This is a genomic window from Brevundimonas sp. FV1ps31S (genome assembly GCF_058681265.1).
The window spans coordinates 619573-676583 of record NZ_CM178735.1; the positions used below are offsets into that span (position 1 = coordinate 619573).

The following is a 57011-nucleotide window of genomic DNA, read 5'->3' on the forward strand; positions in this document are numbered from 1 at the left end:
GCCTGCTGGGCCGGGGGGAAGTCAACGACATGGGTGCGCAGGGTCATGGGTCTGGAGTGGGCGGCGCCGGCTTTGGTTTCAAGGGAGCAGGCGTTGGTCGATTCGCCAAACGCTGAAATCGCTCCTAAACTGGGCGATATGAAAAGGCTTACTCCCTTCGGCATCCTCCTGATCTTCGGGCTGATCGGCCTGTTGACCAAAAATTTCGGCCTGTGGTTCGCCTTCGGGATTGTCGCCTTCATCGTCGTGGGCGTCATGCAGAACCGTCGCCCTGGGCCAACGGGGGCCGTTAAGACGGACGAGCACACAGGCGATTAGGCGCCGGTCCAAGCCCGTTGCTTCGTCGGAGGCGGGCTCATTTGGCCAGTATGCAATGACTGCTGCGACCTGTGCGCCGGCCAGGAAGTTGGCGGCCAGCTTATCGTATAGTTCCGAGCGCCGGATATGACCGGAAGTTAAGTTGCGCACGCCGTCGCGGGAAGGGATGCTCTCGAAAAGGAAGGGACCATTCAATGCCGATCCTAGAGCTTGCCCCGACCTTGTCCCTGATCTTGTCTCTGGTCTCGGCGCCTGTGACCGAAGGCGGTGCGACGTCCAAGCTGCGGTGCGAAGCCCTGGGGAGGGCTGTCGTCTGTCGTGATACACCCAACGGAATCGTGGTCGGGCCCACTGAAGAGGCGGTGACCAAGGCCGCCGAAGAAGCGGCCTTGGCCGAGACGACGTGGTCCGGCGTGTTTGACGCCGAGCCGCCAGCCTATGCCGTGGTGCTGGACGGCGCCCATTCCGTGACGGACATGCGCGCCGTCGGCGCCTTGCGGGTCCTGCCGTGGATGAGCGCGTCGGGGCGTCGCCAGATGATGGAGCAGGCGGTGCGGGACGCTGTGGCGCAGCAGGCCCCTGCCGGTCAGGCCGAAGCCCTAAGCGCCGTCGCCGTGCAGCGTGCGTCACTGCAGATTGAGGCCAGCTTGGCGAAGACCACACAGCCCGGCGTGATGGCGCATGAGCTGGGCCACCTCTGGTATATCGAGACCTATTGGGCCGGGATTGCGCAAGGCCGTGACGCCTATGGAAGCCCCGCGCCGGACTGGCTGGATGAGGCGGCTGCCGTGCTGATGGAGAGCGGCGGGCTGACCGAGGCGCGGCGCACAGCCTTCCATAAGGTGTGGGACGAAAATCCGCGCGCCAACGCCGTGTCCTCCTTGATGGCGGAAATCCATCCTGCTTTCGCGGCCGGGGCGTCAGCGGGGGCTCTGACGGATGGAGCGACGACAGGGTCGGGGTCGCGCGTCCTGACGATGAGCGGCGAAGAGTTTCAGCGCCGCACGGGCGCCAACATCAATGCGGCATCCGATTTCTACGCGCGGGTGCGGGCCTTTGTGGACTTCGTCGAGGCAAAGACGGGTGATCATGCTGCACTGGCCCGGTTGACGATCCATCTTAGAGATGGGGGCGCCACGGACTACTGGTTCGCCCAGGATCCCGCCGGACGTCAGATGGGCGGTTCGCTGCGCGCCGCCGACGAGGCGTTCAGCACCTGGGCCGATGCGAGGACGGCCCCGACAACCTGATCACCCCGCCAGGGCGGCCTTTTTCTCTTCCAGCTCCAGCCATTCCAGTTCGGCGGCCTCAAGGTCGGCGCGGGCCTTGTCGGCGGCCTTCATGGCGGCGTCGAAAGCCTTGGGATCTCGGGTGTAGAGGTTGGGGTCGGCCAGGGTGGCGTCGTGTTTGGCGATGACGGCGGGAAGACTGTCGATCAGGGCCTCCAGCTCCTTCAGGCGGTGGGCGTCCTTGAAGGAGAGTTTGGCGGTCTTTTTGACGGCGGCCTGGGCGACGGCGGGCGCGGGGTTGTCGGCGGCGCGCTGGGCGGCGGCCTTGTCCTGGGGACGGGGATTGGCGCCCGGCTGGAGGAAGCCGGGGTTCTGGCGGATGAAGTCGGTCCAACCGCCGGGGGTCTCGACGATGTCGCCGCGCCCGTTCAGGGCCAGGGTCGAGGTGGACAGCCGGTCTATGAAGTCGCGGTCGTGGCTGACCAGGATCAGGGTGCCATCATAGCCCTCAAGCAGTTCTTCCAGCTTGTCCAGCGTGTCCATGTCGAGGTCGTTGGTCGGCTCGTCGAGGATCAGCAGGTTGGCGGGCTTGGCCAACGCCCTTGCCAGGAGAAGGCGGTTGCGCTCGCCGCCCGACAGGGTCGAGATCGGCTGGCGCAGCTGGGCCTCGGAGAAGAGGAAATCCTTAGCGTAGGCGGCGACGTGTTTGGACACGCCGCGCACCAGGATGGAGTCCCCGCCGCCGGGCGTCAGGGCGTCCCACAGGGTCATGTCCGACTTCAGCCCCTCGCGCGACTGGTCCAGATAGACGGCCTCCAGGTTGGAGCCCATGCGGACCGTTCCCTCGTCCGGGGCCAGTTCGCCCAGCAGGGTCTTGACCAGGGTGGTCTTGCCCGCGCCGTTGGGGCCCACGACACCCAGCCGGTCGCCGCGGATGATGCGGGTGGTCAGGTCCTTGAACAGGGTGCGGCCGGCGAAACCCTTGGACACGCCCTTGATCTCTGCGACGAGCTTGCCCGAGGTGCTGCCGGAATCGACGCCCAGATAGAGCTCGCGCGGGGCGTCCTTCATCTTCTCGGCGCGTTCGGCGCGGAGCGCATTCAGCGAGCGGGCGCGGCCCTCGTTGCGGCTGCGGCGGGCGGTGATGGAGGAGTAGAAGGTGGCGGTCTCGCGCTCGATGGTCTTGGTCAGGCGACGCAGGGATTCGGCCTCCTCCTCCATGACCTTGGTCGACCATTCGTCGAACTCGACAAAGCCCTTGTTCAGGGTGCGGACGCGCCGGTTTTCCAGCCAGTGGACGGTGTTGGTGACGCGGTTCAGGAAGGCGCGGTCGTGGCTGACGACCAGAAGGGCGAGCCGGGCCTGGAGCAGCTCGTTCTCCAGCAGTTCGATGGCCAGGATGTCGAGGTGGTTGGTCGGCTCGTCCAGCAGCAGCAGGTCGGGCTCTTCGGCGAAGGCCTTGGCCAGGGCGGCGCGGCGGGTCTCGCCGCCGGACAGGCCTTGCGTCGATTTCTCCGGGTCCAGACCGAAGGTGGCCAGCCAGGCCTCGGCGGTCCAGCTTTCCGCCTCGCCCGACGCGGCGTAGTCGAGCAGGGTTTCGCCGGTGATGACCGGCTCCTGCGGCACATAGGCGAAGCGGACGGCGGACTGGACCGAACGGTCGCCGCTGTCGGGCTCGATCAAGCCCATGACGACCTTCATCAGGGTGGACTTGCCGGCGCCGTTGCGGCCGACGAGGGCCGCGCGGCTACGCGGCTCGACCGCGAGGTCGACGCCGTCGAAGAGAGGGCGCTGGCCGTCCTGAAGACGGACGTCCTTGAGTGCGACGAGGGGGGGTCTGGCTGCCATTGGCGGCCATATAGAGGAGGGACGGTCGATCCGCCACGGCCTTTGGGATTTGACAGATACCGTCCAGCCGGTATGTAGCGGTCATGGACACCACGTCGCGCCGCCGCTCTCCCGACGACACCCGGGCCGAAATCATCGAAAAGGCGCTGGAAGTCGCCGCCGAGCTGGGGGCGTCGGGCTTTACGCTGGATGCGGTGGCGGCGCGGACGACCGTCAGCAAGGGGGCCTTGCTGCATCATTTCCCCAGCAAGATCGCCCTGTTGGAGGGGATGATCGACCATCTGGGCGAGATGCAGACCGACGGCATCCTGGCTGAGGCGGCGCGCGATCCCGAACCCTATGGCCGCAACGCCAGGGCCTATCTGCGGGCGGCGGTGCTCGATCCGGTGACGCCGCAGAACATCAGCATCGGACGGGTGGTCATGGCCGCCTGCGCTATCGAGCCGGCCCTTGCCCAGCGCTGGCGAACCTGGATCGACCGGGTGAGGATGGATGATCCCAGCGATCCGGTCGGAGCCGACGACGCCTTGATGTTGCGGTTGCTGGCCGACGGATTGTCGATCTCGGACATCTTCGGCCTCCATGACGTGTCCCCAGAACAGCGGCAGGCGCTGCTGTCGCTGCTGACGCCGGGCCATCCGATCACGGCGAACGAGGCGTGAGCCCCCTGACCTGGGCGGCCCTGCTGGGCGCCATCGGGCTGGAGGTGGTGGGCACGACCCTGCTGCAGCAGAGCCAGCAGTTCAGCAGGCCCTGGCCCACGGCGGGGATGGCGGTCTGCTACGGCCTGGCCTTCTATCTGTTGTCGGTCGCGCTGAAACAGATGCCGGTGGGGATCGCCTATGCCATCTGGAGCGGTCTTGGGGTGGTGGCGATCTCGGTGATCGGGGCGGTGGTCTTTCGTCAGAGGCTGGACCTGCCGGCTATCGCAGGACTGGCGATGATCGTTGGTGGAGTGATGATCATCAACGTATTCTCAAAGACCGTTGTTCACTAAAACACGGTTATATTACATTAAGTTTTGAGGCTTTAGGTGCTGCGGCATCTTCGGTTTCGCCCCTCCCTTCTCCCCGGCGCGCCAAGATGGCGAGGTGGGGATCTCAGATGAGCGATGTGGGCGCGGGCGCACGGCCTGAGCGTATTCTCGAGCTGTCAGCGCGGCTGAACGCCGTGGCGGGCGAGAAGATCGGCGAGATCGCCTCGGTGAACCGGGCCGCCAAGATGCTGGTGGTCAACGCCCAGGTCGTGGCGGCGCGCAGCGGGGACGCCGGGCGCAGCTTCATGGTGGTCGCCGAGGAGTTCAAGCGGATCTCGGGTCAGATCGACGACGTCGCCAGCGCCCTGGAACAGCAGGTGCGGGGCGATCTGACAGAGCTGTCGGCCATCGGCGGGGCGATCCTGGGCCAGTTGCGGGGGCAGAGGCTGGCGGACCTGGCGCTGAACGCCATCGAGATCATCGACCGGAACCTGTACGAACGGACCTGCGATGTGCGCTGGTGGGCGACGGACAGCGCGGTAGTGGATTGCGTCGCTGAACTGGACGCCCCCAAGGCCGAGCACGCCAGCCGGAGGCTGAAGGTCATTCTGGACGCCTATACCGTCTATCTGGATCTGTGGATCTGTGATCGGAACGGCGTGGTCGTGGCCAATGGACGGCCGGATCGCTATCCGGTTCAGGGACAGTCGGCGCGGGACATGTCCTGGTTCCGCGACGCTATGGCGACGAGGTCAGGCGACGATTTCGCGGTGGCGGACGTCACGCGCCTCGAGGCGTTGGACGGGGCGCCGGTCGCCACCTATGCGACCGCCATCCGAAAGGGCGGGCTCGCGAACGGGGCCGTGATCGGGGTGCTGGGCATCCATTTCGACTGGCAGAGCCAGGCGCAGACAGTGGTGGACGGGGTGCGGCTGACGCCCGAGGAGCGGACCCGGACGCGGGTGCTGCTGCTGGATCAGAAACATCGCGTGCTGGCGGCTTCGAACGGCGTCGGGGTGCTGAGCGAGACGGTGAAACTGGATGTCGGCGGGGGCGCTATGGGCAGCTATTCCAAGGGCGACCGGACGGTCGGCTACGCTCGCACGCCCGGATACGAGACCTATCAGGGTCTGGGATGGTATGGGTGCCTGGTTCAGGACGCGGCCGCCATCTGATGGCCGCATCCGTCGACTAGGCGCGCCGTCCCATGATCCCAGTTCCGTCCCCCGTTCAGCCCTATTGGGAAACCAAGACCCTGGCCGAGATGTCTCCGGCCGAGTGGGAGGGGCTGTGCGACGGCTGCGGCCTGTGCTGCGTCATCCGGTTCGAGGACGAGGATACCGGCGAGGTGATCCCGACGCGGGTGCACTGCAAGCTGTTCGACTCTCAGGCCTGTTCCTGCTCGGACTATGTGAACCGCAAGGCCCAGGTGCCGGACTGCATCAAGCTGACGCCGCAAAATGTCGCGTCCCTGGGTTGGATGCCGCTGTCGTGCGCCTATCGCCGCCTGCACGAGGGGCGGCCTCTGGCGGCTTGGCATCCTCTAGTCTCGGGCGATCCGGAAACCGTGCATACGGCCGGGGTGTCGGTGCGCGGGCAGACGATTTCGGAGCTGGCGCTGGCCGCCCCGGAGGACGCGGTGGATTTCGAGGCCCCGGAATGGAGCGTCGAACGGGGCTGACGGCGCCGGGCCTGCAGCGCCAACTGTTACAATGACGCTGGTCTGAATCCTTGAATTACAATCGGCTGTGCCTTTCTCGCGGCGTTTTACCCGCCTGAGGACGCTGGTGCGCTATGGTTTGGGCATGGCGGGAATAGCGATGAGACGGGGCGGGGCGGAGAAGCTGACGTGTCGCGTCGGCGTGCCGGCTTCAGATCAGCACGTGCGTATCCAGCAGTACGCGGCTCAACGATAAAGATCGTCTTCGTCGACGGCTTCGGTTGCTTCGATGATTCCGGGTCCGGCCGAAGAAACGGAGTGGCTTCCTTGCCCGTCAACGGACCGAGGTGGGCCAGGGCGACGCCGCCGATCCGCTCCAACGCGGACGTCATAAGTTTCAACGGAGATTTTGGATGGTTTCGATGCGGTGGCCGTTTGGCCAGGGCGGGCGCTTGCGTGCGCCCGAGGCGAAGCAGAGCCGAACGGCGGCGATGGTGGCCTTTTCCGGCGTCGGGCGGCCGCGGTGGACGCCCAACGACTACGCCAGCCTGGCGCGCGAGGGGTATCAGAGAAATGCGGTGGCCTACCGCTGTATCCGGATGATCGCGGAGGCGGCGGCCTCGATCCCGCTGGCGGTCTTCGTCGATGGCGCGCGGGACGACGCCCATCCGCTGGCCCGGCTGATGCGCCGGCCCAATCCGGAACAGTCCGGGGCGGTGCTGATGGAGGCGGTCCACGGCGCCCTGCAGGTCTCCGGCAACGCCTGGATCGAGGCGACCGGAGACGTGGACGGGGACGGCGCGCCGGACGAACTGTGGGTGCTGAGATCCGACCGGGTCAAGGTGGTGCCCGGCCGGTCGGGTTGGCCCGAGGCATGGGACTATTCGGTCGACGGGCGGTCGGTGCGGATCGGGCGGGCGGCGGACGGCTGGGCGCCGGTGATGCAGCTGAAGCTGTGGCACCCGCTGGACGACTGGTACGGGCTGTCGCCGCTGGAGGCGGCGGCGCAGGGGGTGGACGCGCACAATGCGGCCGGCGCCTGGAACAAGGCGCTGCTGGACAATTCGGCGCGGCCCTCGGGGGCTCTGGTCTACGGGGCGCAGAAGGGCGAGCGGCTGACGGAGGGGCAGTTCGAGGCGCTGAAGGACCAGCTGTCGACGGCCTATGCCGGGGCGGAGAACGCGGGGCGGCCGATCCTGCTGGAAGGCGGGATGGACTGGAAACCGCTGAGCCTGACCCCGGCCGAGATGGACTTCACCGGCGGCAAACACGCGGCGGCGCGCGAGATCGCCCTGACCTTCGGGGTTCCGCCGCAGTTGCTGGGGATACCGGGGGACGCGACCTACGCCAATTATCGGGAGGCCAATACGGCCTTCTGGCGTCAGACGGCCATCCCCCTGGCGGCCAAGGCGGCGGGGGCGATCACGGTCTGGCTGGGCGAGCGGTTTCCCGGTTGCGATGTGCGGGCCGACCTCGAGGCCGTGCCCGCGCTGCAGCCCGAGCGCGACGCCCTGTGGGCGCGGCTGGAGGCGGCGAGCTTCCTGACGAACGAGGAACGACGGCGGATGGCGGGGGTGGAGGGATGAGCGATGCGGTGAAGAAGGCGGTGGCGGCCCTGATCGCCGCCCTGGCGGTGCAGACGGTCGGGGGACTGGTCTGGGCCGGGGGCGCGGCGGCGCGGATCGCGACCCTGGAACAGAGGGTGGGCGAGCAGAGGCTGGTGGCCGAGCGGCTGGCGCGGCTGGAGACGCAAGGGGAGGCGACGGCGGCCGCGGTGGAGCGGATCGAGCGGAGGCTGGAGCGGCGATGAGGGGTGAGAGGGGTATTCTCCCTCCCCTTCATGGGGAGGGGCGATCGCGAAGCGATCGGGGTGGGGCCCGAAAGGGCATGAGCGAGGCGGCTGGAACGGCCCCACCCGGGCTTCGCTTCGCTCCGCCGTCCCTCCCCATGAAGGGGAGGGAGAGTTTCGGGTCGCTTTTGATCGAAGGTTACGCCTCGCTGTGGGGCGTGGCGGATATGAACGGAGACGTGGTGCAGGCGGGGGCGTTTGCGGACAGTCTGGCGAAGACGGGCGCGCCGGGGGTGCGGATGCTGAACCAGCATGACGCGCGCGCCCCGGTCGGGGTCTGGGACGCGATCATCGAGGATGCGCGCGGCCTTTTCGTGCGCGGCCGGATCGAGGACTGGTCGCCCGAAGCTCGGTTCGCCGCCGCGCTGAGCCGGGCGGGGGCGATGGACGGGCTGTCGATCGGATACCGCACCGCGCGGGCGCGGCGTGAGGGGCGGCTGCGGGTGCTGAGCGGGGTCGAGCTGTGGGAAGTGTCGCTGGTGACCTTTCCCATGCTGCCGGGGGCGAGGTTCAGCCTCGCCTGACGAGGTCGGCGCAAGCCGGCGATTTTTTCCAACGGAGACATCATGAAAGAGACCAAACAGGCTTCGGGCTCGCCCGAGGCGCACGGCGCCGTGCGCGAGATGATGGCGGCGTTCGAGGCGTTCAAAGGGGCGAACGACGCCCGGCTGGGCGAGATCGAACGCAAGGCGGCGGCCGATGTGCTGCTGGAGGAGAAGGTGGCGCGCATCGACCAGGCGGTGGCCGCGGCCCAGGCGCGGCTGGATCGGGTGACGAGCCGGGAGCGGCGGCCCCAGATCGGCGGCGAGCCGGTGGAGCCGGCGTCCGCGCCGGAGGCGAAGGCGGCGTGGGACGGGTATCTGAAGACGGGCCACTCGCCTCAACTGGCTGGCGCCCTGGAGGTCAAGGCGGGGCTGTCGGGCGGGGCGACCTCGGGCGGCTATGTCGTGCCGTATGAGACCGAGCGGGCCATCGAGCGTCGGCTGATGGCGGCCTCGCCGATGCGCGAGATCGCGACGGTGCGGACGGTGGCGGCGGGGGTGTTCAGAAAGCCGGTCTCGACGGCGAGCGTGGCCTGCGGCTGGGTGGCGGAGACGGCCGCGCGGCCGGAGACGGATCCGGCGACCCTGGCGCTGCTGGAGTTCCCCTCGGCGGATCTGTACGCCAATCCGGCGGCGACCCAGGCGTTGCTTGACGACGCCATGGTCGATCTGGACGAGTGGCTGGCGGCTGAGGTCGAGGACGCCTTTGCGGCGCAGGAGACCCAGGCCTTCGTCAACGGCGACGGGGTGAACAAGCCCAAGGGCTTCCTGACCTATCCGACCGTGGCGGACGGGGACCAGACCTGGGGGCAGATCGGGTTTGTGGCGTCGGGCGCGGCGGGCGGGTTCGCGCCGACCAGTCCGGCGGACCGGCTGATCGACCTGGTCTATGCACCCAAGGCCCAGTACCGGCCGAACGGGCGGTTCGTGATGAACCGCAAGACGGTCTCGGCCGTGCGCAAGTTCAAGGATGCGGACGGCGCCTACATCTGGCAGCCGGCGACGCGGCTGGGCGAGACGGCGTCGCTGCTGGGCTATCCGGTCACCGAGATCGAGACCATGCCGGACGTGGCGGCGAACAGTCTGTCCATCGCCTTCGGGGACTTCCAGCGGGGGTATCTGATCGTGGATCGGGCCGGGGTGCGGGTGCTGAGGGACCCGTATTCGGCCAAGCCCTATGTGCTGTTCTACACCACCAAGCGCGTCGGCGGCGGGGTGCAGAACTTTGACGCGATCAAGCTGATGAAGGTCGCGGCAAGCTAGTCACGGCGTGACGAGCGGCAAGGGTCGCTTGGCTTCTCCCTCCCCCTGCGGGGGAGGGCAGGCCGTTTGAGCGGCCGGGCGGGGGCGGCAGGGAAATCGAGTCCGGGTCGCCTGGCCCGCCCCACCCCGTCGCTACGCGACGCCCCTCCCCCGTGGGGGAGGGAGATTCTTGAAAGGGAGACTGCCATGGCGCAGCCGGTGACGGTGGCGGAGGCGAAGCTGTTTCTGAGGGTTGAGCATGAGGCCGAGGACGGTCTGATCCAGACCCTGATCGAGGCGGCCCAGGCGCGGGTGGAGGGGGATGTGGGGCTGAGCCTGACCTCGACCTCGCCGGCGGGGTTGCGGCTGGCGATCCTGATGCTGGTCCTGGGCGCCTATGAGCGGGGCGAGGCGGAGGCGCAGGCTGCGACGGCGGTGGGCGCCTGGGTTGCGCCCTATCGTGTGGTGCGGCTGTGAGCGGGGCTCTGAGGGTGCTCGCCGGCCTGTTCCAGCCGGTGGAGGCGCAGACGCCGTACGGCGGCCGCAGCGTGGGTTTTGAAGCGGTCGGCTCGGCCTGGCTGAAATGCGGGGCGCGCCGGCGGGTCGAACGCGGCGACGGTGACGAGCGGCGCACAATCGAGACGGTCGCGGCGGAGGCGCGGGCCGATCCGCGCCTGGCGCCGGGACGGGTGCTGCGCTTTGGCGGGGCGGACTGGACCATCGTCGCGACGGAGGCGCCGCGTCCGGGGCGGGCCAGACTGGATCTGGAGCGGACGCGATGAGCGATCATGAACGGGCCCTGCAGGGGGCGATCCTGGCGGCCCTGAGAGACGACGTCGCCCTGACGGCCCTGCTGCAAGGGCGGATATGGGATCAGGCGCCGGAGGCGACGCCCTGTCCCTACCTGGCGATCGGCCGGTGGGAAAGCCGGCCGGTGACGGCGGACGGTTGCGGCGTCGAACATGGCCTGACCCTGACCGTGGTGTCGCGGTTCGCGGGATCAGAGGAGGCCAAGGCGACGGCGGCGGCGGTGCGGGCCTGTCTGCACGAAGCGCGGCTGGAGGCGGACGGGGTGCGGACCGTGTCGCTGCGCGCCGGCGCGTCGGAGGTGTTTCGGGCGTCGGACGGACGGCGGACTTTCGCGACCGTGCGGCTGAGGGCGGTCACGGAGGCGGTGACGCGTGATGAAGGGGAGGATCTGACATGACCGCACAGGCGGGCAAGGACATGCTGCTGAAGATCGAGGGCGCGCCGGGCGTGTTCACGACGGTGGCGGGGCTGAGGGCGCGGACCATATCGCTGAACGCGCGGACGGTGGATGCGACCGACGGCGACAGCGCCGGGCGGTGGCGCGAGTTGCTGGCCGGCGCGGGCGTCAAGTCGGCGGCGGTGTCCGGGCAGGGGCTCTTCCGCGATGCGGCGTCCGACTCCCTGGTGCGCGAGGCCTTCTTCGATCAGGCGGCGAAGCGGTGGAGGCTGGTGGTGCCGGACTTCGGCGTGCTGGAGGGGGCGTTCCTGGTGGCGGCGCTGGAATACGCCGGCGAGCACGAGGGGGAGGCGACCTTTGCGTTGAGCCTGGCGAGCGCGGGGGAAATCGGGTTTTCGGCGATATGAGCGGCGGGGACTGGCCCCCCTCGGGCCGCGGGGCGGCCCTCTCCCCCCAAGGGGGGGAGATTGGGGCGCGCGGGGAGACGGGGGTGGTGTTGGGCGGGGTGCGGCGAAGGGTCTGTCTGACGCTGGGGGCGCTGGCGGAGATCGAGGCGGGGCTGGGGGTTGATGGGCTGGCGGCGGTCGCGGAGCGGATGAAGGCCCTGTCGGCGCGGGATCTGATGGTGGTGCTGGCGGCGGTGCTGCGCGGGGGCGGCGAGGTCGAGCCGGCGGTGGAGACGGTCGATCCGCGCGAGGCGGCGCGGGCGGTGGTGGCGGCGTTCGAGGCGGCGGCGCGGTGAGCGTTCCGACTCCTTGGGGCGAGATGATGCGGGCGGCGATGCGGATGGGGGTGGCGCCTGAGGCCTTCTGGCGGCTGTCGCTGAAGGAGTGGCGGATGCTGACCGAGACGCCGCGAGGCACGGCGCCCATGGGGCGGGCGGGGCTGGCGAAACTGATGGAGGACTGGCCGGATGGCGGATGAGCTCGGTCGAGGCGGGATTGACGATCTGCCGCTGAAGGCGGCCGAGGCGGGCGCGGCGCTGGAGGCGCTGAAAGGTCCGGCGGAGGATGCGGCCGATGCGATAGAAGCGGCCTTCGGACGAGCAGGCGACAGTCTGACCCGGTCGCTGGCGCGAGCGGCCGCGGACGGGGAGGTGTCGCTGTCGGAACTGGCGCGGGCGGTGCTGAATGCGGTGAACGCGGCCCTGTCCGGCGGATCAGGGAACGGGCTCAGCACGGCGATCCAGGCGGCGATGTCCGGCTTTGGCGGGGCGCGTGCTGACGGAGGGCCCGTGCTGGGCGGCGGCGCCTATCTGGTCGGCGAGCGCGGGGCGGAGGTGTTCCGGCCTGCCGCCGGCGGCGAGATCGGGCCGGCGGCGGGCGGCGGGGTGACGGTCAATGTGGCGGTGGACGGCGGGACGCCGGCCCTGCTGCGATCCGAGGCCCAGATTGCCCAGATGCTTGCGCGGGCGGTCAGTCTGGGGGCGAGACGGATGTAGAGTGGAGAGGCGAGTGGCGGCGAAGAAGGCCGACCGCTCGCCCTCATGCTGGACTTATTCGCCCTTGGGATTGGGGCCGAAGCGGTTGTCGCCTCGCTGGCCCTCGACCAGACCGATCCACAGCAGGAAGCCGATATTGATCACGAACAGCAGGCCAAAGGCGCCGAAGGCCGGGCCGATCAGGGCCAGGATAGCGGCGGGGTCTTCATTTTCCAGGGCCGCCGAGTTCATGATCGCCTGCATGCCCATCATGCTGAAGGCGACGATCATCAGCACCAGGGTGGCCACCCAGGGGACGAGAACCAGCCAGCCGCTGTGGCCCATGTCGTGAAGCCGTTTCACGGCGATGGCGAGGTTGGGCCAGATCAAGGCGATGGAGATCAGGAAGCCGATGATCGGCAGCCAGCCGGCGACGACGCCGGCGCCCAGAAGGATCAGCCAGCCGATCCAGAAATGGCTGCGTTGAGTGCGGCCTTCGAAGGAGAACATGAGCTTCTGCCAGTCGAAGCCCGCGACGGTTGTGTTGGTCGAAGCGGAGAGACCGCCGGCGACGCCGATGGTGGAGGGGGCGCCGGCCAGGATCAGGATCTGGGTCGCTTCCGCGCCCTCGGGTACGAAGTCGACCCGAACGCCGGCGGCGGGAACGGCCGGCGACTGAAGGCCGGATGAGACGAAGCTGTAGCGCACGCCGTCGTCACCGCTGATCAGTCCGGTTCCGGCCGTGGTGTCATAGCTGAGGATTTCGCCGCGCATCTTTGCTCCCTTTGCGGCCCCCGCGGCCGCCTCTCGGCGAGCATGGACGAGCGGCGCTTTTCGAACAAGTGAAAGAGGGGACAGGTTCGGATGGACTTCCATGAAGCACGCCTGCCCGCGCGGCTGGCCTTCGGTTCGACCGGCGGGGTGGAGCGGCGGACCGAGATCGCCACCCTGGCCTCGGGCTTCGAGCGACGGTCGACGCCGTGGGCCCTGGGGCGGCGGCGGTATCTGATCGGGGCGAACCTGAGATCCCTGGACGACATGGCTGAGCTGATCGCCTTTTTCGAGGCGCGGCGGGGACGGCTGTACGGGTTCCGGTTCAAGGATTTCGCCGACTTCAAATCGTGCGCGCCGAGCGGGACGGTCTCGGCGACAGATCAGGTGCTGGGCCTGGGGGACGGCGCGCGGACGGCGTTCCAGCTGATCAAGGCCTACGGCGACGTGGAGAGGCCGGTCGCCAAGCCGGTCGACGGATCGGTTCGGATCGCGGTCGGGGGCGTCGAGACCTGGAGCTTTGTCGTTGAGACGACGACGGGAGCGGTGAGGCTGGCGGTCGCGCCGGCGGCGGGGGCGGTGGTGACGGCGGGCTTCCTGTTCGACACGCCTGTGCGGTTCGACACGGACCGGATCGAGACCACGCTGGAGAGTTTCGACGCCGGGCGGATGGCGGCGGTTCCGTTGATCGAGGTGCGGGTCTGATCATGCGAGACGTACCGGACGAAATGGCCGCCCGCATCGAGAGCGGGGCGGCGCGGCTTTGTCATGTCTGGCGGCTGGAGCGGGCCGACGGGACGGTGACGGGTTTCACCGATCATGACCGCGACCTGGCGGTGGACGGGGTGGTCTGTCGGGCCGGAAGCGGCTGGACGGCCGGCGCGGCCGAGAGCGCCGTGGGTCTGGCGGCGGGCGCGGTTTCGGCGGCGGGGGCGCTGGATGACGCGGCGATCATCGAGGCGGATGTGGCGGCGGGCCTGTTCGACGGGGCGAAGGTGGAACTGTGGCGGGTGGACTGGTCCGAGCCGAGGCTGAAGGTGCGGCTGTGGGCCGGAACCCTGGCGCGGATACGCCGCGAGGAGGGGCGGTTCCTGGCCGATCTGGAAGGGCCGTTGGCGAAGCTGGAGCGGGTGGTCGGGCGAACCTATGGGCGGATGTGCGACGCGCGGCTGGGGGATGCGCGGTGCGGGATTGCGGCGGCGGGGCGGCGCTGTGACAAGCGGTGGGAGACCTGTGTCGGGACGTTCGGGAACGGGGTGAATTTCCGGGGCTTTGCGGACGTGCCGGGGGATGACTTCCTGACGGCCTATCCGGCGGGTGGCGCGCGGAACGACGGTGGGAGCCGGCGGTGAGGGGGGCCAGGCAATCCGAGTCCGGTCGCTCTGCCGCCCCCACCCCGTCGCTGCGCGACGCCCCTCCCCCGCAGGGGGAGGGAGAGGCGCGTGCGGCGGCGGCGGTTGTCGCTGCGGCGCGGGCCTGGCTGGGGACGCCGTATCGGCATCAGGCCAGCATGAAGGGCGTGGGGGCGGACTGTCTGGGGCTGGTGCGCGGGGTGTGGCGCGAAGTGGTGGGCGAGGAGCCCGAGGGGCTGCCCGCCTATTCGCCGGATTGGGCCGAGGCCGGCGGGCGCGAGACCCTGCTGGAGGCGGCGGGGCGGTGGCTGACGCCCGTGCCGGTCGAAGCGATGCGGGCGGGGGACGTGCTGCTGTTTCGGATGTCGCCGGGGGCGGCGGTGAAACACTGCGCCATTCTGAGCGACTGCGGCGGGCCGGAGCCGCGGATGGTCCACGCCTATTGGGGACGGGCGGTGGTGGAGAGCTGGATGGGGACGTGGTGGCGGCGAAGGCTGGTCGCCGTGTTCCGGTTTCCCTGGGAGGTGGACGCCCTGGCCCCCTCCGTCACGGCGCTGAAGAAGCGCCGCGCCACCTCCCCCAAGGGGGGAGGATTTGTCGGATTTGAGGAGGCGTAGATGGCGCAAGTCGTACTGAGCGCGGTGGGGCAGTCGGTCGGCGGGCCGGTCGGGCGGGTGATCGGGGCGACGATCGGTCGGACGATCGACAATCGGGTGGTCGGGTCACTGTCGCCGGCGCGGCAGGCAGGGCCGAGGCTGGACGCCCTGCAGGTGCAGGGGACGGCGGAAGGGGCGTCGATGGCCTGTGTCTTCGGACGGGCGCGGGTGACGGGGCAGGTGATCTGGGCGGCACGGTTCCTGGAGGGCAAGAACAAGGGGCAGGCCGGCAAGGGCGGACCGAAGACGGTCGATTATGACTATTCGCTGAGCTTCGCCGTGGCCCTGTGCGAGGGCGAGATCGACGGGGTCGGCCGGGTCTGGGCCGACGGGCGGCTGATGGACCTGAGCGGAGTGGCGATGCGGGTGTATCGCGGGGGCGAGGACCAGACGCCCGATCCGCTGATCGAGGCGGTCGAGGGGGAGGCGCCGGCGTATCGCGGCACAGCCTATGTGGTGTTCGAGGATCTGCCGCTGGGGCCGTTCGGGGACCGAGTTCCGCAGCTGAGTTTCGAGGTGTTCCGGAGACCGCGCGGGGCGGCGGCGCGGCTGGAGGATCTGCTGGAAGGCGTGTGCCTGATCCCCGGTGCGGGGGAGTTTGCCCTGGCGAGCGAGGCGGTGCTCCGGCGCGAGGGGCTGACGCGGACGACGGCCGAGAATGTGCACAATGGCGAGGGGCGGCCGGATTTGGTCGTGTCGCTGGATCAGCTGCAGGCGCACCTGCCGAACCTGAAACGGGTCAGTCTGGTGGCCGGGTGGTTCGGGGATGATCTGAGAGCCGGCCTTTGCCGGGTGCGGCCGGGGGTGGAGCGGCGGAACAAGCCGACCGAGCCGATGATCTGGTCAGTGGCGGGGGTGGCGCGGCATGAGGCCTATGAGGTCAGCCGTGTGGATGACGCCCCGGCCTATGGCGGGACGCCGTCGGACGACAGCGTGCGGCAGGCGATCCGGGCGCTGAAGGCGCGGGGGCTGGAGGTGACGCTGTACCCGTTCGTCTTCATGGACTGCCCCGGCTATCCGTGGCGCGGGCGGGTCGCGGGCGTCGATGGTGCGGGAGCGGCGGCCGAGATCGCCAGCCTGTTCGGCGGGACCGAGGATTGGGGGCTGCGGCGGATGGCGCTGCACTATGCCCGGATCGCGGCGGAGGAGGGGGCGGACGGCCTGCTGATCGGGTCGGAGATGCGCGGCGTGACCTGGACGCGGGATGCGGACGGGGGCTTTCCGGCGGTGGCGCAGTTTCGGCAGTTGGCGGCGGAATGCCGGGCGGTGGTCGGGCCGGGGGTGAAGCTGTCCTACGCCGCCGACTGGAGCGAATATTTCGGGCGGCAGAGGGACGGGGAGGTCGTATTCCATCTGGACACGCTGTGGGCTGATGCAAACATCGATCATGTGTCGATCGACTGGTATCCGCCGCTGACCGACTGGCGCGAAGGCGACGGCGGCGCTGATGCGGCGGTGTTCGGCGGGGCGTCGGACCCGGCCTATCTGGCGGCGGGCGTCGCGGGCGGCGAGGGGTTCGACTGGTACTATGCCGACGCGGCGGACCGGGCGGCGCAAATCCGGACTCCCATCGTCGATACGGCGCATGGCGAGGACTGGCTGTTCCGGCCCAAGGACCTGATGGGATGGTGGTCGAACTTTCATCATGACCGGCCGGGCGGGGCGAGGTCGGCGACGCCGACGGCCTGGATTCCGGGGATGAAGCCGGTACGGCTGTCGGAGTTCGGCTGCGCGGCGGTGGACCGGGGCGGCAATGCGCCGAACCTGTTCCAGGACCCCAAGAGCAGCGAGAGCAGCCTGCCGCCGGGATCGACCGGAGCGCGCGACGATGCGGTGCAGCGGGCGGCGCTGGAGGCGGTGCTGGACCATTATGCGGACCTTCAGAACAATCCGGTTTCGGCGGTCTATGGGGCCCCGATGCTGGAGGGAGCGGACGCCTGGTGCTGGGACGCCCGGCCCTATCCGGCCTTTCCGGCGCGGGGCGATGTCTGGGCCGACGCCGGGGCGTGGCGGGCGGGACACTGGCTGAACGGCCGGCTGGGCGGCGACGGCGACGATCTGATCACGGCGGTTCTGGCCCGGGGCGGCCTGTCGGCCGGCGAGATGTCGGTCGAGGGCGTCCGGGGCGCGGCGGCCGGCTATCTGCTGGATCGCCCGATGCGGACGCGGGACGCGCTGGAGCCGTTGCTGGCGGCCTTCGACGCCGTGGCGGCGGAACGGGACGGACGGGTGGCGGTCCGGGGCCAAGTCGCGGCGGCCGGGACGGTGGCGCGGGCGGCCCTGGCCCTGCCGGACGGCGGCGGTGCGGAGACGACGACGCGGGCGCTGGAGCCCCGGCCCAGTGAGGCGCGGGTGCGGTTCATCGATGAGACGGCGGACTATCAGACCGGCGCGGTGGTGGCGCGGACGGAGGCGGAGACGACGGGCGGAGGGGTGGATCTGGACCTGCCGGTGGCCTGCGGCGGGGGATTGGCGCTGGCGGCGGCGATGCGAGCGCTGGACGGGACCGTCGGCCGATACGGTCAACTTGGCGCTGGGGCCGCTGGACGCGCTGCGGCTGGAGCCGGGGGACGTGCTTCGACTGGAGGGCCGCGACGGCGACTGGCGGGTGATGCGGACGACGGCGGACGAGACGCCGTCGGCGGCGCTGGAGCCCGTGGGCGCGCGATCGGCGTACGAGGACGCGGGCGGCCGACCCGGCGGCGAGATTCCGCCGGTGATCGGAGCGCCCTTCCTGAGGATCATGGATCTGCCGCCCCTGATAGGGAGCGAAACGGACGCCCGACCCTTGGCGGCGGCGGCGGCGGAACCCTGGCGGGCCATGCGGCTGCACGCGGGGCCGAACCCCGAGACCCTGACGGCGCGGGCGGAGATCGAGAGCCCCGCGACGATCGGGGTGCTGGTCGAGCCGCTGGGACCGGGCGTGCGCTATCGCTGGGACGAAGCCAACGCCGTCACCGTAAGGGTCGAGGGCGCGGCGCCAGGGAGTGCGAGCGAAATGTCGGTGCTGGGCGGCGCCAACGCCGTTGCGGTGGAGACCGCAGCGGGCTGGGAAGTGCTGCAGTACCGGTCCGCGACCCTTATGGGGACGGACATCTGGCGGCTGGCGGGCCTGCTGCGGGGGCAGCAAGGGACCGAGGTCGAGATGCGGGCGGGGGCTGCGGCGGGGGCGGTTGTCGTGTTTCTGGATGCGACGCCGCCGCGAGCGGAAATCGGGCCTGGCGAGCGGGGCTTGCCGCTGGTCTGTCGCGCCGGTCCGGCCGGGGCGGCGCCGGGCGGGGCGGGGTTCACCCAGGGCGAGTTCACCTTGCGGGGACTTCATGCGCGGCCTTGGTCGCCGACGGGACTGGCCATTGTGGCCGGAGGCGGGGGGCTGACGGTGAGGTGGACGCCGCGCGTACGCCTGTACGGGGACAGCTGGGACGGCGAACCGACGCCGGTGGAACCGATGCGGTTCCGAATCCAGGTGGTCGACGGCGGGACCGTGATCAGGACGATGGAGGCGGATGAGACGCTGGTCGCCTATTCCGCCGCAGACCTGGCGTCGGACTTTCCCGCCGGGGCGCCGGCCTCGGCGCGAATCCTCGTGGCGCAATGGGGAGAGGGGTTCGGCTGGGGTGTCGAGGCGGAAATCCGGTTGGCGTGAGCAAATATGCCGGGTCCGGCCCTTTGCGGGGGACGGGGCATGGCTTAACTGACGACCTCTCGGTTTTTTAGTTGGAGCGACAACGGACGTGGCAGGCGATCCCTACAAGGAACTGGGCGTTTCGAAGGGCGCGAGCGCGGACGAGATCAAGAAGGCGTTCCGCAAGCTGGCCAAGGAGCTTCACCCCGACAAGAATCCCGGCGACAAGATCACCGAGGACAAGTTCAAGCGGGTGACGGCGGCCTTCGACATCCTGGGCGACGTCGAGAAGCGGGCCAAGTATGACGCCGGTCAGCTGGATAACGACGGCAACGAACAGTACCGGGGTTTCGGCGGCGGCGGCCGTGCGGGGGGGAGTCCGTTCGGACAGGGCGGCGGATTCTCGGGCGGCGGCGGGCCGGGCGGGCGGGCCAATTTCGAAGGCGTCGATCTGGACGAACTGTTCGGGATGTTCGGCGGCGGCGGGCGCCAACGCGGCGCGCGGGATTTCACCGCGCGCGGCCAGGACGTCAAGGCGACGCTGGACATCAGCCTGGAGGACGCCATCGCTGGCGCGACCAGGAGGATCCAGTTCTCGGACGGGCGGACGCTGGATGTGACCATTCCCAAGGGAGCGTCGGACGGCCAGACCATCCGGCTGCGCGGACAAGGCGCGCCCGGGCGGGGAGCCGAGAACGGCGACGCCTTGATAGAATTGAAGATCGAGCCGCACCCGATCTACAAGCGTGACGGCGCCGACCTGACGATGGACCTGCCGGTTTCGGTCCCCGACGCGGTGCTGGGCGCCAAGGTCCGGGCGCCCACGCCGGAAGGCGAAGTGCAGGTGACGATCGCGCCCGGGTCCAACTCGGGCAAGTTGATGCGGCTGAAGGGGCGTGGCGCCTTCGTCCAGGGGCGACGCGGCGACCTGCTGGCGCGGCTGGTCGTGACCCTGCCTGACGAGCCGGATGCGGCCCTGGTCAAATTCGCCGAAGAATGGCGCGCCAAGCGCCCCTATTCGCCGGGACGTTGAGCCGCGCCCAAGCCGCGCGAGGCGCGGCGGCGCTGAGGGGGAAGATCATGATCGCGAAACCTGATGCGAAACCAGCCCGGCCGTGGTTCTCGGCCGGGCCGACGGCGAAGAGGCCCGGTTACAGTCTTGCCGGCCTGTCGAGCGACCTGCTGGGGCGCGGCATTCGCGCGCCCGAGGTGGTAGAGCGGTTCGCCTATGGTCTACGGCTGACGCGGGCAGTGCTGGAAGTTCCTGAGAGCCATGTGATGCTCTATACGCCCGGGTCGGACACGGGGGCCGTCGAGGCGGCCCTTTGGGCGATGCTTGGCGAGCGGCCCGTGCAGGTCGTGGCGTTCGAGAATTTCGGTCTGACCTGGCTGGCGGACGTGAAGGATCATCTGGGGCTAGAGCCGGAAGCGCTGACGGCGCCCTGGGGCGAGTTGCCGGACCTGAGCCGGGCTGACTGGTCCAAGGACGTGGTGTTTCCGTGGAACGGAACGACCTCGGGCGTGCGCGTACCGGACGCCGACTGGATCGCTGATGATCGCGAGGGACTGGCCATCTGCGACGCCACCTCCGCCGCCTTCGCCATGGCCTTGCCGTGGGACAAGCTGGATGTGGTGACCTTCAGCTTCCAGAAGGCGCTGGGCGGCGAGGCGGGCATCGGAGTGATGGCGCTGTCGCCCCGCGCGGTGGCTCGGCTGGACCGTTATCGGCCGGATCAGGCGATACCCAAACTGCTGAGGCTGACGGACGGCAAGGGTTTCGACCGGGCGCTGGCGGACGGGGTGGCGATCAACACCTTCTCGATCCTGACGATCGAGGACTGGATCGACGCGCTGGACTGGGCGCGGGAAATCGGCGGCTTGCGCGAACTGATCCGGCGCACGGACGCCAATTACGCGGCGTTGGCGGAATGGGTGTCGCGGACCGGCTGGATCGACTTCCTGCCCGAACGGTCCGAGATCCGATCGACCACCTCGGTCTGTCTGAAGTTCGTCGACCCGCGCATCGCGGCCCTGGACCCCCAGGCGCAGAAGGCCTTCGTCGTGCGGTTCAAGGCCCTGCTGGAAGGCGAGGCGGCCGTGTTCGACATGGAGCCGCACCGCAACGCGCCGCCGGGGCTGAGGCTGTGGTGCGGCTGTACGGTCGAGACGGCGGATGTGGTCGCGGCGACGCCGTGGCTGGAGTGGGCGTTCGAAGTCGCGGCGTCGGAGGTCGCATAAATCCCACGAACGGGACGACACCGGACGATTCCCTCGCTATAGGCTGCGCCCGCGCTCGGAGCGGCGCACATGAGGCGACGCCTCGATAATTCAGACGCGTTCTCGAGGAGAACGCTAAGGCGGAGTACGGACCTTGGCGAACGTAGCGGTGGTCGGCGCCCAGTGGGGCGACGAGGGCAAGGGCAAGATCGTGGACTGGCTGTCCAACCGCGCCGACATGGTCGTGCGGTTCCAGGGCGGTCACAATGCGGGCCATACGCTGGTCGTGGACGGCAAGGTCTACAAGCTGGCGCTGCTGCCCAGCGGCGTGGTGCAGGGCAAGCCGTCGATCATCGGCAATGGCGTGGTGGTGGACCCGTGGCACCTGGTGGGCGAGATCGAGAAGATCCAGGCGCAGGGCGTGGCGATCACGCCGGATATCCTGACCGTCGCGGACAACGCCTGCCTGATCCTGCCCATTCATCCCGCGCTGGACGTGGCGCGCGAGGCGGCGGCCAGCGCGCCGGGCGCGAAGATCGGCACGACCGGCCGCGGCATCGGTCCGGCCTATGAGGACAAGGTCGGTCGTCGCGCCATCCGCGTGTGCGACCTGGCCAATGAAGACGATCTGAAGGTCAAGATCGAGCGGCTCCGCTCGCACCATGATCCGCTGCGCGCCGGCCTCGGGCTGGCGCCGATTGATCCGGAGGCGCTGCTGGCCCAACTGCTGGAGATCGCGCCCAAGATCCTGCCCTATGTGAAGCCGGCCTGGCGGGTGCTGGACCAGGCGCAGAAGGACGGCAAGCGGGTGCTGTTCGAGGGCGCGCAGGGCGCCTTTCTGGACGTGGACCACGGCACCTATCCCTATGTGACCAGCTCAAACACGGTCGCGGGCCAGGCGGCGGCGGGATCGGGCATAGGGCCGCGGGGCGTCGGCTATGTGCTGGGAATCGTCAAGGCCTACACGACCCGCGTTGGCGAAGGACCCTTCGCCTGCGAACTGGACGATGAGGTCGGTCAGCACCTGGCGACCGTCGGTCGCGAAGTCGGGGTCAACACCGGCCGGGCGCGGCGCTGCGGCTGGTTCGACGCCGTGCTGGTGCGACAGTCGGTGGCGATCAACGGCATCGACGGCATCGCCCTGACCAAACTGGACGTGCTGGACGGGCTGAAGACGCTGAAGATCTGCGTCGGCTACCGGGTCAACGGCGAGGTGCTGGACTATTTGCCGTCCAGCCTGAAGGAACAGGCGGCGGCCGAGCCGGTGTTCGAGGAGCTGGAGGGCTGGAGCGAGAGCACCGGCGGGGTTCGCAGCTTCAAGGACATCAACGCCAATGCGATCAAATATGTGAGGCGGATCGAGGAACTGATCGGCGCCCCGGTGGCCCTGCTGTCGACCAGCCCCGAGCGGGACGACACGATACTGATGCGGGACCCCTTCCAAGGCTAGCGCGCATCGATTCAACGGGTCTTAACCAGGGCTGCGCTAGGAGATCGGCTGAAACCGGAGCAGAAGCCCTTGTTCACCGCTGACGCCAGAACGCTAAGCCGCATCGAACCTGCCGTGCGGCGGATCGCGATCATTGAACCCAATGCCGCGTCCGCGCGACTTTTGTCGGACATCATGAAGGGACTGGGCGCACGCGAGGTCTACGTCTCGGGCGACGATGAGAGCGCGTTGGAGCTGTTGCGCGACGTCGAGCCGGGCATGATCTTCGCCGAACGTTCGGGCGAGGCCCTGAACGGGGAAACCTTGGCGCGCCGGATTCGTCGTTCGAACATGGCCTGCCGCATGGCGCCGATCATCATGATCACCAATGAGGCCACCGCCGCCGCCATCAAGGGTGCGCGCGACGCGGGCGTGCACGAATTCCTGCGCAAACCCTATACGATCGGCGACCTGTTCAAACGGGTCGAGAACGTCGCGCTGAAGTCGCGGCCATGGGTCGAGGCGGTCGGCTATGTGGGCCCGGACCGGCGCCGCTTCAACTCGGGCGAATATTCCGGGGCGCGCAAGCGCCGAGCGGACGGGGCGTCCGCCGGAAAAATCGACGTTCGGGACCAGGCCATCCGCATTCTGGCTGCGGCTCTAGCTCAGTTCGATCAGGACACCGCCCAGGCGATACGTGCGATCCGGCAGCAGGCGCAGACGTTGAAGGCTATGGCGGTGAAGGCGGGAGACGCCAAGCTGGCGATCGCGGCGGGGGGGCTGGAGGCCTTTGTTGCCTCGGACGCCGTGACGAAGGCCCGGTTGATCCAGCCGATTAACGAGGTCCTGGCCGCCGCACGCCAGACGCCCGCATCCGAGATGGCGCGAGCGTCCTGACGGCCAGCCTCTGAGGGAGGCGCATATCGGGCGAGAGATCAGGCGTCGACGAGGTTCCGTTCCTCGGCCGCAGCACGCATCGCCTTTTGCAGCTTCTCGAAGGCGCGGACCTCGATCTGGCGCACGCGCTCGCGAGACACTCCGTACTGACCGGCGAGTTCTTCCAGAGTGACGGGGTCGTCCTTGAGGCGACGTTCCGTGAGAATATGTTTCTCGCGATCCGTCAGTTCTTCCATGGCTTCCTGAAGGAGGCTCATGCGAATGCCCTTTTCCTCGTCTTCGGCGAGCTGGGTTTCCTGGGACACGGCCGTGTCGTCGGCCAGCCAGTCCTGCCATTCACTCTCGCCGTCGGCGCGCAACGGCGCGTTCAGCGAGGCGTCGCCGCCGAGGCGGCGGTTCATATTGGTGACCTCTTCCTCGGTCACGCCCAGTTTGGTGGCGATGGCGGCGAGGTGTTCGGGGTGCAGGTCGCCTTCCTCGAAGGCCGAGATCTGGCTCTTGGCCTTGCGCAGGTTGAAGAACAGCTTCTTCTGGGCGGCGGTGGTGCCCATCTTCACTAGCGACCAGCTGCGCAGGATGTATTCCTGGATCGAGGCGCGGATCCACCACATGGCGTAGGTAGCCAGGCGGAAGCCCTTGTCCGGGTCGAATTTCTTGACGGCCTGCATCAGGCCGACATTGCCCTCGGAAATCACTTCGCCGATCGGCAGGCCGTAGCCGCGATACCCCATGGCGATCTTGGCCACGAGACGAAGGTGCGAGGTCACGAGACGGTGGGCGGCTTCGGGGTCCTGGTGCTCCGACCAACGTTTGGCGAGCATGAACTCCTCGTCCTTGGTCAGCATCGGAAACTTGCGGATTTCCGTCAGGTAGCGAGACAGGCCCTGTTCAGGCGACATCACCGCGAGCGTACTATTGGCAGCCATATGGTCCCTCCGACCGTCTAAACGAGCGGGCGCTTCGTCGTCGGCCACCTCGTGTGCACCGACGCCTCACCCCTCAACCGGTGAAGTAGCGATGGGTTGCCGCCATTTTTAGGGGCGGGCGGTCACACGAAAGCGTGACCGTGGCCCGGGCGCCACTCGTGCCAGCCGGATCGCAATATAGAAACGTGTCAGTTGCTATTCAAGACGCTCATCCTGGTTGGCGTCATGTCCCATTCAAAGTCGTAGTTTGTTGCCGACGAAGCTGATCGGCGGCGAGCGCGCGCTCTTCCGGAGTCAGGTCAGCCGGCCGGCAACGTCGAACCGGGAAGCGTGATCCCAGGACTGGCTCGTTCCGGCAGACCAGAGGCCGTCCGGCGCGGCGTTCTTCAGCGGCCGTTCCATTCGGGCGGGCGGCTGTTGTGGTTGCGGCCGTTTGAACCGGAACATCGGCCGAGTCGGCCGGAAGCGGCGGGGTCGCCGCCTGACCGGAGAGCGCAAGGGCGAAAGCAACAATAATCATGGCGTAAAATCCCCTTGTGTACTGGCGGTATGTCGAAATGGCGTGGCCTGCCAACCGTTTAAGTCGGTTGCTTTTCAAGCCGGATGCCCGTCTGCATTCAAAATGAAGACCCGTCTCCCTTCATGTTGAGGGTCTGCTGGCGTCGTAGCTGATCTGCGGCAAGCGCTCGCTCCTGTGGCGTCAGATCGGCGGGCCGGCACCGCCGCACCGGGAAGCGCGACCCGAGCACAGTCTCATTGCGGCAGATCAGAGGACGTCCGGCGCGACGTTCTTCGGTCTCGCTCCCGTTTGCATCGGCGCTTGCGACTCCAGGAGCCCTTGGCGCGGCAGGTTGAACCGCCGGCGCGGAGGACTCGGCCGAAAGCGGCGGGCTTGCGGTCTGGCCGGAGAGAGCGAGCGCAACGACAAAGATGATCATGTCCCAGAACCCCTGTTGATCGACTGACGCTATGCCGGATGCGGGTATCGTGACAACCCTTCGGCGAGATGAAGTGATCGCAGGAGTCCTGTAGACAGTCGTCAGATTCCCAGAAGTCCCCGATAGGTGGGATGCACGACGTCGGCGTACTCGGGGTGCTTCTTTAGATAGGCTGAGAAAAAGGGGCAGACCGGCAATATCAAAAGGTCTCGCGCCCGGGCGTCAGCCAGAACATGTTTCGCCAGACGGCTGGCGATGCCCTGGCCTTCGAGCCGCTCCGGCACAAGAGTCTCGGTGATCATCAGGTTCGGCGGCGACAGGTTGTAGGTGACGACAGCCACCTCGCCGTCCACGGGGAGTTCGTAACGCTTGAGCTCGGCGTTGTCGTGAATCTCGGGGTCGAGCATGGCGGGCCTCAGAGGTCGGAGAGCAGGGCTTCGAGCCGCACCATATCAGCGGGCGGCGCGGTGTCGAAGCGTAGGGTTTCGCCCGTGACCGGATGGACGAAGCCGAGGACGGAAGCGTGCAACGCCTGGCGAGTCAGGCCGGCTTCGGTGATGGCGGAGCGGACCGGCGCGGCAGGGCTGCCCGAGCCATAGGTCGCGTCGCCGAGGATGGGCGAGCCCTTGGACGACAGATGGACGCGGATCTGGTGGGTCCGGCCGGTATGCAGGGTGCAGGCGACGCGGGCGGCGAGCGGCGCGCCCCCCGCCTTGGCTGGTTCACCGAAGGTCGCCTGGACGACATAGTCGGTGATCGCCTCGCGTCCTCCAGCCTTCAGCACGGCCATCTTCTTGCGGTCGCCGGTCGAGCGTCCGATGCGGGTTTCGATACGGGCTCTGGATGGGGACGGCGCGCCGCGCGTCAGGGCGATGTAGGTGCGTTCAATGTCGTGGGTGGCGAACAGGGCGGACAGACCCTGATGGGCGCGGTCGGTCTTGGCGGCGACCATGACGCCGGAGGTGTCCTTGTCCAGGCGGTGGACGATGCCGGGACGGGCGATTCCGCCGATGCCGGACAGGCTGTCGCCACAGTGGGCCAGGAGGGCGTTGACCAGGGTGCCGGTTTCGCAGCCTGGCGCCGGATGGGCGGCCATGCCGGCGGGTTTGTCGATGACGATCAGATCCGCGTCCTCGTAGAGGACGGTCAGGGGAATGGCTTCGGGCTGAGGCGTGGCCGGGGCCACGGGCGGCAGGGCGACGACATAGAGACCGGGTTGGGCCTTGGCGGAGCCGGCGGTCAGGACCACGCCGTCGCGACGGACGGCGCCTTCCGCCAGCAGGGCCTGGAGCCGGGCGCGCGACAGGGTCGGGAAGGCCTCGGCCAAGGCCTTGTCCAGGCGAACCCCGGGCGCATCAAGGCGGGCCTCGAGCACCTCGGCGGCGGCAAGGGGTGGGGGCAGGTCGTCTTCGTCGATCAGATCAGGGTCGGACACCGTGGCTCCCTAGCACGGCGCGCGGCTTGCGCGAGGGCCTGTCGTCGTTCGATAGTGAAGCTTGGGGGCCTAGGGGAAATCCGATGAAGCGTTTTCTGATCACGGGCGGCGGTATCGCCGCCGCGGCGCTGCTGGGCAGTTGCACGACCATGAGCAAGGACGAATGCCTGGCCGGCGCCTGGGGTGAAAAGGGCTATGCCGACGGGGCGGCGGGCTATCCGATGAGCCGGCTGGACGACCATGCCAAGGCTTGTGAGAAATACCAGGTGGGACCCAACCCGGCGGCCTATGGATCGGCGCGCGAGGACGGGCTGAGGACCTATTGCACCTTCCCGCGAGGTTGGAGCGAGGGGCGGGCTGGCAATACCTATTACGGCGTCTGCCGAGCCGAGGAGGAGGCGGAATTCCTGCCTGCCTTTAATGACGGGCGGAGGCTGCATGAGGTCGAGGCGGCGGTCGAGAACGCCGAAAGCGCACTGAGCAGCGCCGAGGCCCGCATCGAGGATCGCGAGGATAAGCTCGACGCCAAGCAGCGCGAACTGCGGTCGGACGGCCTTACGGATGAAGAGAAGCAGAAAATCCGCGATCGGATCGATGAGGTGCGCGGTGAAATCCGCGATGCGCGTCGCAACGCCCGTGAGGCGCGCGACGCGCTGGATCGCGCCGAATGGGATCTGAGCCGGGTGCGGGGCGAACTGAGCAACCGCTACCCGGTCTTCTGATCGATCAGGCGGCCTTGACGGCGGCGCCTCGGAAGGACGGGTCGAGGTCGCCCGAGGCGTAACGTCTAGCCATCTGGGCGGTGGACAGGGGGCGAATCCGAGAGGCCTGGCCTTCGCAACCGAACTGCTGATAGCGCTCCATGCAGAGCTTCTTCATCGCCGCCTTGGCCGGCTTCAGATAGGCGCGGGGATCGAACTCGCGCGGGTTCTCCATCAGCGCCTTACGGATCGCGCCGGTGATGGCCATGCGGTTGTCGGTGTCGATGTTGACCTTGCGCACGCCGTGCTTGATGCCGCGCTGGATTTCTTCCACCGGCACGCCCCAGGTCTGGGGCATTTCGCCGCCGTACTGGTTGATGATGTCCTGCAGGTCCTGCGGGACCGAAGAACTGCCGTGCATCACCAGGTGGGTGTTGGGCAGGCGGCGGTGGATGTCCTCGATCACATTCATGGCCAGGATGTCGCCGTCCGGCTTCTTGCTGAACTTGTAGGCCCCGTGGCTGGTGCCCATGGCGATGGCCAGGGCGTCGACCTTGGTGGCGGCGACGAAATCGACGGCCTGGTCCGGGTCCGTCAGCAGTTGCGAATGGTCCAGTTTGCCCTCGAAGCCGTGGCCGTCCTCGGCCTCGCCCATGCCGGTCTCCAGCGAGCCCAGCACGCCCAGTTCGCCCTCGACCGAGACGCCGCAGGCATGGGCCATTTCGGTGACGCGGCGCGTGACCTCGACATTGTACTCGTAGGAGGCGGGGGTCTTGGCGTCCTCTTCCAGCGAGCCGTCCATCATCACCGAGGTGAAGCCGTACTGGATGGCGGTGGCGCAGGTCGCCGGGCCGTTGCCGTGGTCCTGGTGCATACAGACCGGAATGTCCGGATAGAGTTCGGCTAGGGCGTCGATCAGCTTGGCCAGGACGACGTCGTTGGCGTAGTTCCGGGCGCCGCGCGAGGCTTGAATGATGACGGGGGCGTTGACCTCGTGGGCCGCCTCCATGATCGCTAGACCCTGCTCCATATTGTTGATGTTGTAGGCGGGCAGGGCGTAGTCGTTCTCCGCCGCGTGGTCGAGCAGCTGTCGCAGCGTGATGCGCGCCATGGTGAAATCTCCTGAGCCGAATAGTCTTTTTTGATTGGGCGACAGATTAGCCACGCCCACCGGCGAAGTCACGCCGGGTCACAGCCCGCCTAACGTCTGGGGCGCTTGTGTGGTTCGCCTGCATCGTGACGCCCTCACCAAGAGGTGTCGAGGTTCACCCGATGGGTGCAATCGTTGCGACGGGGCGGAGAAAGGCGGACGCGCTTGCTCCTAGTCGACGCGCAAGGCGTCTACGCCGGGCAGAGGCTTGCCTTCCATCCATTCCAGGAAGGCGCCGCCGGCGGTGGAGACAAAGGTCATGTCGTCCACGACGCCCGCATGGTTGAGCGCGGATACCGTATCACCGCCGCCGGCCACAGCGATCAGGGCGCCGGATTTCGCCAGGTCGGCGGCGGCCTTGGCGGCCTTGACCGTCGCGGCGTCGAAGGGCGGAACCTCGAAGACGCCGAGCGGGCCGTTCCAGATCAGGGTCTTGGACAGGGCCATGGCCTTGATCAGTTTTTCGACGGTCAGTGGACCGGCGTCGAGGATCTTCTCGGCCTCGCCGATCTCTTCGCGGGCGAGGACGGTGCGGGTCTCGGCGCCCGGCTTGACTTCGGTCGCCACGACCACGTCGAGCGGCAGCAGGATTTCGCAGCCCTGGGCCTCGGCCTCAGTCAGGATTTCGCGCGCCGTGTCGGCCATGTCCTTCTCGGCCAGGGAGCCGCCGATATCTATGCCTTGAGCGTAGAGGAAGGTGTTGGCCATGCCGCCGCCGATGGCCAGGCGGTTCAGCTTGCCCACCAGGTTCTTCAACAGGTCCAGCTTGGTCGACACCTTGGCGCCGCCGACAATGCCCAGAACGGGCTTCTGCGGCTTGCCCAGCGCGGCGTCCAGGGCGTCCAGCTCGCGCCGCATGGATTCGCCGGCGTAGGCGGGCAGGTGGTGCGCGATACCCTCGGTCGAGGCATGGGCGCGGTGGGCGGCCGAGAAGGCGTCGTTGACATAGAGGTCGCCCAGATCGGCCAGCTTCTGGGCGAAGACTGGATCATTGGCCTCTTCCGCCGCATGGAAGCGGACGTTCTCCAGCAGGACCACGCCGCCGGCGTCCAGGTCTCGGATGGCGTCCACAGCGTCCGGGCCGATGCAGTCGTCGGCGAAGCGGACGGGGGCGCCGAGCAGATTCTCCAGATCATCCACAACCGGCTTCAGGCTCATCGACGGGATGCGCTGGCCCTTGGGCCGGTCGAAGTGGGCCAGCAGGGCGACCTTGGCGCCGGCGTCGCGCAGGCGCTGGATCGTCGGCAGGGCGACGCGCAGCCGGGTGTCGTCCGTGACCTTTCCGTCCTCCATCGGGACGTTGAAGTCCACGCGGACCAGGGCCGTCTTGCCGGCGAGGTCGTGAGCGTCGTCGAGGGTGCGGAAGGTCATGGCTTCGATCTCTAATGATCCTTCTCCCATGGGGAGAAGGTGGCTCGCGGTGCGAGACGGATGAGGGACGGGCGGTGGGCCAATTCGCACACCGTGCCCCTCACCCTTTCGCGCCAGAACGGCGGCTGGGCCGCCGTGCGCTCAAGCCCTCTCCCGCCGGGAGAGGGAGGCGGGGTTTACAGGAACTTCGCCATCACCAGGGCCGTGTCGGCCATCCGGGTCGCGAAGCCCCATTCGTTGTCGTACCAGCTGAGGACGCGGGCCAGCTTGCCGTCGACGACCTGGGTCTGGGGAAGGGCGGCGGTGGACGAAGCGGCGATGTGGTTCAGGTCGCTGGAGACCAGCGGGTCCGTCGTCGTGAACAGGACGCCCTTCATCGGACCGTCGGCGGCGGCCTGAAGCGCGGCGTTGATCTCGTCCACCGAGGTGTCGCGGCCCGAGACGACCTTCAGATCCACGACCGAGACGTTCGGGGTCGGGACGCGGATCGACGAGCCGTCCAGCTTGCCCTTCAGTTCCGGCAGGACCAGGCCCAGGGCCTTGGCGGCGCCGGTCGAGGTCGGGATCATCGACAGGGCGGCGGCGCGGGCGCGGTACAGATCCTTGTGCATCGTATCCAGCGTCGGCTGGTCGCCGGTGTAGGAGTGGATGGTGGTCATATAGCCGCGCTCGATGCCGAACAGGTCGTTCAGCACCTTGGCCACCGGGGCCAGGGCGTTGGTGGTGCAGGAGCCGTTCGACACGACGATGTCGTCGGCGGTCAGGGTCTCGTGGTTGACCTTATAGACGATGGTCTTGTCGGCGCCCTCGGCCGGGGCAGAGACGAGGACGCGCTTGGCGCCGGCCTTCAGGTGGGCGCTGGCCTTGTCCTTGGCGGTGAAGATGCCGGTGCACTCGAAGGCGATGTCCACCTTCAGCTCGGCGTGGGGCAGGTTGGCCGGATCGCGCTCGGCCGTGACCTTGATCTTGCCCGTGCCGACGTCGATCCAATCCTCGCCCGAGGTCACCGTGCCGGGGAAGCGGCCGTGCACCGAATCGAAGCGGAACAGATGGGCGTTGGTCTCGACCGGACCGAGATCATTGATCGCCACCACTTCGATGTCCGTGCGGCCGTGCTCGATGATCGAGCGAAGAACGAGACGGCCGATGCGACCGAAACCATTGATGGCGACGCGAACGGTCATGGGGAGGCTCCTCTGAACGATTATGTTGTTGGCGTCTCAATGGAACTCTCGCGGCCCGGTTTCAACCCCGCCGCTGCGCCTTAGGCCTAACATGGCGTGAGCAAGCGTTACGGTTTGAGGCGGGCGACGGGCGTCCGGCAAGAAACACCTCTGCTGAGGTCGATTTTGGATCATTGAGCAAAATTTTTGCGACAGGGCTTGTGTGCGCCCGGCCGGTATGGTTTCTTGGCGTCAGAACAAGGAGCCCCCGTGGCCACGATGACGCGCGACATGTTGAAGGGATGCACCGCTCAGGCGGCCGCGGCCGTTCGCGCGCCGGTCGGCCTGGAAAGCACCGTATTCCTCATTCTCCTCGTACTCCTCGGCCTGCTTACGCAAGCGGCGTGGATGCACGCGACCTGACCTAGACACACTCAGGATCGCCTCGCACCACCCCGCTCCCGAAAGGAAGCGGGGTTTTTAGTGCTTGGCGGTTCAAAAAGAACCGGACCGATGACGCAAGATTCTACCTCAGAGCCCCAAAAGCCCAACGCGCGCAGCGCGGCGGTGACGGCCGGCCCGAACCGGGCCGCCGCCCGTTCGTATCTGCGCGCCGCCGGCATGCAGGACGCCGACTTCGACAAGCCGATGATCGGCATCGTCAACACCTGGTCGACGGTCACGCCGTGCAACATGCACCTGGACCGCTTGGCCAGGGATGTGCGCGCCGGCATCGTCGCGGCGGGCGGCTATCCGGTCGATTTCAACACCATCGTCGTCACCGACGGCATCTCGATGGGCACGGCCGGCATGAAGGCCTCGCTGATCAGCCGCGAGGTCGTCGCCGACTCCATCGAACTGGCCATCGAGGGGCACCAGCTGGACGGCGTGGTCTGCATCGTCGGCTGCGACAAGACGATCCCGGCGGCGGCCATGGCCTTGGCCCGGATGGATATCCCAGGCCTGGTCTACTACGGCGGCACGATCATGCCTGGCGTGATCGGGGCGAAGGAGGTCTCGGTCCAGGAGGTGTTCGAGGCCATCGGCGCCCATTCGGCCGGGACGTTGGACGACGCAGGTCTGAAGGCGGTCGAACAGGCCGTCTGCCCCGGCGCCGGCGCCTGCGGCGGCCAGTTCACGGCCAACACCATGGCCATGGCCCTGTCGGTCATGGGCATCTCGCCCATGGGCGCCAATGACGTGCCGGCGGTCGACCCCGGCAAGGCTGCCGAGGGCGAGCGCTGCGGCCGTCTGGTCGTCGAACGGGTCTTCGCCGGTGACGCCGCCCGTAAATACATCACCCGCGCCAGCCTGAAGAACGCCGCCGTCGCGGTGTCCGCCTCGGGCGGCTCGACCAACGCCGTCATGCACCTGACGGCCATCGCGGCTGAGGCCGGCGTCGATTTCGGCGTTGAGGACTGCCACCAGGCCTGCGTCGAGGCGCCGGTCATCTGCGATCTGAAGCCGGGCGGCCGTTTCCTGGCTTCGCACCTGTTCGCAGCCGGCGGCACCCGCCTGGTCACGCAGCGGATGGCCGAGGCCGGCAAGATCGTGAACACCCCCACCGTCAGCGGCCGCAGCCTGTTCGCCGAGGCGGCCGAGGCCGAGGAAACCCCCGGCCAGGTGGTCGTGACCACCTTCGACGCCCCGGTCATGGACCGCGGCAGCTTCGCCGTCATCTACGGCGACGTCGCCCCTGAGGGCGCGGTCATCAAGCTGACCGGGCACAAGGTCGATAAGTTCGAAGGTCCGGCCTGCGTCTTCGACAGCGAAGAAGACGCCTTTCATGCCGTCCAGGACGGTTCGGTCGGCGAGGGCGACGTCATCATCATCCGCTACGAAGGGCCCAAGGGCGGCCCGGGCATGCGCGAAATGCTGCAGGTCACCGCCGCCCTGAAGGGTCGCAAGATCGACAATGTCGCCCTGCTGACCGACGGCCGATTCTCGGGCGCCAGCTACGGTTTCGTCGCTGGCCACGTCTCGCCGGAAGCCGCCGTCGGCGGCCCGATCGCTCTCATTCGCGATGGTGACCGCATCACCATCGACGTCACCAACCGTCGGATCGACGTCAATGTCGATCTGGCGACGCGCCGGGCGGGCTTTACGCCCCACGTGGTCCGCCCGGCGCGAGGTGTCTTCGCCAAATACCGCGCCTCGGTCGCCTCGGCGGCCCAGGGCGCAGTCACCATCCCCAACCCGCCGCCGGCCCAGATCCCCGATTTTGGCCAGGCGTCTCACAAATCCACTGCTGCTCAGGACGCCTGAATTCTCATGGCCATCACCATCTACACCAACGAAGACATCAAGCCGGGCGCCATCGCCGGTCAGCGCATCGCCATCATCGGCTATGGCTCGCAGGGGCGCGCCCATGCGCAGAACCTGAAGGACAGCGGCCATGACGTGGTCGCCGGCGTCCGCCATGGCGGCACGGGCTGGAAACACGCCACGGCCGACGGCGTCCCGACCGCCGAGCCGGCCGAAGCCGTCAAGGGCGCCGACATCATCGCCATCCTGACCCCCGACATGGTCCAAGGCGACGTCTATCGCGACATCATCGAGCCGAACGCCAAGGAAGGCTCGGCCCTGCTGTTCGCCCACGGCTTCTCGATCATCTACGAGCGCATCACCCCGCGTCCCGACATGGACGTGATCCTGGTTGCGCCCAAGGGACCGGGCGATCTGGTCCGTCGCGAGTTCCAGCGCGGTCGCGGCGTGCCTTCGCTGTTCGCCATCGAGAAGGACGTGACCGGCAAGGCCCGCGATCGGGCCATGGGCTATGCCAAGGGCAATGGCGGCGCGACCGGCGGCCTGCTGGAAACCACCTTCCGCGAAGAGACCGAGACCGATCTGTTCGGCGAACAGGCCGTCCTGTGCGGCGGCGCCAAGGAGTTGGTGATGCAGGGCTTCAACACCCTGGTCGAGGCCGGCTACCAGCCCGAGATCGCCTATTTCGAATGCCTGCACGAGCTGAAGCTGATCGTGGACCTGTTCTACGAAGGCGGCATCTCGAAGATGCACCACTTCATCTCTGAGACGGCCAAATACGGCGCCGTCGCCAGCGGCCCGCGCGTCGTCAACGAAGAGACCAAGGCCCGCATGAAGACCATCCTGGACGAGATCCAGGACGGAACCTTCGCGCGCAACTGGATCGCCGAGAACGAGGCCGGCAAGCCGCAGTACGAGGCCTGGCTGAAGGCGGACCGCGAAAGCCAGATCGAACAGGTCGGCGCCCGTCTGCGCGAGCGGATGGCCTGGCTGAACACGCCCAAGTCCGAAGCGGCCTGAGCCCAAGCGTAAAGACCGGATGACCCTGATGACCGCCGCCGCCTTCAAATCCTCAGCCGAGGCCGCCCCGCAATCGGGGGCGCGCCTGCTGGTCTCCACCCTGGAGCGGCTGGGCGTGGAGGTGGTGTTCGGTTATCCGGGCGGCGCCATCATGCCGGTCTATGACGCCCTGGCCGGGTCCAAGCTGAAGCACATCCTGGTCCGCCACGAGCAGGGCGCGGCCTTCGCCGCCGACGCCTATGCGCGCAAGAGCGGCAAGGTCGGGGTGTGCATGGCCACCTCCGGCCCGGGCGCCACCAATCTGATCACCGGCATCGCCAATGCGATGATGGATTCGGTGCCGATGGTCTGCATCACCGGCAATGTGGCCCAGGGCCTGATGGGCACCGACGCCTTCCAGGAGATCGACATCCTGGGCGTCACCCTGCCGATCGTGAAACACTCGATCCTGGTCCGCGACGCGGCCGAGGTTCCGGCCGCCATTGAGGAGGCCTTCCATATCGCCGCCTCGGGCCGCCCTGGTCCGGTCCTGGTCGATCTGCCCAAGGACGTGCAGTTCGCCACGACCAGCGACGACTACGGCTTCCACATTCCCAACGAGACGCCGCGCATCGATCACGACGCCATCGCCGCCGCCGAAGCCGCGATTCGCGCCGCCAAGAAGCCGCTGGTCTATATCGGCGGCGGGGTGAAGATCGGCCGTGCGACCGAGGCCCTGCGCGCGTTCGTCGCCGCGACCGGCATTCCGCAGGTCTCGACCCTGAACGCCCTGGGCACCATCCCGACCGATGCGCCCGGCATGCTGGGCATGCTGGGCATGCACGGCGCCCGCGCCGCCAATCATGCGGTGCAGGACAGCGACCTGCTGATCGTCGTCGGCGCCCGGTTCGACGACCGCGCGACGGGCAAGCTGGCCGAGTTCGCGCCCAACGCCCGGATCGTCCATTTCGATATCGACGCCTCTGAAGTCGGCAAGCTGCGGGCGGCCAATGTCGCCGTCGTCGGCGAGCTGAAGGACGGGATCGAGGCCCTGACGGCGCGGCTGGCCGGCGGCCCGGTCCTGGACATCCAGTCGTGGTCGGTCGAATGCGCCCAGGCCGCCGCCGTCGGCGCCTATCGCTATGACGCGCCGGGCGAGGGGGTCTATGCCCCGGCTCTGCTGAAAGAAGTGTCGGAAGCGGCCGGCGATGATTTCGTCGCCGCCTGCGACGTGGGCCAGCACCAGATGTGGGCGGCCATGCACTGCCGCTTCTCGCGGCCCGAAGCCCACATCACCTCGGGCGGCCTGGGCGCCATGGGCTTCGGCCTGCCCGCAGGCATCGGCGCCAAGCTGGCCGATCCGTCGGCGACGGTCGTCACCATCGCCGGCGACGGCGGCTTCATGATGAACATCCAGGAGCTGGCGACGCTGAAGCGTTACGGCATCCCGCTGAAGATCGTGCTGATCGACAATTCCTCGCTGGGCCTGGTGCGCCAGTGGCAGGAGCTGTTCTTCGCCGAGAACTATTCCGAGATCGACCTGTCCGACAATCCGGACTTCGTGAAGGTGGCCGAGGCCTTTGGCATCGAGGCCTTCCGTATCGATCGCCGTGATCAGGTGTCCGAAGGCATCCAGCGCCTGCTGGCCGCCGAAGGCCCCTGCCTGGCCCATGTGGTCATCGATTCCCGAGACAATGTCTGGCCGCTGGTTCCGCCGGGCAAGAGCAACGCCGAAATGATGGAGGGCTCCTGAGATGAGCAACACGATCCACATCCAGATCGACCGTGCAGACGGTTCGCTTCAGCGTCTCATCGGCCTTGTGGAACGCCGCGGCTTCCACATCGACGGCATGAACATGGCCGACGAGGGAACCTTCCGCCGCATCGCCCTGACCGTGCGCGGCCGCGACGCCGGCCGGTGCATGGAAAATCTGGGCCGCCAGATCGACCGCCTGTTCGGCGTCCGCCGCATCGGCAACGACATTATTCAATCCGAGGCCGCGTAATGACCGCCGAAAAAGTACGAGTATCCGGCGTATCCCGAACTGAGGAGATCGCCGCCGACCCCAACCGGGTCATCGTCTTCGACACGACGATGCGGGACGGGGAACAGGCGCCGGGCTTCTCCATGAGCGCCCAAGCCAAGGTGAAGATGGCCCAGGTCCTGAAGGACCTGGGCGTTGACGTTATCGAGGCCGGCTTCGCCGCCGCCTCGCCGGGCGACGAAGACTGCATCCGCCGCGTGGCCGGCGAGGTCGAAGGGCCGATCTTCTGCTCCCTGTCGCGCGCCAACGAAAAGGACATCGACGCCACCTTCCGCGCCCTGCAACCGGCGCCCAAGTCGCATCGTCGCTGCCACACCTTCATCGGCACCAGCCCGATCCACCGCACCGCCAAGCTGAAGATGTCCACCAACGAGGTGCTGTCGACGGCCGTCCGCTCGGTCGAATACGCCGCCAGCCTGTTCGACGACGTCGAGTTCTCCGCCGAGGACGCCTTCCGCACCGAGCCCGAATTTCTGGCCGATGTGCTGGAGGCCGCCGCCGACGCCGGCGCCCGGACCCTGAACGTGCCCGACACTGTCGGCTACGCCACCCCGGAAGAGGTGCGCGAGACCTTCCGCGCCCTGGCGGTGCGGATTCACAAGCGCCATCCCCATGTGATCTTCTCGGCCCACTGCCACGACGACCTGGGCATGGCGGTCGCCAACTCCCTGGCCGCCGTCGAGGGCGGCGCGCGTCAGGTCGAGGGCGCGATCAACGGCATCGGCGAACGGGCCGGCAACGCCTCGATCGAAGAAGTCATCATGGCTCTGAAGGTCCGCGAAGACCGCTATGGCGTCACCACCGGGGCCGACAGCCGCCATCTGGTTCGCGCCTCTAAGATCCTGTGCGAGATCACCGAGACGGTCATCGCCCGCAATAAGTCGGTGGTCGGCATCAACGCCTTCGCCCACGAGGCCGGCATCCATCAGCACGGCATGCTGGCCGACAGCCGCACCTATGAGATCATGCGGCCCCAGGACGTGGGCTTCGAGGGCAGCTGGTTCGTGCTGGGCAAACACTCCGGCCGCCACGCCATCGCCAAGCGCGCCGAGACCATCGGCCGTCCCATTGAGGGCGAGCGGCTGGTTGCGGTGGTCGCCGGCTTCAAGCAGCGCGCCGACCAGATCGGCGAGATCAGCGACGCCGAACTGATCGCCATCATCGACCGCGTCGACGGCGTGACGGTGGCCCAGTATGCCTAATCCTAAAACCCTGTTCGACAAGGTCTGGGACGCCCACGTCGTGCGGTCCGAGACGGCCGACACGCCGGGAGTTCTGTATATCGACCTGCACCTGGTCCACGAGGTCACGAGCCCGCAGGCCTTCAGCGAGATCGAGGCGCGCGGTCTGAAAGTGCGCCGTCCCGACCGCACCTACGCCACCCTGGACCATTCGACCCCGACCCTGCCGGCGGGGCTGAACGGGCTGAAGCCCTATGTCACCGCTCAGGCCGAGGCCCAGGTGCATCGGCTGGAGAAGAACTGCGCCGCCCATGGCGTGCCGCTGGCCGGCTGGGACTCCGACGACCGGGGCGTGGTCCACGTCATGGGACCGGAGCTGGGTCTGACCCAACCGGGCATGACCGTGGTCTGCGGCGACAGCCATACCGCCACCCACGGCGCCTTCGGGGCCCTGGCCTTCGGCATTGGCACCTCCGAGGTCGGCCATGTCCTGGCGACCCAGTGCCTGTTGCAGCGCAAGGCCAAGGCCATGCGGGTGACGGTGGACGGGCAACTGCAGCCCGGCGTGTCGGGCAAGGACGTCGCCCTGGCCGTAATCGCCGCCATCGGCTTCGGCGGCGGCACCGGCTATGTCATCGAATACGCCGGCGAGGCGGTGCGGTCCCTGGACATGGAAGGGCGGATGACCCTGTGCAACATGTCCATCGAGGCGGGCGCCCGCGCGGGCATGATCGCCCCTGACCAGACCACCATCGACTGGCTGCGCGGCCGTAAGCACGTCCCCGCCGACTATCCGGCGGCGACGGCCGAATGGCTGAAGCTGGCGACGGATCCGGGCGCGAGCTTCGACAAGGAAGTCGTCATCGACGGCGCCGCCATCCGTCCCATGGCGACCTGGGGCACGACGCCAGACGCCGGCGCGCCGATCGGCACGCCCGTGCCCCAGCCCCAGTCGGACAGCGACCGCAAGGCCATCGCCTATATGGGCTTCACGGCCGGCGAGGCGACGACCAGCCAGCCGGTGGACGTGGTCTTCATCGGCTCCTGCACCAACGGCCGTCTGCCCGATCTGCGCGCCGCCGCCGAGGTGCTGCGCGGCCGCAAGGTCAAGCCGGGCCTGCGCATGCTGGTGGTTCCCGGTTCGGAGGCCGTGCGCCGCGACGCCGAGGCGGAAGGCCTGCACGAGGTCTTCATCGCCGCCGGGGCCGAATGGCGTATCCCCGGCTGTTCGATGTGTATCGCCATGAACGGGGATTTCGTCGCGCCGGGTCAGCTGGCCGTCTCGACCTCGAACCGCAATTTCGAAGGCCGCCAGGGCAAGGACGCCCGCACCATCCTGGCCAGTCCCGCGACGGCGGCGGCGACGGCGGTGGCCGGGGTGCTGACCGATCCGCGCGTCTTTTTGAGCGAGGCGGCCGCCCTCAAGCAGCCGAGCGCCGCGCGCGAGACGGTAGGAGCGCAAAATGTCTGAGCCCTTCCAGGTCCTGACCTCTCGCACGGTGACGCTCAGCCAGGCCAATATCGACACGGACCAGATCATTCCCGCGCGCTTCCTGACCACGACCTCGCGCGAGGGGCTGGGCAAGGCGGCCTTTTATGACTGGCGCTATGAGACGGATGGATCGGAAAAGCCTGAGGCCATCCTGAACCGCATCGATCCGGCCGAGCATCGCATCCTGCTGGCGGGCAAGAATTTCGCCTGCGGCTCCTCTCGCGAACACGCCCCCTGGGCTCTGCACGACTACGGGTTCCGGGCGGTGATATCGACCGAGATCGCTGACATTTTTACATCTAACGCGTTGAAAAACGGCTTGCTGCCCATCGTCGTCAGCCAGGACGTGTGGGACGATCTGGCGTCGCAACCGGATCAGCCGGTCACGATCGACCTCCAGGCTAACCAGATCCGACGCGGCAATGCCCAGCCCGTGTCCTTCGGGGTCGAATCCTTCGCACGCGAATGCCTGCTGAACGGGGTGGACACCCTGGGCTGGCTGCAATCAAACCTGCCTGAGATCGAAGCCTATGAGCGTTCGAGAGAGACCATCTGATGCCCCACACCGCCCCCAAGACCTATAATATCGTCCTGCTGCCCGGCGATGGCGTCGGGCCGGAGGTGACGCGCGCCGCGCGCGATGTGCTGGCGGTCATCGGCGACTTCTACGGCCACAGCTTCAACTTTTCCGAACATCTGATCGGCGGCGCCGCAATAGACGAGACGGGCGAGCCCCTGCCGGAGGCGACCCGCGCGGCTTGCGTCGCCGCCGACGCGGTTCTGCTGGGCGCCGTCGGCGGTCCCAAATGGGACGGCGGCAAGCGTCGGCCCGAGGAAGGCCTGTTGGCGATCCGCAAGGCCATGGGCCTGTTCGCTAATCTCCGGCCGCTGCAGGTGTCCCCGGTGATGGCGCACCGTTCGCCGCTGAAGAAGGAGATCGTCGAGGGCGTCGATCTGATCGTCTTCCGCGAACTGACGGGCGGCGTCTATTTCGGCGAGAAGACCCGCACCGCCGATCGCGCCACCGACCTGTGCGAATACACGGTGCCGGAGATCGAGCGCGTCACCCGCGCCGCCTTCCAGACGGCGCGCCAGCGCCGCGGCAAGGTGACCTCGGTCGACAAGGCTAATGTCATGGAGACCAGCCGCCTGTGGCGCGAGGTGGTGACTCGCATCCACGCCGAAGAATTTCCAGAGATCGCGCTGGAGCACGCCCTGGTCGATTCCATGGCCATGCACCTGATCCGCAAGCCCCGCGAATACGACGTCATCCTGACCGAGAACATGTTCGGCGACATCCTGTCGGACGAGATCTCGGTGCTGGGCGGCTCGATCGGCCTGTTGCCGTCGGCGTCGCTGGGCACGGAAGGGCCGGGCCTGTTCGAACCGATTCACGGCTCGGCGCCGGACATCGCCGGACAGGACCTGGCCAATCCGGTCGGGACCATCCTTTCGGCGGCCCTGCTGCTGCGTCACAGCCTGAAGCTGGAGGACGAGGCTGATTCCATCGAGGCCGCCGTGGCGGCTGTCCTCGCCGCCGGCGCCGTCACCGCAGATCTGGGTGGGGCGCTGGGCACCCGCGCCGCGACCGAGGCTGTCATCGACGCGATCCGGGCGATTCACTGGGCGGCGGCGCACCGGGTGCAAATGCACTGGGCGTGACCACATCCGGGTCCGAAATTCGTACCGCAAACGCTCTTGGGCTGAACACGAACCGATTCAGAAAGTCCTGCATGACGCACGGATCGTGCGGGGCTTTCTTTTTTCTTAATGACCGTTGCAAGAAAGTTGCACCGTTTACGGTCAAGCCTCTTGCGTCAAAGGCATTTGCAGTAAAACCTTCGCATCTGCGAGATTGCTAAGGGGGATTTTTGCTCATGTCGCGTGTCTGGAATCGACTTCCGGGAGCCGCCGCGCTCCTGCTTCTGACCATCGGGCTGTTTTATGCGGGCGGGGCCTTCGCCCAGACCCCCGAGGCCGCTCCCGCGCTTCTGGCGCACCAGTCAGCGCTCGAACTGGACAGTGCGGGCACAGCCTGGCTGGGGACGTCGACGGCCCTGGTCCTGCTGATGACCCTGCCGGGCCTGGCCCTGTTCTACGGCGGCATGGTGCGCCGCAAAAACGTCATCGCCACCATCACCCAATCAGTCGGCGTCTTCGCCGTCGTGTCGCTGGTCTGGTTCATAGCCGGCTACAGCATCGCCTTCGGCGCCAACCCGGATGCGGCGCTTCAGCCCTACGTCGGCGGCATTGAGATGCTGTTCCTCAACGGCGTGACCCTGGGCACGGCCAACAGCCTGCTGACGGGCATTCCCGAATATCTGTTCATCGCCTTCCAGATGACCTTCGCCATCATCACCCCGGCCCTGGTCACCGGCGCCTTCGCCGAGCGGATGAAATATTCGGGTCTGCTGCTGTTCACAGCCCTGTGGTCGCTGCTGATCTATTCGCCCATCTGTCACTGGGTGTGGGGTGGCGGCTTCCTCGGTTCGGCCGGCGTACTGGACTTCGCCGGGGGCGCGGTCGTTCACGTCAACTCGGGCGTGGCTGGTCTGGTCTGCGCCATCTTCCTCGGTCGTCGTAAGGGTTATGGCGCCGAACCGATCATCGCTCACAACCCTGTCTTGACCATGATCGGCGCCTCGCTGCTGCTGGTCGGCTGGATCGGCTTCAACGCCGGTTCGGCGGGCGCCGCCAACGACCTGATGGCCGTCGCCCTGCTGAACACCGTCCTGGCCGCCGCCGCCGCCGCCCTGACCTGGAAGATCATCGAACTGATCGAGAAGAAGAAGGTCTCGCTGATCGGCATGCTGTCGGGCGTGGTCGCCGGTCTGGTCGCCATCACCCCGGCGGCCGGGTTCGTCGATCCCAAGGGCGCTGTCATCATCGGCCTGATCGCCGGTCCGGTCTGCTACATCTCGTCGGTCTGGATCAAGAAACTGCTGCGCTATGACGACTCTCTCGACGCCTTCGGCATCCACGGCGCCGGAGGTCTGATCGGCGCCCTGCTGACCGGCGTGTTCGCGACCACCGCGATCAACAGCCTGTCGGAAGGGGCCAACATCGGCACTCAGGCCCTCGGCCTGGCCTGGACCATCGCCTACAGCGCAGTTGGCACCTTCGTCATCCTCATCATCTGCAAGTTCACTACGGGCCTGCGCGTGAGCGAAGCGGAAGAAACCGCCGGTCTGGACACCTCGCTGCACGGCGAGAGCCTGGACCACTGAGTAGCGTTCTGGCGCAGCCCGCCGGCTGCGCCAGAATTCACCGGCATCCTGTCGGTCTATAACAATGTTTAAAAACAAGGGGATATGATATGAGCCTGAAGTTTCTCGGATCGGCTGCCGCTGTTGCTCTGGCGGCGGGACTGACCGCTCTCGCTGCTCCTGCCTCGGCAGCGGATCCGGAGTTCTCCGCGAACATCGGCGTCGTTAGCGACTACGTGTTCCGTGGCTTTAGCCAGACCAACGAAAACCCCGCCCTGCAGGGCGGGGTGGACATGACCTATGGGTCCTTCTACGCGGGCGTCTGGGGCTCGAACGTCGATTTCGGCGACGACACAGGCGCTGAAGTCGATATCTACGGCGGCTATCGTACCGAGGCTGCGGGCTATGCGCTCGACTTCGGCGTGATCGGCTATCTGTATCCTAAGGAACCCGACGACGCTGACTACAACTATGTGGAGTTCAAGGCAGCAGCCTCGCGGGCCATCGGTCCGGCCAGCCTCGGCGCGGCGGTCTATTATTCGCCCGACTTTTTTGGCGCTGACGAGGCCGCTACCTACGTCGAACTGAACGGCGCCGTTTCGCCGATCGAGAAAGTCACGATCTCGGGCGCTGTGGGTCAGCAGTTCCTGGACGTCACCGACGATTACGCAACCTGGAACATCGGGGCGACTTACGCCTTCGACGACAGTGTCGGTTTCGACGTCCGCTATCACGACACGGACGTAGAGGGCGTTCCGGGCGCCTATGACCGGTTCGTGGCCGGGATCAAGTTCACCTTCTGATCGATCCGTCGGACTATAATATGCAGGCCCCGGAGAGTGATCTCCGGGGCCATTTCGTATCAGTGGGCGTAACGGCTCGCGACCGGGTCATATCGGTCCCAGACCTTGCCGTCGGCCAGGGACCGCAGCAGCTTCAGATATTCGGCATGGGTCCAAGCCAGGGGCGTGGCCGAATCCGTGTTCTGGCCCAGGGTGTAGTCGTGGGCCGTGGGATCGCCAACCCCGTCCCAGACCTGTTCGGCCAGCATCAGGCCGTCGTTGGCGAACCGCTCCATGCCGCGCACATAGGTCTGGCGGATGGCCGCGATATCTGCCGCGGACGGCGTCCCGTTCACGCTGACGCGGGCCAGTTCATAATGGCCGCGTTCCCCGGTGAAGAAAGGCCAGACCCGGCCGCGCTGGCCGGGGCTCATCTCGCCGCCGACGCCATAGTTGGCGCCGGTGACGTGATCCTCGCCGTAGCCATCGACGCCGTAGCGCCGCCAGCCAGGCGTCTTGTCCCCTTCAGGCCCGAAGTCGTAGCGGACGCGGTACAGGTCCTCCAGGCTCTGATCATCATAGACGGGCAGGGTGGACAGGATGTGCGGGTCGTCGGCCTTGCGCACGCCGTACCGGACCAGTTCCAGGAAGCCGCCGTCCACCACACGATCCTCAGCCGGGGCGATCTGGCCGTTGGCGGCGCCGATCGGGGCCTTGTCGTTCGGGTTCTCGTTTTGGGTGATGCGGATGTAGTAGCGACCGTCGCCGAAGTCGCCGGTGGTGGTGAACATCCGCTCTTCGATCTTGGACGCATAGCTGTCGGCGGCGGCCTGGTAGCGGGTCGCGCCCTTCGCATCGCCCGAGGCGCGGGCCATTTCGGCGGCGACCGTCAGGCCGGCGACCACGGCTGCGGTGCTGGACGGGGAATAGCCCTGCTGCTCCTCCCAGCGTTCCTGCTGGGTGAAGGGCGGCTTGATCTCGGCCTCGTTCCACAACAGGCCGACCCTGCCGCCGTCGACCAGGAAGTCGGCGGCCGGTTTCAGCATGGACCGATAGTGGTCGGCCATTTCCGCATCGGACAGCCAGCCCATCTTCCACAGACGATAACCCAGCATGATCGGCATGGCCGTCTGGTCCAGTTGAACCGCGACCCACTCCAGTTCGCCATCGACGTGGGTCTTCTGCAGGAACCAGCCGCCGACGCCAGTATTGCCGGGTGTGTTAGGTCCGACCTGCACCTGCGGCAGATAGTTGAAGGCCGCCAGCGGCGTCTCCCTGTCGCCCAGAGCCGCCAGGGCCATGGCTACCTGATAGAAGTCGCGCGGCCAGACCGCCTTGTAGCCGGTCGAGGATTTCGACGCGTCCACCGTGTCGCCCCAGGGGTTGGACAGCGACGCGATCAGGGCGCCGGCGTGGGTGCGGTCCTCCTGCACCTTCAGCATCAGGGCCGAGGCATAGGCCAGCTTGCCCCCGTCGGTCGCCTGTTCGGCGATGCGCGGCAGCTCGCTTAGCGAGGCGACATAATCCTCCCAACCCGCGCGCTCACCTTCGCCGTTGAAGCGGGCCAGCACCTCGTCCAGTCCGGTGGCGAAAGCGCCGTCCGCCGCCGCCTGGGCCGCCGCCTCGCTGTCGCCGAAGCCGATGACGAAGTCGCGCTGAACGCTCTGGCCCATGCGCAGGCGCGGCAGGGCGCCGGTCATCATCGTATTGCCCGCCGTCTCGCCGGTCGAACCATAGGTCCAGTCCAGCTTTCCGTCCTTCAGGTCGGTCAGGCCGTCCGACGCGCCGACGAAGCCGACGCTGGCCGCAGTGAAGGCCTCGCTGGGCTTCAGCACCAGATGGGTCGAACCTTCCCAGGCGTGGAAGCCCTGGGGCGTGACGGCGCCGCGATCATCCACCCCGGTGTTGGCGATGTGCGGCTCCAGCAGAAGATAGGGCGTGGCCTCGCCGCTCAGGGCCGTGATGACGACCCGCAGCACCAGGGCGTTGCGGTCGGGGTCGGTGAAGATGCGCTTCTCGATCTCGAACCGGCCGGCCTTGTCGCGGGTCGTGACCTTGTAGGCGGGGGACAGCGGACGCCCCTCCGCGTCCACGTGCAGGTATTCGGTCTTGGCCGTGGTGTCGTCGCCTTCCAGCGCCAGACCGTCCGGCGTGACGACGGCGAAGCGCAGCGCCTTGATCTGGGCCTCGTGGATCAGGCCGTACATGGTCTCGGTCAGGACGCCGTCGGCGATGGAAAACCAGACCTTGGACACCGCCCCGGTCGGGCCGCCGTCGCGATATTGGCCGTCTACATAGGCCTCGTAGGACGCGCCGGCGCCGGTCTTGGCGGCGCTGGACCAGGTCGGCAGATCGCCCGGTGCGCCTGGCGCGACGGACTGTGCAGACGCGGCCGAGGCGACGGCTAGACCGGCGGCGCCGGCCAGGCAGAGGGTTTTGAAATTACGCATGGAGAAGCCTCACGGGTTGCGCGTGGGGGAGGGGGAATGTTCGCGCACCAGCAGGGCGCTCGCCGCCGCCAGCACGAAGGAGACGGCCCCGAGCACCAGGGCCCAGATGGCCTGGCCGTCGAACAGGGTCTTCAGGATCAGGCCCAGGACGGTGGCGGCCAGCAGTTGCGGCACGACGATGAAGATGTTGAAGACGCCCATATAGACGCCCATCTTCCGGTCCGGCACCGCCGCCGACAGGATGGCGTAGGGCATGGAGACGATCGAGGCCCAGGCGAAGCCGACGCCGATCATCGGCAGCCACAGCAGGCCCGGATCGCGGATGACGAAGACCCCGAACAGGCCCGCCGCGCCCAGCAGCAGCATCAGGGCGTGGGTCGCCTTGCGGCCGATGCGCTGGGCCAGGACCGGCAGGGTGAAGGCCGCCAGGGCCGCCACGCCGTTATAGACCCCGAACAGAACCCCGACCCAGTCGGCCCCGGCGGCATAGGCGGCCGAGGTCGTGTCGGTCGTGCCGAAATGGACACGGGTGACGGCGGCGGTGGTGTAGATCCACATGGCGAACAGGGCGAACCAGCTGAAGAACTGAACGACCGCCAGGCCGCGCATCGTGGCGGGCATGCGGAAGATGTCGTTCAGGATCTCGGTGGCGGCGTTGACCATGCGGCGGCGCTGCATCATGCCGACCGCGATCTGCAGCAGGCCGAAACCGGCGAAGAAGCCGGCGAGAACCAGCAACTCCTTTTCCAGGTTCAGCACGCCGATCAGCGCGAAGCCCAGCGCGCCCAGCACGGCGCAGACCAGACCGGACATCAGCCAGGCCTGGACGCTGCGGGCGGGCGCCTCTGGACCGTCATCGACGGGTTCGGCGCCCAGCGCAGCCTGCTTGGCGCGTTCGAAGGCGGCGATCTGTTCGGGGCTGTATTCTCTCGTGCTCAGCACGGTCCACAGCACGGCCGAGAACAGGCCGGCGGCGCCGACATAGAAGGCGATCTTGACCGACAGGGGCACGACCCCCGCCTCGGCCGTCGAGACCACGCCGAACACGTTGGACAGCAGCCACGGCAGGACCGAGGCGAAGACCGCCCCGGCGCCGATGAAGAAGCTCTGCATCGCATAGCCGGCGGTGCGCTGCTCCTCCGGCAGATTGTCGCCGACGAAGGCGCGGAACGGCTCCATGGTGATATTGATCGAGGCGTCCATGATCCAAAGCATGGCCGCGGCGAACCACAGGCCGGGGCTGTTGGGCATGGCGATCAGGGCCAGGGTGGTGGCGATGGCGCCGACCAGGAAATAGGGACGCCGACGCCCGAACCGGGTCCAGGTCCGGTCGCTGAAATGGCCGATGATCGGCTGGATCAGGAGGCCTGTCAGCGGCGCGGCGATCCACAGGATGGCCAGGCTGTCGACCTCGGCGCCCAGGGTCTGGAAGATCCGGCTGGTGTTGGCGTTCTGCAGGCCGAAGCCGATCTGGATGCCGAAGAAGCCGACGCACATGTTCCAGATCGCCAGGCCGGACAGGCGCGGGCGGTGGGCGAGAAGGCTCATCTGCGGCGCGCCCTGCCGACCGGCACGAAGCGGATCGCCTGGCCGCCGCCGGGCGCCAGGGCCAGGGTCAGGACGTCCGCCGACGTCACCTCGCGCTGCTCGATGACGATGTCCTCGCGCTTGCTGCGATAGTCGGCCTCCGGCCCGTCGCGGTAGATCTCGGCGCGATAGCGCCGCCCGTCGTCCAGGAAGTCGAGGTGGGCGGCCAGAACGCGCGGATGCTCGTCGGTGATGGCGCCCAGGGCCCAGACGTCCGACGCCCGGTCCTTGCGCGCAATGGCGACATAGTCGCCGATCTCGGCCGCCAGCACCCGGGTCTCGGCCCAGTCGCAAGGCACGTCCTTGATGAACTGGAACGGGCCGGGATTGGCCTCGTAGTTCACCAGCAGATCGGCGGCCATCTGGATCGGGCTGTAGATGACGACATAGAGGGCCAGTTGCTTCGCCCAGGTCGTCTGCACGCCGCCGGGGCTGCGCGTCTCCATGCCGAAGATGCCGGGGGTGTAGTCCATCGGCCCGGCCAGCAGGCGGGTGAAGACCAGATTCGGTTCGTGCTCGGGCGGATTGCCGGGGTTGCCCCAGGCCGAATATTCCATGCCTCGCTGGCCCTCGCGGCTGATGATGTTCGGATAGGTGCGGCGCAGGCCCGTATCCTTGAACGGCTCATGGGCGTTGATCGCCACCTTGTGCCGCGCGCCGGCCTCGACGACCTTCATATGATGCTGGGCCATCGCCTGGCTCTCGTGCCAGGCCATGACCATCTGCCCGTCCGGCCCGGCGACGCGGGCGCCTTGGGCGTCCGCCACATAGCCGGTCTTCACCGAATGGACGCCCAGCCGTTCGTACAGGGCCATGGCCGGTTCGAGCTGCTGCTCATAGTGGAAGGCGTTGCCGCCGGTCTCGTGGTGGCCGATCAGCTGCACGCCCTTGGACCGGGCATGGGCGCAGACCGCCTCGATGTCGAAATCGGGATAGGCCTCGGTGAAGCTGAAGTCCGAACCATTGGCGAACCACTGGCCGTCCCAACCCTTGTTCCAGCCCTCGACCAGAACCCCGCCGAAGCCATGCTGGGCCGCGAATTCGATGTGTTTGATCGCGTTCTCGGTCGTCGCGCCGTGCTTGGGGCCGGAGTTCCAGCTCTTCAGCTCCAGGTGCATCTCCCACCAGACGCCGACGTATTTCATCGGCTTGAACCACGACACGTCGCCCAGCTTGTTGGGCTCGTTCAGGTTCAGGATCAGGCTGGACTCGATCAGGCCCGCCGCGTTGTCCGACACCTGCAGCGTCCGCCACGGCGTATTGAACGGCGCCTGGCGCACCACGGCGGCGTTGGTCAGGCCCGGCGTCAGCTGGGCGCGGAACTTCGTCTCCTCCGACCGGCGCAGGTTCATGCCGGCGTAGTCGATGCAGGCGGCCTCGTGGATCGAGACGTGCAGGCCCGACTGGCCCTTGACCGTCATCGGCGTCTGGGCGCTGCCGACCGCGCTGATCGGCGTGCGGCTGTAGAGGTATTCCTCGCGGTTCCATTCCCAGGCCGGGCACCACAGGGCCTCGCCGTCTTCGGCCAGGTTGAACTCGGTGATCTCCGAACCGATGCGGACCGTCTTCAGCGCGGCCTGATCCGGGAATTCGTAGCGGAAGCCCACGCCGTCGTCATACAGGCGGAATACCACGTCCACGCGGCGTTGCAGGCCGGCGGTCTCGGCGTAGCTGACCCGCCATTCGTTATAGTGGTTGCGGATGAAGCGACGTTCGCCCCACGGCTGCTCCCAGGTGTCGTCCATGGTCACGGGCTGACCGGCGGTGATCGCCAGACCGCGCTCCAGCGCCGGGGCGTCGGTCAGCAGGAAGCCCAGCTTCGACGGGGCGACGACCATCCGGCCCTGACGCAGGACGGCGTACATCGGCCGGCCGTCGTTGTCGGTAAAGGCCTCGACCGTCAGGACGCCGCCGGGCGAGCTGGCACGGGCATGGGTCGGCGTGGTCTGGGCGCGAACGCCCGTCGCGCCGAAGGCCAGGATCGAGGCGCCGCCGAGGGCCAGGAAGGATCTACGCTTCATCATCGGAACTCCGTTACGCCGCCTCTTGCCAACCGCCGCGAACGGTGGCTGAAATGTTTGCAGAAAAATTTGCAGTCAGAACAGACTGTGCTGGGGACCCGCGACCTTGAGCCGCAAGACCACTCGACTTGAAGACATTGCGCGCCTGGCCGGGGTGTCGGTCGCCACCACCTCCCGGGCGCTGAACGACAGCCCCGCCGTCAACGACCGCACCAAACAGCTGATCTGGAAGCTGGCGAAGGAGCACGACTATCCGTTCCGCCGCTACATGCCCGCCGGCCCGATCGGGGCCCAGGGCACGATCGCCCTGGTGACGCCGCGGCCTCAGGGTCGGGAAGGCCGGATCTCCGACCCCTTCTTCCTGGAGCTTCTGGCCGGGGTGGGCGAGGCGGCGCGCGAACGCGGCTGCGACCTGCTGATGAGCCATATCTCGCCGGCCACCTATGACGAGCTGGCGGCGGCGATGAACACCAGCCGCGCCGACGGCGTGATCTTCCTGGGCCAGTCCAGCCTGCACGGCGCCTTCAACCGGCTGGCGGCGGGCGATCATCGGTTCGTGGTCTGGGGCGCCGACCTGCCCGAACAGGACTACTGCTCCATCGGCTCGGACAATTTCTCGGGCGGTCGGCGCGCGACCGCGCATCTGGCGCGGCTGGGGCGCACGCGGATCGTGTTCTTGGGCGATCTGGATCCGCCCGAGGCGATGCAGAGGCACCGGGGCTATCTGGAGGCGCTGGAGACGGCGGGTCTGTCCGTTGACGCCGAACTGATCGTCCCCGCCCATTTCGAGGTCGAGTCCGCCGAGGCGGCCGTGGACGCCCTGGTTCGCCGGGGCGTGCGGTTCGACGGCGTCGTGGCGGCGTCCGACCAGATCGCCCTGGGCGCGGTGCGCGCGCTGGAGCATGCCGGACTGACCGTGCCGGGCGACGTCTCGGTGATCGGCTTCGACAATGTGCCCTTCAGCCGCTACTCGCGCCCGGCCCTGTCCACCATCGCCCAGGACACGATGAAGGCCGGCCGACTGATGGTGTCCAAACTGCTGGACCACGGGGGCGCGACCGCCGGTCGGTCGGAACGCGTTCCCACCGACCTGATCGTGCGCGAGACCTGTGGCGGCTGATCGGCTCATGCCAGTCTGAAGACCCGCCCGGCGAGCGGCGGCAGGGCGTCGCCGCCGACGAAGTTGATCGCCTCGATCTGCGTCGCCCCGGCCGGCGGGCTCCAGCGCACTGTGTCGTGGCCCAGGTTGAAGACGCACAGCAGCCGTTCGTGCGAGCCGCCCCGCTCATGGCGTTCGAACACCAGCAGGCCCGGCGTCTCGATCAGCTCCATGCCGCCATAGCGTAGGGCCGGATGCTGATGACGCAGGCGGATGACCTCGCGCGCGACCTGCAGCGTCGAGGCTGGGTCGGCCTCCTGCGCGTCCACCGCCAGCGGCAGATGGCGGGCGTCGACCGGCAGCCAGGGTTCGACGGTGGAGAAGCCGGCGTTGGCCTGATCCGCATGCCAGGGCATGGGGGTCCGGGCGCCGTCGCGGCCCAGGGTCTCGGGCCAGTTGGCGATGGCCTCGGGATCGACCAGCCGCTCGAACGGCACCTCGGCCTGGGGCAGGCCCAGTTCCTCGCCCTGATAGACGAAGACGTTCCCGCGCAGGCAGACCAGCAGCAGCAGGGCCATCTCGGCGAAGGCCTTGCGGTCCCGGCCCTGGGCCCAGCGCGACACGGCGCGCGGCGCGTCATGGTTCGAGAAGGTCCAGGACGGCCAGCCTTCGCCCTGCTGGTCCGGCCACATGGTCTCGCCCTGGGCGACCAGTTCGCTCTTCAGCGTGTCGGCGTACAGATACAGGAAGCCGTAGGCCGAGTGCAGGCGGTCGTCGCCGGCCGTATATTCCTTCATCTCGCGGTCGGCATGATCGCCGCCGACCTCGGCGACGGTGAACCGGGCCTCGTAGCTGTCGGTCAGGGCGCGGATCCGGTTCAGGAAGCCGATGATTTCCGGCTGGCTCTGATTGTTGATCTTGTCCTGGAAGTCGAACGGCCGGGTGCGCTTCTTGCCGTCGTTGATCGGCGGATTGTCGGTCAGCTTCAGGTCGTGGATGGAGAAGTTGATGGCGTCCAGCCGGAAGCCGTCCACCCCCCGGTCCAGCCAGAACCGCGCCGCCGCGATCAGGGCGTCCTGAACCTCGGGGTTCCGCACGTTCAACTGCGGCTGGGAGGCCAGGAAGTTGTGCATATAGTACTGGCCGCGCCGGGCGTTCCAGGTCCAGGCCGGACCGCCGAACACCGACTGCCAGTTCGACGGCGGCGAGCCGTCCGGCTTGGCGTCGGCCCAGACGTACCAGTCGGCGTGCGGCCCGCTGCGCGACGCGCGGCTGTCCAGGAACCAGGGGTGTTCGTCTGAGGTGTGCGAGAAGACCTGGTCGATCACCACCTTCAGGCCCAGGGCATGGGCGCGGGCCACCAGGGCGTCGAAATCGGCCAGGGTTCCGAAGATCGGATCCACGTCGCAATAGTCGGCGACGTCATAGCCGAAATCCTTCATCGGCGAGGTGAAGAAGGGCGACAGCCAGATCCCGTCCACGCCTAGCGAGGCGACATGGTCCAGATGCTCGGTGATCCCCTTCAGGTCGCCGACGCCGTCGTCGTTCGCGTCGGCGAAACTGCGCGGATAGATCTGGTACAGCACCGCACCCCGCCACCATTCAGTGTGGGCGGTCGCCGGCTGGGCGGCGGTCGCGAGGTCGAGGGTGTGGGCGTTCACTGTGGCGTGCTCTTGCAGATCAGATAGTCGAGAGGGGCGATGCGGACGGCGTAGCTGGCCGGTGCCGAAGCCTGGGCCTGGCAGTCGCCGCGAACAGCTTGCCACCGCAGCGAGGCGGGCTCCACCTCGACCTGGGCCGTGACTTCGGCGGTCGAGGTGTTGAACAGGACCAGGGTCTCCCCTCCGGCCTCGTCGATGCGGGACAGGGCGAACAGGCCCGGCGCGTCGCCGGCGGCGCGGACGACCTGACGCCCGTGGCGCAGCGCCGGTTCGGCGGCGCGAATCCGCGCCATCTCGGCGATGGCCGTATAGAGGGGCGCTTCAGTCGAATAGGCCGGTTGGCGACCGCCGATGGGCTGCTCCGCCGCATAGACGACCGTCTGGCTGGCGAACATGTCCTGGCGCGAGTTCCCGTAACCGCCGGCGCCGGCGAAGCCCTGTTCGTCGCCGTAATAGAGGGTCGGCACGCCGCGGCTGAACATCATCAAGGCGTGGGCGAGTTTCACCCGCGCCAGGACCTCGGCCTCGTCGGCGTTCGGATTGGCCTGTTTCACGAAGAAGCCGACCCGGCCCATGTCGTGGTTGCCCAGGAAGGTCGGCAGGATGGCGGCGGTGTCCGCCCCCTTGGCGTAGATCGCGTCGGCGGCGAACAGCTTGGCCAGGGCGTCGGTCCCCGCCTTGCCCGAGGCGACGTCCACCGCCGTCTTCTGGAACGGGAAGTCCAGCACGGCCGGATAGGCGTCCACCCGCGTGAACCGCGCCGTGACCGCCGGGTCATGGTCATAGACTTCGCCGAAGATGTGGAAGTTCGGGATGCCCTTGGCCCGCGCCCGCTCCAGCATGGCGGGGATGAAGGCCTGCCAGAATTCGGGGTTCACGTGGCGGGCGGTGTCGATGCGGTAGCCGTCGATCCCGTATTTGTCGATCCAGCCGCCGAAGATGTCGATCATGCCCTGGATCACGACCGGATCCTCGGTCAGCAGATCGTCCAGACCGGCGAAATCCCCGTCCAGAGAGCTTTCGCCCGCAAAGGTGCTGTCGCCCCGGTTATGATAGTGGATCGGGTCATTCAGCCAGGCCGGAACCTTGGCGTTCTCCTCGCCCGCCGGAACATAGGGGCTGTAGGCGTAGTCGGGCCGGGTCAGGCGCGAGAAGTCCCGCCCGTTGAAGCCCTCGTTGATCGCCGCCCCGTCCACCCCGCCGCGTCGGGTGTAGGGATAGTCGGCCCGGCTGCGGTATTCGCAGGGCCGGTCGGGACACTCGCGATAACGGATCACGTCGGCTGTGTGATTGGCGACGATGTCCAGATAGACCTTCATGCCCCGCGCATGGGCCGCATCGACCAGGGCGCGCATCGCCGCCTCATCGCCGAAATGCGGATCGACGGCCGTGAAGTCGGTGATCCAGTAGCCGTGGTGCGCCGCGCCCGTGTAATTCCCGTGCGACTGGACCGGCTTGTTCTTGAAGATGGGCGCCAGCCACACCGCGGTCGCCCCCAGGCCCTGGATATAGTCCAGCCGCTGGGTCACGCCGGCCAGATCGCCACCGTGATAAAAGTCGGTGTCGGACGGGTCGAAGCCGCTCTTCAGCCGCTCGGGCGCATAGCCGCCGTGGTCGTTCGACGGATCGCCGTTGGCGAAACGGTCGGGCAGCAGGAAATAGATGACCTCATCCTGGGGCGGGCGATGACGCAGCGCCGCCAAGGCGTCTGACGCCTGAACGGGCAGGGGAGAGGTCGAGGCCAGCAGGGCCGCAGCCATAATCACGGCGCGCTTCGGCGTCTTCCACAGTCGGTTGAGCGTCATCCTGTCGTCCTCCTGTCCGGAAAGTGCAAAGCCTTCCAGATCGATTTGCAAGATTTTGCAGTCCCGGTCCGATGTGTCAACGCGCGTTAGAATGCTGCGGCGCAGCACTCAGCCGCCATGAATAGGCGGAAAAGCGATGAATAGGGGGTGAAAGCCAAGCTTGAGGCGCGGCTAAAATGTGCCGTAGAGATTAACTGCTTGCAAGAATGACAAATGTTTGCATATTTTTGCGAAGGCTTCGGTCGCGACATTCAGAATCGCGACAGCCTCAGGGAGGATGACCATGTCTCAACGTCTTAACCGGCGCATGCGCCTGATGTCGGGCGCCGCATTCGGCGCCGCCATGCTGATGTCCGTCAGCAGCGTTCAAGCCCAAACCGCCGCCCCGGCTGACGATCAGCCCGCAGCGGTCGGTGAAATCGTCGTCACCGGCATCCGCCGCTCGATCGAGGCCTCGATCTCGGCCAAGGCCAACAACACCTCGATCGTCGAAGTCATTTCGGCCGAGGACATCGGCAAGCTGCCGGACGTCTCCATCGCCGAATCCCTGGCCCGCCTGCCGGGCGTGACCATGCAGCGCCTCGACGGCCGCAGCCAGCAGATCTCCATCCGCGGCCTCGGCCCAGACTTCACAACCGCCCTGCTGAACGGCCGCGAACTGGTCACCACCGGTGACAACCGCGGCGTCGAGTTCGACCAGTTCCCGTCGGAACTGCTGGGCAGCGTCGTCGTCTACAAGACCCCGGATTCGGCCCTGGTCGGCCAGGGCCTGGCCGGCACCGTCGACCTGCGCACCGTCCGGCCCCTGGCCTATGGCCGTCAGGCCATCGCCGTGAACTATCGCCACGAATGGAACGACATCGGCGCCCTGAACTCGGGCACGACCGACAGCGGCGACCGCTACACGATTTCCTACATCGACCAGTTCATGGACGGGACGCTGGGCGTCGCCCTGGGTTACGCCCACATGAGCTCGCCGTATCAGTCCGAGCGGTTCAACAGCTGGGGCTATCCGACCTACAGCGACGGCAATCTGCTGACCGGCGGCGTCAAACCCTATGTCATGTCGTCGGAGCTGGAGCGCGACGGCTATATGGGCGTGCTGGAATGGCGCCCGAACGATCGCATCCATTCGACGATCGACGCCTTCTATTCCGAGTTCAAGAATACCCAGGTGCTGCGTGGCATCGAGTTCCCGCTGGCCTGGGGTGGCAATGCTCAAAGCCCTGGCGATGAAGACGCAGGCATTCTTCCCGGATGTGAAATCACTGGAAATGTCTATGCGCCCAACCTCTGCCGCCCCGGCCCGTCGCTGCGTCCCGGCTATACCGTCGAGGACGGCCTGATCGTCGCCGGCACCTGGGACAACATCAAGGGCGTCGTCCGCAACGACCTGAACAAGCGCGACAGCAACATCACGGCCCTGGGCTGGAACACCGAGTTCGTCGCCAACGACGACTGGACCCTGGCTCTCGACGTCAACTATTCGAAGGTCGAGCGGAACGACATCATCCTGGAGACCAACGCCGGCACGGGCCGCAACATCAACGGCGCCCTCGATACCCTCGGCTTCGAACTGACTGACGACGGGGTGACCCGTTTCACCAGCCAGCTCGACTACGCTGACGCCAGCCTGATCCGCATCACTTCGGCCCAGGGCTGGGGCTCTGACGTCATCGCGGGCGGCCAGGTCGGCTATATGAACACCCCGTCCATCGAGGACGAGATCAAGGCGGTGCGCCTGACCGCGAACCGCCAACTGCACCAGAGCCCGTTCAAGTCGATCGACTTCGGCTTCAACTACTCCGAGCGGAACAAGACCTTCGTCAACGACCAGTATTACATCGGCGTCCCGGGGGGCGGCGACCTGTTCGTGCCGTCTGAATATCTGCTGGAACCGACCGACCTGGGTTACCTCGGCATCTCGCAGGTGCTCAGCTATGACGCCCTCGGCCTGGTCAACAGCGGCCTGCTGGACCTGGTCCGCAACCCGAACGCCGACGTCGCCGCCGGCAACTGGGAAGTGACCGAAAAGGTCTCGACCGCCTATGTCCGCGCCAACATCGACCACTATCTGTTCGGCCTGCCGCTGACCGGCAATGTCGGCATGCAGTTCGTCTACACCGATCAGCAGGGACAGGGGTTTGAGGCCCAGCAGATCAGCCAGGGCGTGGCCGCCGTCGCCGAACTCACCGGCGGCGCGGAATATCTGGAAATCCTGCCCAGCTCGAACTTCATCCTGGAAGTCGGCGACGACATGTTCGCCCGTTTCGCCGTGGCCCGCACCCTGGCGCGTCCGCGGATGGACGACATGCGCGCCTCGCGGAACTTCTCGTTCAACGCGGGCAACAACAACGCAAACGCGACGCCGAGCCAGAACTCGCCGTGGGGCGGCGGCGGCGGCAATCCCGAGTTGAAACCCTTCATCGCCGATGTGGTCGACGTCTCGTTCGAGAAATACTTCGCCAACCGCAAGGGCTATGTCTCGCTGGCGGCCTTCTACAAGAACCTTGAAAGCTACGTCTACACGCGCAGCGTGCTGTTCGATTTCACCGGCTATCCGACCGGCGGCGTCACGCCCGTGATCAATGAAGGTGTTCTCACCACGCCTGAGAATGGCGACGGCGGCTGGATCAAGGGCCTGGAATTCTCGGTCTCCGCGCCGTTTGACATCTTCCACCCGGCGCTGGAAGGCTTCGGCGGCGTGTTCAGCGCCTCGCAGACGGACAGCGAGGTCCAGCCGGATCCCGCCAACCCGCCCACCACCCTGCCGGGCCTGTCGGAAACGGTCATGAACGGCACGCTCTACTATGAACGTTACGGCTTCCAGGCGCGCGTCTCGGGTCGTTACCGTTCGGACTTCCTGGGCGAGGTCGCCGGCTTCGGCAACGGCCGCACCCTGCGCTCGGTCGCGGCGGAAACCGTCGTCGACGCCCAGATCGGCTACGAGTTCCAGTCGGGGCCGCTGGAAGGCCTGTCCATCCTGGCCCAGGTCAACAACCTGACCGACGAGCCGTTCAAGACCTTCGAGAACGGCGATGAGCGCCGGACCATCGATTATCAGAGCTACGGCCGGACCTTCGCGGTGGGCATGAACTACCGCTTCTGATTTCTCCCCTGAGCAAACTTGGGCCGCCCCGGAAACGAGGCGGCCCTTTCTTTTTGGCCCTGGCCTATCGCCCCCGCCGCTGGTCGGCGCCGCCCAAGTTTGGTTACAGCCTGTGTTTTTCCGCTGGACGGCGCGTCCGCGATGCCCGAACCAAGGCGACCAGAACCGCGCGGGGAAAGCGCGGCCGTCCTTAGTTCTATCCGCAGGGGGAATTCATGTCCGCTCCAGAGGCCGCCAAGCGCCAGGGTACGACCCTGGCCTTCGCCTATGTCACCACGCTCTTCTTCGCCTGGGGCTTCGCCACCTCGCTGATCGATCCGCTGATCGCGGCGGTGAAGCGGGTGTTCGATCTGAACAACGCCGAGGCCTTTCTGACCACCTTCGCCT

At 67.6% G+C, this 57011-nt stretch carries 53 protein-coding genes and 1 pseudogene (2 of these 54 only partly in view); 40 read left to right on the plus strand and 14 right to left on the minus strand.

From position 1 onward, the window contains the following. Window positions 1-47, minus strand: partial view of an alpha/beta hydrolase gene (locus ACVPT3_RS02900; RefSeq protein WP_492042715.1) — the 5' end (the start) only. It extends 928 nt beyond the left edge of the window; 47 of the gene's 975 nt are visible here — the first part of the coding sequence; its start codon is at window positions 45-47; its stop codon lies beyond the left edge, outside the window. Here ACVPT3_RS02900 and ACVPT3_RS02905 point away from each other — a divergent pair. Then, the gene (locus ACVPT3_RS02905; RefSeq protein WP_492042716.1) at window positions 46-318 is read left to right on the plus strand and encodes a hypothetical protein; all 273 of its coding nucleotides are present in this window, start codon (window positions 46-48) and stop codon (window positions 316-318) included. The two genes, ACVPT3_RS02900 and ACVPT3_RS02905, sit on opposite strands and share 2 nt — an antisense overlap. Window positions 319-512: 194 nt before the next feature. After that, complete coding sequence (locus ACVPT3_RS02910; RefSeq protein WP_492042717.1) at window positions 513-1568, plus strand: hypothetical protein; 1056 nt, start codon at window positions 513-515, stop codon at window positions 1566-1568. On the opposite strand, the gene ACVPT3_RS02915 is transcribed toward ACVPT3_RS02910, so the two are convergent. After that, window positions 1569-3395, minus strand: a complete 1827-nt coding sequence (locus ACVPT3_RS02915; protein WP_492042718.1) for an ABC-F family ATP-binding cassette domain-containing protein — start codon at window positions 3393-3395, stop codon at window positions 1569-1571. Between the two features lie 83 nt (window positions 3396-3478). On the opposite strand from ACVPT3_RS02915, the gene ACVPT3_RS02920 reads away from it, so the two are divergent. The 15 genes from ACVPT3_RS02920 (at window position 3479) to ACVPT3_RS02990 (ending at window position 12312) form a co-directional block, all read left to right on the plus strand. After that, on the plus strand, window positions 3479-4057 hold the full coding sequence (locus ACVPT3_RS02920; protein ID WP_492042719.1) for a TetR/AcrR family transcriptional regulator: 579 nt from the start codon (window positions 3479-3481) through the stop codon (window positions 4055-4057). Further along, window positions 4054-4392, plus strand: a complete 339-nt coding sequence (locus ACVPT3_RS02925; protein WP_492042720.1) for a DMT family transporter — start codon at window positions 4054-4056, stop codon at window positions 4390-4392. The genes ACVPT3_RS02920 and ACVPT3_RS02925 overlap by 4 nt, the downstream gene beginning before the upstream one ends. 107 nt (window positions 4393-4499) lie before the next feature. After that, complete coding sequence (locus ACVPT3_RS02930; protein ID WP_492042721.1) at window positions 4500-5546, plus strand: PDC sensor domain-containing protein; 1047 nt, start codon at window positions 4500-4502, stop codon at window positions 5544-5546. 32 nt (window positions 5547-5578) lie between these two features. Next, a complete protein-coding gene (locus ACVPT3_RS02935) occupies window positions 5579-6052 on the plus strand; it encodes a YcgN family cysteine cluster protein (RefSeq protein ID WP_492042722.1) in 474 nt (157 codons plus the stop codon). A gap of 401 nt (window positions 6053-6453) precedes the next feature. Further along, window positions 6454-7617, plus strand: a complete 1164-nt coding sequence (locus ACVPT3_RS02940; RefSeq protein ID WP_492042723.1) for a phage portal protein — start codon at window positions 6454-6456, stop codon at window positions 7615-7617. After that, complete coding sequence (locus ACVPT3_RS02945; RefSeq protein WP_492042724.1) at window positions 7614-7841, plus strand: hypothetical protein; 228 nt, start codon at window positions 7614-7616, stop codon at window positions 7839-7841. The genes ACVPT3_RS02940 and ACVPT3_RS02945 overlap by 4 nt, the downstream gene beginning before the upstream one ends. 137 nt (window positions 7842-7978) lie before the next feature. Next, window positions 7979-8404 carry an HK97 family phage prohead protease gene (locus ACVPT3_RS02950; protein ID WP_492042725.1) on the plus strand — a complete coding sequence of 142 codons (426 nt, stop codon included), beginning with the start codon at window positions 7979-7981 and terminating at the stop codon, window positions 8402-8404. A gap of 42 nt (window positions 8405-8446) precedes the next feature. Then, window positions 8447-9685, plus strand: coding sequence for a phage major capsid protein (locus ACVPT3_RS02955; RefSeq protein WP_492042726.1), 1239 nt, complete (start codon window positions 8447-8449; stop codon window positions 9683-9685). 186 nt (window positions 9686-9871) lie between these two features. Then, window positions 9872-10141 carry a head-tail connector protein gene (locus tag ACVPT3_RS02960; protein WP_492042727.1) on the plus strand — a complete coding sequence of 90 codons (270 nt, stop codon included), beginning with the start codon at window positions 9872-9874 and terminating at the stop codon, window positions 10139-10141. Next, window positions 10138-10446, plus strand: coding sequence for a phage head-tail adapter protein (locus ACVPT3_RS02965; RefSeq protein WP_492042728.1), 309 nt, complete (start codon window positions 10138-10140; stop codon window positions 10444-10446). Before ACVPT3_RS02960 ends, ACVPT3_RS02965 begins: the two co-directional genes overlap by 4 nt. After that, window positions 10443-10871 carry a DUF3168 domain-containing protein gene (locus ACVPT3_RS02970; RefSeq protein ID WP_492042729.1) on the plus strand — a complete coding sequence of 143 codons (429 nt, stop codon included), beginning with the start codon at window positions 10443-10445 and terminating at the stop codon, window positions 10869-10871. Before ACVPT3_RS02965 ends, ACVPT3_RS02970 begins: the two co-directional genes overlap by 4 nt. After that, a complete protein-coding gene (locus ACVPT3_RS02975) occupies window positions 10868-11278 on the plus strand; it encodes a phage major tail protein, TP901-1 family (protein ID WP_492042730.1) in 411 nt (136 codons plus the stop codon). Before ACVPT3_RS02970 ends, ACVPT3_RS02975 begins: the two co-directional genes overlap by 4 nt. Before the next feature lie 83 nt (window positions 11279-11361). Beyond that, window positions 11362-11613 (plus strand): GTA-gp10 family protein, encoded by a 252-nt coding sequence (locus ACVPT3_RS02980; protein WP_492042731.1) that lies wholly within the window; start codon window positions 11362-11364, stop codon window positions 11611-11613. Continuing rightward, on the plus strand, window positions 11610-11795 hold the full coding sequence (locus ACVPT3_RS02985) for a phage tail assembly chaperone (protein WP_492042732.1): 186 nt from the start codon (window positions 11610-11612) through the stop codon (window positions 11793-11795). Before ACVPT3_RS02980 ends, ACVPT3_RS02985 begins: the two co-directional genes overlap by 4 nt. Further along, entirely contained in the window at window positions 11785-12312 is a 528-nt protein-coding gene (locus ACVPT3_RS02990) for a phage tail tape measure protein (protein WP_492042733.1), read from the plus strand. Before ACVPT3_RS02985 ends, ACVPT3_RS02990 begins: the two co-directional genes overlap by 11 nt. Window positions 12313-12366: 54 nt before the next feature. Here the strand turns inward: ACVPT3_RS02990 and ACVPT3_RS02995 are convergent, their stop codons facing one another. Beyond that, entirely contained in the window at window positions 12367-13065 is a 699-nt protein-coding gene (locus tag ACVPT3_RS02995) for a DUF805 domain-containing protein (RefSeq protein ID WP_492042734.1), read from the minus strand. A gap of 90 nt (window positions 13066-13155) precedes the next feature. Between ACVPT3_RS02995 and ACVPT3_RS03000 the strand changes: the two genes are divergently transcribed. The 8 genes and pseudogenes from ACVPT3_RS03000 to ACVPT3_RS03035 all read left to right on the plus strand — a co-directional run bounded on the left by ACVPT3_RS03000 (window position 13156) and on the right by ACVPT3_RS03035 (window position 23238). Continuing rightward, window positions 13156-13767: a phage distal tail protein, Rcc01695 family gene (locus tag ACVPT3_RS03000; protein WP_492042735.1), complete on the plus strand. Its 612-nt coding sequence runs from the start codon at window positions 13156-13158 to the stop codon at window positions 13765-13767. A gap of 2 nt (window positions 13768-13769) precedes the next feature. Further along, on the plus strand, window positions 13770-14414 hold the full coding sequence (locus ACVPT3_RS03005) for a phage/gene transfer agent baseplate hub protein (protein ID WP_492042736.1): 645 nt from the start codon (window positions 13770-13772) through the stop codon (window positions 14412-14414). Continuing rightward, window positions 14411-15031, plus strand: coding sequence for an NlpC/P60 family protein (locus tag ACVPT3_RS03010; protein WP_492042737.1), 621 nt, complete (start codon window positions 14411-14413; stop codon window positions 15029-15031). The genes ACVPT3_RS03005 and ACVPT3_RS03010 overlap by 4 nt, the downstream gene beginning before the upstream one ends. Beyond that, a pseudogene (locus ACVPT3_RS03015) lies at window positions 15032-18716 on the plus strand (baseplate multidomain protein megatron). A gap of 88 nt (window positions 18717-18804) precedes the next feature. Further along, window positions 18805-19728: a DnaJ C-terminal domain-containing protein gene (locus tag ACVPT3_RS03020; protein ID WP_492042738.1), complete on the plus strand. Its 924-nt coding sequence runs from the start codon at window positions 18805-18807 to the stop codon at window positions 19726-19728. 47 nt (window positions 19729-19775) lie between these two features. Further along, window positions 19776-20933, plus strand: a complete 1158-nt coding sequence (locus ACVPT3_RS03025; protein WP_492042739.1) for a phosphoserine transaminase — start codon at window positions 19776-19778, stop codon at window positions 20931-20933. A 133-nt stretch (window positions 20934-21066) separates the two neighbouring features. Beyond that, window positions 21067-22362: an adenylosuccinate synthase gene (locus tag ACVPT3_RS03030; RefSeq protein WP_492042740.1), complete on the plus strand. Its 1296-nt coding sequence runs from the start codon at window positions 21067-21069 to the stop codon at window positions 22360-22362. Window positions 22363-22476: 114 nt separating this feature from the next. Then, window positions 22477-23238 carry a response regulator transcription factor gene (locus ACVPT3_RS03035; protein WP_492043777.1) on the plus strand — a complete coding sequence of 254 codons (762 nt, stop codon included), beginning with the start codon at window positions 22477-22479 and terminating at the stop codon, window positions 23236-23238. Window positions 23239-23276: 38 nt separating this feature from the next. Here ACVPT3_RS03035 and rpoH read toward each other — a convergent pair whose 3' ends face one another. The 3 genes from rpoH to ACVPT3_RS03050 form a co-directional block, all read right to left on the minus strand. After that, window positions 23277-24164 (minus strand): RNA polymerase sigma factor RpoH, encoded by an 888-nt coding sequence (gene rpoH, locus ACVPT3_RS03040; RefSeq protein ID WP_292120994.1) that lies wholly within the window; start codon window positions 24162-24164, stop codon window positions 23277-23279. A gap of 1039 nt (window positions 24165-25203) precedes the next feature. After that, entirely contained in the window at window positions 25204-25509 is a 306-nt protein-coding gene (locus tag ACVPT3_RS03045; protein ID WP_492042741.1) for a GNAT family N-acetyltransferase, read from the minus strand. An 8-nt stretch (window positions 25510-25517) separates the two neighbouring features. Beyond that, window positions 25518-26537, minus strand: coding sequence for an RluA family pseudouridine synthase (locus ACVPT3_RS03050; RefSeq protein ID WP_492042742.1), 1020 nt, complete (start codon window positions 26535-26537; stop codon window positions 25518-25520). Between the two features lie 83 nt (window positions 26538-26620). Between ACVPT3_RS03050 and ACVPT3_RS03055 the strand changes: the two genes are divergently transcribed. Next, window positions 26621-27259, plus strand: a complete 639-nt coding sequence (locus ACVPT3_RS03055) for a DUF2799 domain-containing protein (protein ID WP_492042743.1) — start codon at window positions 26621-26623, stop codon at window positions 27257-27259. A gap of 4 nt (window positions 27260-27263) precedes the next feature. On the opposite strand, the gene fba is transcribed toward ACVPT3_RS03055, so the two are convergent. The 3 genes from fba to gap form a co-directional block, all read right to left on the minus strand. After that, the gene (gene fba / locus ACVPT3_RS03060; protein WP_492042744.1) at window positions 27264-28349 is read right to left on the minus strand and encodes a class II fructose-bisphosphate aldolase; all 1086 of its coding nucleotides are present in this window, start codon (window positions 28347-28349) and stop codon (window positions 27264-27266) included. A gap of 210 nt (window positions 28350-28559) precedes the next feature. Continuing rightward, window positions 28560-29759 (minus strand): phosphoglycerate kinase, encoded by a 1200-nt coding sequence (locus ACVPT3_RS03065; protein ID WP_492042745.1) that lies wholly within the window; start codon window positions 29757-29759, stop codon window positions 28560-28562. Between the two features lie 176 nt (window positions 29760-29935). Then, entirely contained in the window at window positions 29936-30943 is a 1008-nt protein-coding gene (gene gap, locus ACVPT3_RS03070) for a type I glyceraldehyde-3-phosphate dehydrogenase (protein WP_492042746.1), read from the minus strand. Window positions 30944-31192: 249 nt separating this feature from the next. Between gap and ACVPT3_RS03075 the strand changes: the two genes are divergently transcribed. The 11 genes from ACVPT3_RS03075 to ACVPT3_RS03125 all read left to right on the plus strand — a co-directional run bounded on the left by ACVPT3_RS03075 (window position 31193) and on the right by ACVPT3_RS03125 (window position 42913). Beyond that, entirely contained in the window at window positions 31193-31345 is a 153-nt protein-coding gene (locus tag ACVPT3_RS03075) for a hypothetical protein (protein ID WP_492042747.1), read from the plus strand. Between the two features lie 90 nt (window positions 31346-31435). Beyond that, window positions 31436-33187, plus strand: a complete 1752-nt coding sequence (gene ilvD, locus ACVPT3_RS03080) for a dihydroxy-acid dehydratase (RefSeq protein ID WP_492042748.1) — start codon at window positions 31436-31438, stop codon at window positions 33185-33187. 6 nt (window positions 33188-33193) lie between these two features. Beyond that, on the plus strand, window positions 33194-34207 hold the full coding sequence (gene ilvC, locus ACVPT3_RS03085; protein ID WP_008260071.1) for a ketol-acid reductoisomerase: 1014 nt from the start codon (window positions 33194-33196) through the stop codon (window positions 34205-34207). 19 nt (window positions 34208-34226) lie between these two features. Continuing rightward, a complete protein-coding gene (ilvG, locus tag ACVPT3_RS03090; protein WP_492042749.1) occupies window positions 34227-35939 on the plus strand; it encodes an acetolactate synthase 2 catalytic subunit in 1713 nt (570 codons plus the stop codon). Window position 35940: 1 nt separating this feature from the next. Continuing rightward, window positions 35941-36192, plus strand: coding sequence for an ACT domain-containing protein (locus ACVPT3_RS03095; protein WP_492042750.1), 252 nt, complete (start codon window positions 35941-35943; stop codon window positions 36190-36192). Continuing rightward, a complete protein-coding gene (locus ACVPT3_RS03100; protein ID WP_492042751.1) occupies window positions 36192-37433 on the plus strand; it encodes a 2-isopropylmalate synthase in 1242 nt (413 codons plus the stop codon). Before ACVPT3_RS03095 ends, ACVPT3_RS03100 begins: the two co-directional genes overlap by 1 nt. Beyond that, complete coding sequence (leuC, locus tag ACVPT3_RS03105) at window positions 37426-38883, plus strand: 3-isopropylmalate dehydratase large subunit (RefSeq protein WP_492042752.1); 1458 nt, start codon at window positions 37426-37428, stop codon at window positions 38881-38883. Before ACVPT3_RS03100 ends, leuC begins: the two co-directional genes overlap by 8 nt. Further along, window positions 38876-39460 carry a 3-isopropylmalate dehydratase small subunit gene (leuD, locus tag ACVPT3_RS03110; RefSeq protein ID WP_492042753.1) on the plus strand — a complete coding sequence of 195 codons (585 nt, stop codon included), beginning with the start codon at window positions 38876-38878 and terminating at the stop codon, window positions 39458-39460. The genes leuC and leuD overlap by 8 nt, the downstream gene beginning before the upstream one ends. Beyond that, window positions 39460-40566 carry a 3-isopropylmalate dehydrogenase gene (gene leuB / locus ACVPT3_RS03115; protein WP_154725848.1) on the plus strand — a complete coding sequence of 369 codons (1107 nt, stop codon included), beginning with the start codon at window positions 39460-39462 and terminating at the stop codon, window positions 40564-40566. The genes leuD and leuB overlap by 1 nt, the downstream gene beginning before the upstream one ends. Window positions 40567-40781: 215 nt before the next feature. Beyond that, window positions 40782-42131: an ammonium transporter gene (locus tag ACVPT3_RS03120; RefSeq protein WP_492042754.1), complete on the plus strand. Its 1350-nt coding sequence runs from the start codon at window positions 40782-40784 to the stop codon at window positions 42129-42131. 89 nt (window positions 42132-42220) lie between these two features. After that, window positions 42221-42913: a TorF family putative porin gene (locus ACVPT3_RS03125; protein ID WP_492042755.1), complete on the plus strand. Its 693-nt coding sequence runs from the start codon at window positions 42221-42223 to the stop codon at window positions 42911-42913. 59 nt (window positions 42914-42972) lie between these two features. On the opposite strand, the gene ACVPT3_RS03130 is transcribed toward ACVPT3_RS03125, so the two are convergent. The 3 genes from ACVPT3_RS03130 to ACVPT3_RS03140 are packed head-to-tail and all read right to left on the minus strand — an operon-like array spanning window position 42973 to window position 48953. Continuing rightward, complete coding sequence (locus ACVPT3_RS03130) at window positions 42973-45342, minus strand: glucan 1,4-alpha-glucosidase (RefSeq protein ID WP_492042756.1); 2370 nt, start codon at window positions 45340-45342, stop codon at window positions 42973-42975. A 9-nt stretch (window positions 45343-45351) separates the two neighbouring features. After that, a complete protein-coding gene (locus ACVPT3_RS03135; protein WP_492042757.1) occupies window positions 45352-46890 on the minus strand; it encodes an MFS transporter in 1539 nt (512 codons plus the stop codon). Then, the gene (locus tag ACVPT3_RS03140; protein ID WP_492042758.1) at window positions 46887-48953 is read right to left on the minus strand and encodes a glycoside hydrolase family 97 protein; all 2067 of its coding nucleotides are present in this window, start codon (window positions 48951-48953) and stop codon (window positions 46887-46889) included. The genes ACVPT3_RS03135 and ACVPT3_RS03140 overlap by 4 nt, the downstream gene beginning before the upstream one ends. A gap of 64 nt (window positions 48954-49017) precedes the next feature. On the opposite strand from ACVPT3_RS03140, the gene ACVPT3_RS03145 reads away from it, so the two are divergent. Continuing rightward, window positions 49018-50070 carry a LacI family DNA-binding transcriptional regulator gene (locus ACVPT3_RS03145; protein WP_232216275.1) on the plus strand — a complete coding sequence of 351 codons (1053 nt, stop codon included), beginning with the start codon at window positions 49018-49020 and terminating at the stop codon, window positions 50068-50070. 5 nt (window positions 50071-50075) lie between these two features. Here the strand turns inward: ACVPT3_RS03145 and ACVPT3_RS03150 are convergent, their stop codons facing one another. Together ACVPT3_RS03150 and ACVPT3_RS03155 are read right to left on the minus strand one after the other, a co-directional pair. Further along, entirely contained in the window at window positions 50076-51710 is a 1635-nt protein-coding gene (locus tag ACVPT3_RS03150) for an alpha-glucosidase (RefSeq protein WP_492042759.1), read from the minus strand. Then, entirely contained in the window at window positions 51707-53515 is a 1809-nt protein-coding gene (locus ACVPT3_RS03155) for an alpha-amylase family glycosyl hydrolase (protein ID WP_492042760.1), read from the minus strand. The genes ACVPT3_RS03150 and ACVPT3_RS03155 overlap by 4 nt, the downstream gene beginning before the upstream one ends. A gap of 283 nt (window positions 53516-53798) precedes the next feature. On the opposite strand from ACVPT3_RS03155, the gene ACVPT3_RS03160 reads away from it, so the two are divergent. Beyond that, entirely contained in the window at window positions 53799-56624 is a 2826-nt protein-coding gene (locus ACVPT3_RS03160; RefSeq protein ID WP_492042761.1) for a TonB-dependent receptor, read from the plus strand. Window positions 56625-56839: 215 nt separating this feature from the next. Next, window positions 56840-57011, plus strand: the 5' end (the start) of a protein-coding gene (locus tag ACVPT3_RS03165) for a sugar MFS transporter (RefSeq protein ID WP_492042762.1). The gene runs 1103 nt beyond the window's last position; only the first 172 of its 1275 coding nucleotides appear in the window; its start codon is at window positions 56840-56842; its stop codon lies off the right edge, out of view.

Coding starts and splice junctions, on each gene's coding strand:
- ACVPT3_RS02905 (WP_492042716.1), top strand. CDS start 46: ATGGGTCTGGAGTGGGCGGCGCCGGCTTTGGTTTCAAGGGAGCAGGCG.
- ACVPT3_RS02910 (WP_492042717.1), top strand. CDS start 513: ATGCCGATCCTAGAGCTTGCCCCGACCTTGTCCCTGATCTTGTCTCTG.
- ACVPT3_RS02915 (WP_492042718.1), bottom strand. CDS start 3,395: ATGGCAGCCAGACCCCCCCTCGTCGCACTCAAGGACGTCCGTCTTCAG.
- ACVPT3_RS02920 (WP_492042719.1), top strand. CDS start 3,479: ATGGACACCACGTCGCGCCGCCGCTCTCCCGACGACACCCGGGCCGAA.
- ACVPT3_RS02930 (WP_492042721.1), top strand. CDS start 4,500: ATGAGCGATGTGGGCGCGGGCGCACGGCCTGAGCGTATTCTCGAGCTG.
- ACVPT3_RS02935 (WP_492042722.1), top strand. CDS start 5,579: ATGATCCCAGTTCCGTCCCCCGTTCAGCCCTATTGGGAAACCAAGACC.
- ACVPT3_RS02940 (WP_492042723.1), top strand. CDS start 6,454: ATGCGGTGGCCGTTTGGCCAGGGCGGGCGCTTGCGTGCGCCCGAGGCG.
- ACVPT3_RS02945 (WP_492042724.1), top strand. CDS start 7,614: ATGAGCGATGCGGTGAAGAAGGCGGTGGCGGCCCTGATCGCCGCCCTG.
- ACVPT3_RS02950 (WP_492042725.1), top strand. CDS start 7,979: ATGAAGGGGAGGGAGAGTTTCGGGTCGCTTTTGATCGAAGGTTACGCC.
- ACVPT3_RS02955 (WP_492042726.1), top strand. CDS start 8,447: ATGAAAGAGACCAAACAGGCTTCGGGCTCGCCCGAGGCGCACGGCGCC.
- ACVPT3_RS02960 (WP_492042727.1), top strand. CDS start 9,872: ATGGCGCAGCCGGTGACGGTGGCGGAGGCGAAGCTGTTTCTGAGGGTT.
- ACVPT3_RS02970 (WP_492042729.1), top strand. CDS start 10,443: ATGAGCGATCATGAACGGGCCCTGCAGGGGGCGATCCTGGCGGCCCTG.
- ACVPT3_RS02975 (WP_492042730.1), top strand. CDS start 10,868: ATGACCGCACAGGCGGGCAAGGACATGCTGCTGAAGATCGAGGGCGCG.
- ACVPT3_RS02990 (WP_492042733.1), top strand. CDS start 11,785: ATGGCGGATGAGCTCGGTCGAGGCGGGATTGACGATCTGCCGCTGAAG.
- ACVPT3_RS02995 (WP_492042734.1), bottom strand. CDS start 13,065: ATGCGCGGCGAAATCCTCAGCTATGACACCACGGCCGGAACCGGACTG.
- ACVPT3_RS03000 (WP_492042735.1), top strand. CDS start 13,156: ATGGACTTCCATGAAGCACGCCTGCCCGCGCGGCTGGCCTTCGGTTCG.
- ACVPT3_RS03005 (WP_492042736.1), top strand. CDS start 13,770: ATGCGAGACGTACCGGACGAAATGGCCGCCCGCATCGAGAGCGGGGCG.
- ACVPT3_RS03025 (WP_492042739.1), top strand. CDS start 19,776: ATGATCGCGAAACCTGATGCGAAACCAGCCCGGCCGTGGTTCTCGGCC.
- rpoH (WP_292120994.1), bottom strand. CDS start 24,164: ATGGCTGCCAATAGTACGCTCGCGGTGATGTCGCCTGAACAGGGCCTG.
- ACVPT3_RS03045 (WP_492042741.1), bottom strand. CDS start 25,509: ATGCTCGACCCCGAGATTCACGACAACGCCGAGCTCAAGCGTTACGAA.
- ACVPT3_RS03055 (WP_492042743.1), top strand. CDS start 26,621: ATGAAGCGTTTTCTGATCACGGGCGGCGGTATCGCCGCCGCGGCGCTG.
- fba (WP_492042744.1), bottom strand. CDS start 28,349: ATGGCGCGCATCACGCTGCGACAGCTGCTCGACCACGCGGCGGAGAAC.
- ACVPT3_RS03065 (WP_492042745.1), bottom strand. CDS start 29,759: ATGACCTTCCGCACCCTCGACGACGCTCACGACCTCGCCGGCAAGACG.
- gap (WP_492042746.1), bottom strand. CDS start 30,943: ATGACCGTTCGCGTCGCCATCAATGGTTTCGGTCGCATCGGCCGTCTC.
- ilvD (WP_492042748.1), top strand. CDS start 31,436: ATGACGCAAGATTCTACCTCAGAGCCCCAAAAGCCCAACGCGCGCAGC.
- ilvC (WP_008260071.1), top strand. CDS start 33,194: ATGGCCATCACCATCTACACCAACGAAGACATCAAGCCGGGCGCCATC.
- ilvG (WP_492042749.1), top strand. CDS start 34,227: ATGACCCTGATGACCGCCGCCGCCTTCAAATCCTCAGCCGAGGCCGCC.
- ACVPT3_RS03095 (WP_492042750.1), top strand. CDS start 35,941: ATGAGCAACACGATCCACATCCAGATCGACCGTGCAGACGGTTCGCTT.
- ACVPT3_RS03100 (WP_492042751.1), top strand. CDS start 36,192: ATGACCGCCGAAAAAGTACGAGTATCCGGCGTATCCCGAACTGAGGAG.
- leuC (WP_492042752.1), top strand. CDS start 37,426: ATGCCTAATCCTAAAACCCTGTTCGACAAGGTCTGGGACGCCCACGTC.
- leuD (WP_492042753.1), top strand. CDS start 38,876: ATGTCTGAGCCCTTCCAGGTCCTGACCTCTCGCACGGTGACGCTCAGC.
- leuB (WP_154725848.1), top strand. CDS start 39,460: ATGCCCCACACCGCCCCCAAGACCTATAATATCGTCCTGCTGCCCGGC.
- ACVPT3_RS03120 (WP_492042754.1), top strand. CDS start 40,782: ATGTCGCGTGTCTGGAATCGACTTCCGGGAGCCGCCGCGCTCCTGCTT.
- ACVPT3_RS03125 (WP_492042755.1), top strand. CDS start 42,221: ATGAGCCTGAAGTTTCTCGGATCGGCTGCCGCTGTTGCTCTGGCGGCG.
- ACVPT3_RS03130 (WP_492042756.1), bottom strand. CDS start 45,342: ATGCGTAATTTCAAAACCCTCTGCCTGGCCGGCGCCGCCGGTCTAGCC.
- ACVPT3_RS03135 (WP_492042757.1), bottom strand. CDS start 46,890: ATGAGCCTTCTCGCCCACCGCCCGCGCCTGTCCGGCCTGGCGATCTGG.
- ACVPT3_RS03140 (WP_492042758.1), bottom strand. CDS start 48,953: ATGATGAAGCGTAGATCCTTCCTGGCCCTCGGCGGCGCCTCGATCCTG.
- ACVPT3_RS03155 (WP_492042760.1), bottom strand. CDS start 53,515: ATGACGCTCAACCGACTGTGGAAGACGCCGAAGCGCGCCGTGATTATG.
- ACVPT3_RS03160 (WP_492042761.1), top strand. CDS start 53,799: ATGTCTCAACGTCTTAACCGGCGCATGCGCCTGATGTCGGGCGCCGCA.